Below are 57,173 nucleotides of genomic sequence, written 5' to 3' on the forward strand. Positions count from 1 at the left end.
TCTGCAGCTTGATCGAGGACAAACTCCCGCCCGTAGCTCCGCCGACACGCATCCGCACCCATATGCTGGGCAGATAACGCGCCTTGATCTTGTAAACATGGAAGACACGCAGCAGAAACTCATAGTCCGCCGCCAAACGGTAATCGAGGTTGAACAATCCGACCTTGTCATAAACCGAACGGCGCAGGAACACAGTGGGATGCGCTGGGATGAAGCCGCGAGACAGCGACTTTTCTTTGCATTCTCGGCTCTTCCAATGACGCACGATCTTGCCGGTGTCCTCTTGGCGTACATAGACGAGGTCGGCATGCACCGCCTCGAGCTCGGGATCGGCGTCGAATGCGGCCATAACATCGGCGATCACGGCGTCATGGGCGTAGAAATCGTCCGAATTGATAAAGCCAATGATGTCGTGCGAGGCATAACCGATACCTTTGTTGTAGGCATCGTAAATCCCTTTGTCCTTTTCGGACACGACCTTTGCAACATGCCCCCCCTCGCGTTCGATTACCGCGAGCGTGTCATCTTTCGATGCGCCGTCGATGACGATGTGTTCAATTTCTGGGTAGGTCTGTTTGGCAACCGATCGGAGCGTATCGCCAATCGTGGCAGCGCTGTTCCAGCTTGCGGTCAGAAGAGTCATCTTTTGCATGAATATTCTCAGAGTAAGGGGGCAGCGCGATCTTTGTCCGACAGGATCAGTTTTTCAAGGCCAAGCTCCCCCTTCAGGAATGCCTCTATCGAAAAAGCTTTTTCATTCTCTTCGTTATAGCCGCCGTCGCAGACATATTCGAACAGAGTGTCTTCAAGCGCGTAGAAGCCGTGTGCATAATGCGCGTCGATACGAATCCAGTCGTCTTTCGGCTCTAGTTCCTTACGATGAATCACCTTGTTCGCGTCGCCGACTTCGACGAGAAAATCAACGATGCGTCCTTCCACCACGCGGATCAGCTTGACCTGAGGGCTGGGTTCCAACTGCACATGCAGGCCACGGAACACTCCAGCTTTCGAAAAAGAGCGTTTCAGAACCACCCGGTCACTTTCGTAAAGAACCTGCAGCCAACCACGATCGTCGGCGCGTTTGGGCGCGGCTTCTTGCAATGACGGAAAGTGACTCATCAAAGCGACCAGTTTACGCCGCTGACCATTTTGCGCTGACGCGCTTCGATCAGATCCGCCTCGACCATCTCATTGACCAACTCTTCAAAACTGATCTCCAGATCCCAGCCCAATTTTTCCTTCGCCTTCGTCGGGTCGCCCAGCAACGTTTCGACCTCGGCCGGACGGAAGTATCGCGGATCGACGCGGACTATGGTCTGACCTGCCGTGACCGCCGGGCAGCGACCTTCGGCGTTCTCACCCTCGATGTGATCGACGATACCGACTTCTTCGACACCCTCGCCTTGCCACCGCAGAACAATGCCAATGCGCTGCGCGGCGCGTTCGACGAATTCGCGAACCGAATATTGCACGCCCGATGCGATGACATAGTCATCAGGCTCGTCCTGCTGCAGCATCAGCCACTGCATGCGGACATAATCCTTGGCATGGCCCCAATCACGCAGCGCATTCATGTTGCCGAGATAAAGACAGTCGGAAAGACCCTGGGCGATTTCCGCCAAACCACGTGTAATTTTCCGGGTTACAAAAGTTTCGCCCCGGCGTGGAGACTCATGGTTGAAAAGGATGCCATTACAGGCATAAAGACCATAAGCTTCACGGTAATTCACCACAGTCCAGTAGGCATAGAGCTTTGCCACCGCATAAGGGCTCCGCGGGTAGAACGGCGTGGTCTCCCGTTGCGGCACCTCCTGCACCAGCCCATAGAGTTCGGATGTCGATGCCTGATAGAAGCGCGTCTTTTTCTCCATCCCAAGAAATCGGATAGCTTCCAGCAGGCGCAGCGTCCCCAGAGCATCAACGTCGGCGGTATATTCGGGCGCCTCGAAGCTGACCGCAACATGGCTCTGTGCACCGAGATTATAGATTTCGTCAGGCTGAGTCTCGCGAATGATACGGACGAGATTGCTCGTGTCCGAAAGGTCGCCATAATGCATTTCGAACCGAACATCATCGTCGTGCGGATCCTGATAGATATGATCAACACGCTGCGTATTGAACAGCGACGAGCGCCGCTTTATCCCGTGAACGGCATATCCCTTTTCCAGCAGGAATTCAGCAAGATATGATCCATCCTGGCCGGTAATGCCCGTGATAAGAGCTGTTTTCACGCGTATTGTCCTCTGTTCCGAAAAACTCGGCTGGCCCGCAAATATCCTGACGCTGACCGGCCCGCATGGCGGCTATCGCTGCGGCGTGCTGACAAACACCCGCCGCGGTCGCGGCGCATTAACCGAGTCGGCGAAAGGCGTCTAGGCTTGGCGATGGGCAAGATGGTGAGTTGGGCCAACATCGATGGTCGGTTTCGGCTAGTCAAAAAGTGGCCAGGCCAAATTCGCTGCGATTCCGCAATGAAGGCACCTGGCGCCGGGCACGATCAATCGCGGCACGGTCGATTTCGCAAAACGCGACGCCGACCTCGCCACCCATGTCGAGAAGCACATCCCCCCACGGATCCACGACGAGTGAATGGCCGAACGTCTGTCGACCATCGCTATGCGTGCCGGTCTGCGCTGCCGCGACGACAAAACACTGCGTTTCGATCGCCCGCGCACGGAGCAGAACGTGCCAATGCGCTGCGCCGGTTGTCGCGGTAAAAGCCGAGGGGACGGCGACCGCGTCGACCGCGACGCTACCATAGGCGTGGTACAGGTCTGGAAAGCGAAGATCGTAGCAGATCGAAAGACCCATCAGACCCAATGGTGTCTGCACCGTCTTCAGCACATCGCCAGCACAATAGATATCGGCCTCGCGCCAACTTTCACCATCATCCAGCGCGGCCTCGAACAGGTGAATTTTATCGTAGTGCGCTGCGAGTTCTCCGTCCGGCGCGAAGATGAGCGAGCGATTGGCACAGCGGCCATCCGGCATCTCAGTCTGTACCGATCCCGCATGCAACCAGAGGCCGTTGGTAAGAGCCATCGACGACAGCGCCGAAAGCAATTCGTGATTGCGGGCTTTAACCAGCGTTCGCGGATCGCCCGAGACGCACAGCGAATATTCAGGCGCAAAGAGCATGGCGGCCCCGCCCCTGCTCGCTACCCCGCAGTTCTCGGCAAGCAATGCTAGGTTGGCGTCGATGCTGTCGCTGCTGTTTAACTGCGCAACGGCAATCTTCATGAACTTACCCGTTGAAGCAAAATGGGCCCGACCAGCGCTTCGCTGCTCGCATGGTCGTTGGGCGCGCGCACGTGCAACTGAATTTGCTGGATGCGGCACCCTGCGGGCACGGTCACATTCTCGTCGATGCGCGCCATGGCTGCTTCGGACCCCCAAAGGCTTTTGGCCATGGTCCCGTCGAGACAGCTGAATTCCCAATTGCTCCGGATGGGAACCGGTTCGCCATTCACAGTCGTTCCCGAGCGCTGGTCGATCTTCAGTCGATATTTGCCCGCAGGCAACAGCACGATCTTGCGCAAGGCATTGCCACTAATGCCGCCGCTCAGCGAGATGCTGAAAGCGAGGCCATCGCCCTTATCGTTTACCACAGGGCTCACGATAAGACCTGACCCCTCCGCAAGTTCCCAACTCAGCGGCTGCCACTCCGGTATCAATGCGGCGTCGCTAATCGTCATCGATTGAGCCAGCCCCTTTGGTGCCGCCTTCGTTACGGTGAGCAGATCGGCAATCGCCGGATACTGGCGGCGAGCGTCGAGCGCCCGAAACAGCAGCATCTCGACCTCACGAAATTTCCGGCCATTCGGCAAGCCGCCCATTCCAGTGACCCACGAAGTAACGGCCGATGGGTCAGTACCCTGATCGATGGCGAAGGTCGCAAAATCGGCGAGCCACGGCGTATCTTTGCGCACATATCGGACCATCGCCCTTCGGCCGTCGGGACGCGTGATCACATTGGCAAGGATCGGAAACAAACGGTCGCGTGCGGCATAGTTCGTCCGCAGCATTCGGCTGATGCGGGCCAGCGTTTCCTCTTCTTTTCGTTCCTCAGCCGCTTCGAACACGAACACCATCTGTGCACCGAGGTCACGGCGCGAAACCCGCTCCGCAAGCACGAAATACTTCCGCGATGCCGGTGTCATTTTCTGCTTGTCGTAAGTTGCGCCGTAATAGCTCAGCGCCTTCGCATTCAAAGGCTCCCTAGCCAAGCTGCCGCGGAGTTTCGCTCGCGCCGCTTCAGCCGATATCGGCTTGGGGGCGATCATCCGTATGCCGACCTTTTGGACCACCGCCAGAGGCGCGTCACCATCCAGCCTCAGTACCGTATCGGGCGACACTTTGGCGAAGGTTTGCGAAACCGCATCGATGAAGCACAGCCACGCCAGACACACACCGCCGACGACGAGCGCCGCTCGGCGCAGCCACAATTTTACAGGTGCGTTCTCCGTCATAGGGAGAGGGCGCGGCGGAACGCGCTCCGATCATCACCGTCGTCGTCATCGTCCTGGTCCTGCGCCCCATAGCCATAGCCATAGCCATACCCGTATCCATAGCCATAGGCGAGGCCGGCATCGCGCGGATCGAATTTGGTGACGATTGCGCCGAGCACGCGGATGCCGACCGACCGCATGCGCTTGATTGACGCGCGGATGGCGCGAACCGACTCACGCTGCGCCTCGATGATGTAGACGACGCCTTCGACGCTCCGGCCAATGAACAGCGAGTCTGCGAGACCAAGCGTCGGCGGCGCGTCAACGATCACATTGTCAAAGGTTTCACGGAGTTCCGCGATCAGGCGAGAGAGGCCGTCACCCGACAACAGATCGGCGGCGTTAGGCGGCAGCGGTCCGGCTGGGAGCAGGGCCAGACGGTCAATTCCCGAGTCGTGGCAAAAGCTTTTGGCCAAGCCTTCGCCCGTCAGATAGTTTGACAGGCCGGGCCCTTCGCCCAGTTCGAAGCGTTTGTGCAGCGTCGGCGCACGCATGTCGGCATCAATGATGACAACTTTGGCGCCGTTTCGCGCGATTGCAGTCGCCAAACCGATTGCACTCGAGCTTTTGCCTTCGCCGGGTGCGGTACTGCAGACCATAAGCGAATGTGGCAGGCCGTGATGGGTCGAAAGTGCCAGCATCGACCGAGCCGAGGTATAGGCTTCTGCCGCCCTCGACTTCGCGTCGCGAAGCTCGTCGATGATGCTCTCGTCCTTGCGCATCTTGTACACTGTGCACAGCAGCGGGACGCCGAATTCGTTTGGCACAATCGAAGGATCGCGGACACCTTCATCGATATGTTCCATGACGAAGAGAACGACGCCGCTGATCATCAGACCACCGATCAACGCAACCGCCAGATTGAGCAGCAGATTGGGCGACGATGGTGATTCCGGCGTTTCGGCGGCGTCAACGACGGCAATATTCGTCGCTTCGACACCAGCGACGCCAATTTCCTTATAGCGCTGGAGCAGCGCGTCGAACAGTTCGCGGTTGGTATCTACCTCGCGCTGATAGATGCTGTACTGGATGCTAGCTCGACGTTCGGTGTCGAGCTGCCCTTGCATCGAATCGACCTTTGCCTGAACCGCTGCCTCGCGGGACCGCGCCTCTCCGATTTGATCGGTAAAGGTTGATGCAACCCGGGCTTCTTCACGCCGAATTTCGCCATCAAGTTGATCAATCTGAGCCTTCAACTCGCGCGCGCCTGGATACTCCGCATCGAACTGGACGAGCGTTCGTTGATATTCCGCTGCCACTTCAGCGCGGCGTGCGCGCAGCGACGAGACACTTGAGCTCGCTAGGGCGAACTGGCGCGAGGTGCCCGTCGATCGCGCACGAGCTTCCGCTGCGATGCGGTCGGCGGTCGCTCGGGCCAATTCCTGGTTAATCGACTCAAGGTTCGACGTCGCCAGCGTCTTGACCGTGCGGGTCTTGCCGTCAGTCGTTTCCTCCGACGCCAGCAGCACGATCCGGTTCTTGCCGGCATAATTCACCAAATCTCGTTCGGACTGTTCTAGCTTTTCGCGAAGGTTCGCCAGCCGCTGCTCTAGGAAGCGACGCGCGTCCGCAGTCGAATCGAAACGCCGCGCAACAGACTCTTCGATAAACTGCGCCGCCCAAGCGTTGGAAATTCGGGCCGCCTGAGCCGGATCGGCGCTGCGATACTGGATGTCGACCAGCGACGATCCGCGGACGGGAGCAATAACGATATTGCTCAACAGCAGATCCTGGGCCTGCTTGGCCTTCGCCGCGCGCTCTTGTGGCGACAACTGGCCGCCAGATGCTTCGGCGTCGATGCCGTGTCCGGCCAGGAATGCGGCGTCTCGTTCCAGCCGCAGTGACCGCGCCACGCGCTCGGCCAGCGCCTGCGTCTTCAATAGAGCATATTGGGTATTATAGAATTCCGCGTCATAGACATTGCTGTCCGCGTCGATCCCGCTGACGTTGGTGATTTTCTTTTGCTGACGGCTGATTTCGAGCCGCGACGTCGCGGTATAGATAGGCGTCGAAAGGATCGTTGAAACAAAACCTAGCGCCAGGCTGCCCAGCAGAATGGCCGCCACGATCCATTTCAGACGCAAGAATACCGAAAGATAACGGCGCAACAGCGGGACAGCCTGGTCGTCGTCGATCTGCTGCGAGGCGGAGAGGTCTGTCGCCGCCGGCACAGCATCGTCAGCGATCGGAGGATAAAAGGTGCCGTTGGCCATTGTTGATTTGCCTGATAAATAGTTCGAATGAATGTCAGAAACGAGCGGAGACGGGCTCTGTTTCTATATCTGGTTGAGTATGGCGATCAAAGGCGCCGTTAGCAGCGGCGCAATGTCGCGGAAGATGCGCTGAGCTCGCGATTCATTCACGACGACGATATCGCTCGGGAAGATCAGCGGATCTTCATAATTGCCGAGACGAATGGCTCGAAGGTCATAGGCAGCGACATATTGGACGCTTCCGATCTTGCGGAAGATCAACACAGTGTTGGTCTGCGCATTGTCGTTCGTCCCTCGCGCGAGCGCGATCGCCTTGATCAGCGTCAAGCGATCGCGAACCGGGAAGATGCCGGGCTGATTGACCGCGCCTTCAACCGTCACATTGGAGCCGAACTGCTCTTCCAGATTGACCGACACCTGGGGATCTCGAACATGCTTTTCCTGAAGGCGCTGACGCAAACGCATGGCGACTTCGGAAGCGGTCAGATTGACCGTGCTGATTTCGCCAGCCAGGGGAAACGAAATATTTCCCGCTCCGTCGACCTGCACAAGCCGATCCTGCATTCCCGTCATGCCATATACGTCGATGCGGAGCTTGTCATAAGGCCCAACGCCCTGCGCAGCGACCAGCGGCGCTGGCATCGCAGCCTCGCCGCTGGGCAGCGCCGACGCATCCAGCAACTCGATATTCGACGCCGCGCCGACAGTCGGTCGTCCACCGCAGGCCGACAGCATCAAAAACGCGCCGAAAACCATAAACTTCGTAGTCATATTATGCGTCCATCCCGTCCAGCGACGCCTCTCTCGGCCTTTGCGAAAGCCGAAACGCGTTTAGCCAAATCAATCCAATAGCAGCCACACCAGACAATGCTGGCGTCCTTAGCGGATAGTCGAAGACCGAAGCAATCGCCAAAAAAACAAGCCACGCGATACCCAGCCAGCCGAGCACGGCGGGTCCATCGTCGCGCCCGGCCTTCATCAGCGCGGGCAGTTGCGCCGCAACGAAAACGATGACGCCGAGCAGAATCAGTACCATCGGCAAACCGCCCGTCATAAAGGCCTCGATCCAGTCGTTGTGCGCATGGTTCAAATAGTTCGGCTGCAGGAAGCGATCGTTTTCGCTCGCCGTGTATGCCTCGACGAACGAGCCAAGGCCGGTGCCAAAGGGAAAATTGGCCGCGCCCAGATCAACGATCGGTTTCCAGAAGCTTAGCCGAGCTTCATTTTGATAGCTTGTCTCGGCGATCCGCGAAACCGCTTCGCCGCGCCCGAGCAACAAGGTGGTCGTGGCAAGCCCTGCTACGACAACGCCGGCAAGCACCCATACCCGACGGCCGTACTGTGCCAGGCCGCCGCCGAAGCGATGCACCAGCCAAAGCGAAAACACGACGGCGAGTCCGCCGAGCAGCAGGCCAGCACGCGACCCGATGATCGCCAACAACACCAGCCCGAGCGCCGAAAACGCGAACGCCCCGAACAACATAACCCGGCGCAAAGTCCGGTCGTGGTTCAAAAGCGCCCAGGCGAATGCACCAGGGATCATGCACGCTAGGAACACTGCCTGATGATTCCGATTCGCGAAAAAGCCGATCGGCGAACCAAAGCTCGAAAAGCGATAAGGATATAAAAGGCTTCCCGGTGGCGACGCCATCTGAAGACCGCCGAGGATCGCCCCGACACTCGCAATCCCGATAAGCAGTGGAAGCAGCGCATGATAACGCTCGCGTTCGGACGCAACGATCAGGATCAACGCGATGATGGGGACGGTTGACAGCAGCGCGTTCCAGGTCGTGACCGGCGCGACACTCAGTGGTCGCCAATCATTAGCTAGCCCCATCGCGGCGGAAATATCGGTCACAAGCTGCCGATCGGGAAGCGATTGCCAAATCGTGGGTGGCAACGGAATCAAGTGCAAGACGCAGAGCACGGTAAACGCAAATACGATCAGGAAAGGCACGTTGACGAATGCAAAGCCCGCGCGCGTCATCCGCCAGACCGCCCAGGTCAACAGAAGTGCAGCGACCGGTCGCAAGACGATCAGGGTCGACACGTCCCCGCGCGCAGATCCGCCAAGCAGGAAAAGCAGAATAAGCATGGCGGCCGATCCGGAACCTGGCCGCCAAAGAAAGGCCGTATCGGCACGGCGCGTGCGAGCGCTATCGCTTTGTCGAGACGACGAAAGCTTTGCCATGAAAATCAGTCCTCATTCTCGGTTTCGGGAGGGGGTTTTCGGCCGCCCGCTTTAGGGTTTTGTCTGGCGGCAAAGCACTCGCCGTAGGGCGGAAAGCCTTTAGCCGCAGTCCCGGATGTTCGCAACAAGAGACCCGCCTCATCCCATCTCAGGGATTTCACATCACGCTATTTCATGAATGAATATGGCTCAACGCCGATACGTTGGCGTCCGGTGCACGAAATTCAGGCACCAGTCGCCGGACGATTTGCAGCGCCTCGTCGACCTGTCCATCGCGCAAATGGCCACGCAAATTGTCGAGCAAGGGGTGTAACTCGTCCCACGGCAGCATACGCTCTCGGGCCTGCATGATCCGAGGATGATCTGTCGGCTCGGGTGAATCGCCGATCAGCAACTCCTCATAGAGTTTTTCGCCCGGGCGCAGTCCGACTTCCTTGATTTCGATATCGCCGTCAGGGCTGGCTTCGTCGCGCACGGTCAGCCCCGATAGATGGATCATCTTCGTCGCAAGTTCGACTATGCGCACGCTTTCGCCCATATCCAACACGAAAACCTCGCCGCCATCGGCCATTGCCGATGCCTGCACGACCAGACTTGCGGCCTCGGGAATCGTCATGAAAAACCGGGTGACCTCGCGGTGCGTCAGCGTGACCGGTCCGCCTTCGGCGATTTGATGCTTGAATAGCGGCACCACGGAACCGCTCGAACCCAGAACATTACCGAACCTGACCATCGAAAAACAGGTCGGACCATCTACCGCAGCCAAAGCCTGTAGAATCAATTCGCATATCCGTTTGGTCGCGCCCATGACATTGGTGGGGCGCACCGCCTTGTCGGTGCTGATCAGGATAAAGCGTGCAACACCATGAGCGCGCGCGGCATCAGCCGCGTTCCAAGTTCCGACGATGTTGTTTTTGATCCCCGCAAGCGGGTTTGATTCGACGAGCGGAACATGTTTGTAAGCGGCGGCATGGAAGAGCGTGTCGGGGCGATAACGCGTCATGATGCGCATCATGGTCTCGCGCTCGGCAACATTTGCCAGTTCGGGGATCAGGTCGAAGCGCACACCCTCGGCACGCATCACGTCGCGCAGTTCCTGCTCGATGGAATATAGCCCAGGCTCCGACATTTCGACGAGGATCAGCCGCGACGGTCTCCGCCCTACAATTTGTCTCGCGATTTCGCTGCCGATCGATCCACCGGCGCCGGTGACCATCACGACACACCCAGCAATCGTCGCCGACAGCAGTTCCTCGCGCGGGGGCACGGGGTCACGGCCGAGAAGTTCCTCGACATTGATCTCCCGCAAATCTGCTAATCGCAACTGTCCATCGATCAGTTGCCCCAGACTTGGTAAAGTGCGGACTTGTACCGGGTGGTCCGACAAGGCATCGACGATCTCGCGACGGCGTGCCCGCTTGATCGTGGGCAACGCTAGGAAAACCTCGTCGATCGCCTGAAGCCCGATCAGTTCGGCGATGGCGCCGGCCCGAAATACCGGTACGCCGTCGATCATCTGGCCCGATAACAACGGATCGTCATCGACGAATGCTACCAGCCGCACGCTGCCCTCATGGCGAAGGGTGAGTGCGAGCTGCTTTCCGGCCCAGCCCGCGCCATAGATGCAGACAATTCGCCGGGGCTTGTCGACCTGCCCGGCGTGGAGCGCCTCGTTAAGAACGAAACGGATCGCCATCCGACTGACCGCGAGGAAGGCCAGGAAAATGATCGGCTGTAGCAACGCCATCGTGCGTGGAACGCCGGCGACCCCGACGAACATGAAGACGATTAGCATCGGCACGGCAAGAAGGCCGCACGAAATGCCCAAACCGGCCATCGTTCGGCCGCCGGAAAAGCGGATTAGCGAAGCATAGGTTCGCCGGTATAGCGCGATGGGAATCCAGCAGACAACCGACACGACGATCACGGCACGCTGGCCAAAGTCTAGCAGTTCCCAATGGCCCATTCGCAACGACCAGGCGACCCAGGTCGCCAGAACGAGAAAGCCGATGTCCATTCCGAACGCCAGCCATTGCCGTATGGGACGAGGAAGCCGCGCTGCGCGCCGGACAAGCTCTGACGCTCGATCCAATAACGACTTCGCAAAGTCCGACTTGGGGGATTCAAAATCAAACACGCCTATTCCTCAGCCTGCAAAACCGAGACCTATCTGCCCTCGACCGGCGCATCGAACGTATGCAATAATCGGGCAGCCCCCCAGCCCGAAATTGACACCGCCCCACCGAATTGGACCACTCAATACCTAACAACCGGTTTGCAGCACACTTTTGCGCGCGTTACGGTCGACGCTCGATAAAGACAAGTTTATAGTGCTACGATCAGATCTATTGATGACGCGTTCGAGGTGTCGACATGGCGACGATATCGCCTGAGAAAATCGCCTCAGACCTCGAAACTGTCATCAATGGCGCTCACCCTAGTTTGCGCTTTAGTCGCGGGTATCGAGGAACCATTGCTGCGTTGCCTCCAAGCCAATGGCGGTCAGCACACCGCTGGAATAGGCGCCCGTGTCGATACCTATCCTGTTGGGTTTCCGATCGACCTCGTCGCCGATCGTATGACCATAGACTACGACGGCACCAAAGTCGGCTGTTTCCTGCAAAAAATCCTCACGTATCCAGCGCAAATCGGGGAGACTCTGCCGGTCGAGCGGGACACCGGGGCGCACGCCGGCGTGAACAAAGACGTAGTCGCCGATAGCGATCATATCCTCGCCACCGCCAAGGAAATCGATATGTTGCTGCGGAACGAGCATCGGCAGCTTTTCGGCCAGCGCCTCGAAATCGGCTTCGTCGTAGGCAGCATCATCGCGCCAGTAGCTTCGGATCGTCGCGTCACCACCGATCCGGACAAAATAGCGGACCCGTTTTTCATCACCGCCCAGCGCGCCCAAGAAACATTCCTCATGATTGCCGATAAGCAATCGAACCTCGTCGAAAGGCGCCGACAGCATCCGCGCCCGTTCAACGACACGGTCGGAGTCCGGCCCTCGATCCACGAGGTCGCCTAGCAGGATCAACGTCGTGCGCGCTGCGGGCCGACTATCATTATCGACCTCGATCTTCTCGATCAACCGAGCGAACAGGTCGTCGCGCCCGTGAATGTCGCCGATCGCATAGATACGCTCGCCCGGCGGCACGGCGGGAGGGCGACGTGACGCTTCGGCCGGGCGGCGCTTGAAAAGGCCAAGAAACGACATGGAAGCAATATAATCCGGATTGATGAACCATTGCAGTATAAGCAATGGAGGGTATTCGTCGCGCCGATGCCCGACCCACCCCCCCGGGTCAAGTCTGCCGCGCTGCATTTACACCGTGCTGGGTTAAGCCGCCGACAACCACTTTTCCGTTAGAGTGGCGCCAACAGCCTATTCTCGAAGCTCAGGATCATGACCGTCAAGCCTCAAGACCCTCGCATCCTTTCCGTCTTCGGCACCCGTCCCGAAGCCATCAAGATGTTTCCCGTCGTCCACGCACTGCGTCGCCAGGCGGGTGTCGAAACGCGCGTGTGCGTCACGGCGCAGCATCGCGAAATGCTCGATCAGGTGCTTGAAATCGCGCAAATCGTTCCCGACGTCGACCTCGACGTCATGACCCCGAACCAGTCGCTCGACGCGTTGCTCGCGCGCCTCGTCGTGGGGCTTGGCGAGACCTTCGATGTCGAAAAGCCCGACCGTATTCTTGTCCATGGCGACACGCTGACGACGATGGCCGCGACGCTCGCCGCCTATTTCCGCAAGATCCCGGTCGGCCATGTCGAGGCCGGGCTGCGCAGCGGCAATATCTATCATCCCTGGCCCGAAGAGGTGAACCGCAAGGTGACTGGCGCTGTTGCCGACCTGCATTTCGCGCCGACCGAGACCGCCGCCGCCGCGCTTCGCGCCGAAAATATACCGGCGGATCACATCCATGTCACCGGCAACACGGTGATCGACGCGCTGCTCGCCACGAAGGCGCGGATCGATGAAGAGCCGGCGCTCGCCGCCGGGCTCGATCCGGTGGTCGCGCGCTTCGCGGACAAACGGGTCGTCGCCGTCACCTCGCACCGTCGCGAGAATTTCGGCGACGGGATGAGGGCCATCGCCGATGCGATCGCCGGCATTGCGGCACGCCCCGACGTCGCCGTCATCTTTCCCATCCACCCCAATCCGCACGTCCGCAGTGCGATGGAGCCGATCCTGGGCGGCCTCTCCAACGTCGCGCTGATCGATCCGCTCGACTATCCGCATTTCGTCCGGCTGCTCGGCCTCAGCACGCTCGTCCTGACCGACAGCGGCGGGGTGCAGGAAGAAGCGCCGTCGCTCGGCAAGCCCGTCCTCGTGATGCGGGAGACGACCGAGCGGCCCGAGGGGATCGACGCCGGCACCGCGCGGCTCGTCGGCACCGACAAAAATCGCATTATTTCCGAAATTTTCAGCCTTTTGGACGATGAAGGCGCCTACAACGCCATGGCGCGCGCCCATAATCCCTTTGGCGACGGCAAGGCGGCGGACAGAATTGCGGAGATTGTTGCGCGTGCCCATCGATAGCGAACAGAAAGTCACCGTCCTCGGGCTGGGCTATATCGGCCTGCCGACCGCCGCGCTCATCGCGCGCTCGGGCAGCAAGGTGACCGGCGTCGACGTCAGCCAGCACGTCGTCGATACCGTCAACAGCGGCAAGGTGCATATCGAGGAAGTCGACCTCGACGGCCTTGTCCAGGGTGTCGTCGCGCGCGGGACGCTTACGGCATCGACCGACGTCGCGCCGGCCGACGTCTTCGTCATCGCGGTGCCGACCCCGCACGACGACGAGCATCGTCCCGACATCAGCCACGTCCTTTCGGCCGCGCGCGCAATTGCGCCGCAGCTCGTCGCGGGCAATCTCGTCATCCTCGAATCGACCTCGCCCGTCGGCACGACCGAAAAGGTCGCCGCCTTGCTTGCCGAGCTTCGCCCCGACCTCAAGGTGCCCGGCGCCTGCGTCGGCGCCGCCGACATCTTCGTCGCTTACTGCCCCGAGCGCGTGCTGCCCGGCCGCATCCTCGTCGAGCTGGTCGACAACGACCGCTGCATCGGCGGCATCACCCCGCGCTGCGCCCGCCGCGCGATGACCTTCTATCGCCAGTTCGTCCGCGGTGCCTGTGTCACCACTTCGGCGCGCGCCGCCGAAATGGTGAAGCTGGTCGAGAACAGCTATCGCGACGTCAACATCGCATTCGCCAACGAGCTGTCGATGATGGCCGAGGAAATGGGTGTCGACGTCTGGGACGTCATCGGCCTCGCGAACCGCCACCCGCGCGTCAACATCTTGCAACCCGGCCCCGGCGTCGGCGGCCATTGCATCGCGGTCGACCCCTGGTTCCTTGTCCATGGCGCGCCGAACCACAGCCGCCTGATCCGCACCGCGCGCGAGGTCAATCTGGCCAAGACGGCGCATGTCATCGGCGCCGCCGAAATGCTCGTGTCGCAGCATCCGGGGGCGCGCGTCGCCTGCCTCGGTCTGGCGTTCAAGCCGAACATCGACGATTTCCGCGAAAGCCCCGCCGTCGAAGTCGCTGCGGCGTTGGCCCGCCGCTTCGGCAAGCAGATCCAGATCGTCGAACCCTATGCGCGCGGTCTGCCGATGGAATTCGCCGGCACCGGCGCCGAGCTGATCGATCTCGATAGCGCGCTCGCCGCCTGCGACGTTCTGATCGTCCTGGTCGATCATGACCTCTTCAAGTCGATCCCGCTCGAGGAACGCAGCGACAAGACCGTCTATGACACGCGCGGGCTCTGGCCCGACCAGCCGACCGGGGGCAACGGCAATCGTTTGCATCGCGCCGCGTGACGCTCTTCGCTTGACGCTCCGGCGGGCGGCTCGCATTTTGCGCGCATGCTCACCCGCCTGAAAACCATTGTCGTCGAAAAGCCCTGGGGCCGTACCGACATCCCCATCGCTTTCGGCGACTTCGGCGACCGCCGCATCGGCGAGATCTGGTTCGCGAATCCCGCGGGCGACGAGGCGCCGATCATGGTCAAATTCCTCTTCACGTCCGAACGGCTGTCGATTCAGGTCCACCCAGACGATGCCGCCGCGCAAGCCGCGGGATTTCCGCGCGGCAAGGAAGAATGCTGGCTGATCCTGTCGGCCGACCCCGGCGCCGAGCTCGGTGTCGGCCTCAACCGCGAGACCACCCGCGAAGCGCTCCACGACGCCGCGCTCGACGGCCGCATTGTCGACATGATCGACTGGCGGGCGTCGAAAACGAACGACTTCGTCTATAACCGCGCGGGCACCATCCACGCGATCGGCCCCGGCCTGACCGTTGTCGAGGTGCAACAGAATGTCGACTGCACCTATCGCCTCTATGATTATGGCCGCCCGCGCGAGCTGCACCTCGACGAAGGGCTAAAGGTCGCGCACCCCGGCCCCGTCCACGATCGGCGCGACACCATCGTCGACCCGCACGCCAACCGCATGCTGGTCAGCGGCCCGCATTTCCATCTCGCGCAGCTTGCGGCGCCCGTCGATCGGGCGTTGCTCGAACAGGCGACCGGCGAGCTGACGTTCGTCCCGCTGTCGGCGGGCTGCCGCGTCGCGGGCGAAGACGTCAACCTCGGCGAAGCGGTGCTGCTCGACGACCCGTCGGCGATCGAAATCGATGAGGGAAGCCGCGCCCTCCTGACATGGCCCGCCTAGTTACTGCCACAAACCGGCGTCATCCCGGACTTGATCCGGCGTCATCCCGGACTTGATCCGGGATCCCTTCACCGAGCGTTGAAAGAATGGATCCCGGATCAAGTCCGGGATGACGAAAATATGGGTTGGGCGACGAAGTCCCCTCCCCTTGCGGCCCTGCCGCGCATCTCCCATATCCGCCGCATGACCGACCCTCATGCGCACAGTGCCGCGCCTTGGCACGGAACCACCATCCTTTCCGCCCGCAGCGCCGATAAGGTCGTCATCATCGGCGACGGCCAGGTGTCGATGGGCCAGACGGTGATGAAGCCCAACGCCCGCAAGGTCCGCCGCCTCCACGACGGCAGCGTGATCGGCGGCTTCGCCGGCGCGACAGCCGACGCCTTCACGCTGTTCGAACGGCTCGAGGCCAAGCTCGAGCGCCACAATGGCCAGTTGCTGCGCGCTGCGGTCGAACTCGCCAAGGACTGGCGCACCGACAAATATCTCCGCAACCTCGAGGCGATGATGATCGTCGCCGACAAGGAGGTCACGCTGGTGATCACCGGCAATGGCGACGTGCTCGAGCCCGCGGGCGGCATCGCCGCGATCGGGTCGGGCGGCAATTTCGCACTCTCGGCCGCACGCGCGCTCGTCGATTACGAAAAGGATCCGGAAGTTCTGACGCGCAAGGCGATGGAAGTCGCCGCCGACATCTGTGTCTATACCAACGACCAGTTCACCCAAGAAATCATCGAAATTCAGGCGTAATCACATGAACAAGGATCTGACGCCAAAGGCGATCGTCGCCGCCCTCGACACGCATATCATCGGCCAGGCTGCGGCCAAGCGCGCCGTCGCTGTCGCGCTGCGCAACCGCTGGCGCCGCCAGCAGCTTTCGCCCGACCTTCGCGACGAGGTGAGCCCCAAGAATATCCTGATGATCGGCCCGACCGGCTGCGGCAAGACCGAGATTTCGCGCCGTCTCGCCAAGCTCGCCGACGCTCCCTTCATCAAGGTCGAGGCGACCAAGTTTACCGAGGTCGGCTATGTCGGCCGCGACGTCGAACAGATCGCACGCGACCTGGTCGAGGAAGCGGTGCGGCTCGAAAAGGAACGCCGCCGCGAAGCGGTGCGCGATGCCGCCGAAGACGCCGCGATGGAGCGGCTGCTCGACGCGCTCACCGGCAAGGGCGCGAGCGAAGCGACACGCGAAAGCTTCCGCCAGCGCTTCCGCGACGGCCATCTGGTCGACAGCGATGTCGAGATCGAGGTGTCGGATACGCCGAACATGCCGTTCGACCTGCCCGGCCAACCCGGCCAGGTCGGGATGATCAACCTCTCCGACATGCTCGGCAAGGCGCTCGGCAACGCGCCGAAGAAGCGCCGCCGCATGAAGGCGATGGAGGCGTGGAAGCGGCTGCTCGAAGAGGAGCAGGACAAGCGCCTCGACCAGGACGATGTCGCGCGTGTCGCGCTCGTCGACGCCGAGGCCAATGGCATCGTCTTCCTCGACGAGATCGACAAGATCGCGGTCAGCGACGTGCGCGGCGGCTCGGTCAGCCGCGAAGGCGTCCAGCGCGACCTGCTCCCGCTGATCGAGGGCACCACCGTCGCGACCAAATATGGTCCGATGAAGACCGACCATATCCTCTTCATCGCCTCGGGCGCCTTCCATGTCGCCAAGCCGTCGGACCTGCTCCCTGAACTTCAGGGCCGCCTGCCGATTCGCGTCGAGCTCAGCGCGCTCAGCGAACAGGATTTCGTGCGCATCCTGACCGAGACCAAGGCCGGGCTGCCCGAGCAATATTCCGCCCTGATCGCGACCGAGGGCGTGACGCTCGATTTCACCCCCGACGCGATCGCGCGCGTCGCGAAGCTCGCGGCCGAGGTCAACGAAAAGGTTGAGAATATCGGCGCCCGCCGGCTTCAGACGATCATGGAACGGCTGGTCGAGGATGTCAGCTTTGGCGCCGAGGACATGGCCGGCACCGCGCTGACCGTCGATGCGGCCTATGTCGACAAGCAGCTCGCCGACATCGTGGGCGACACCGACCTCAGCAAATATGTGCTTTAGGCCGACGTGACCGGTGGCGACCGGAAACGGTCGTCATCCTGTCCAGTCGTCGCGTCTTCCCGCCCCGAAATCGCCCGTCGATCCGCGGCATCCCACGAACCACCCGCGCCTGAATTTCGCCAACGCTTCATCGGTCTCTTCCAACGTTTCGTTCACCGAACTTCATTTGACTTTCGCGCGCCGTCAATGCGATGAACAGGGCGACACGGTCCGAGGGTTGCACGCGACCGGCACGGAGAAAATAATGTCAGACGAGGAAACCACCCCGACGCAGGGTGAGTTGGCGATCACGCGCACCGGCGATACGCTGCGGCAGGCACGCGAAGCCGCGGGCTTGTCGCTGGCCGACGTCGCATCGCGGACACGCATTACGCAAAGACACCTCGAAGCCATTGAAAAATGCGACTTTTCAGAACTGCCTGGCCGCACGTACGTCACCGGCTTTGCGCGCGCCTATGCGCGCGCGGTCGGCGTGCCCGAGGCTGACATCGCGGCCTCTGTGCGCCGCGAACTCGAAGAAGATGAATATGGCGTGCGCCCCACCTATGAAGCCTATGAGCCGACCGATCCGGCGCGCCTGCCGACGGCGCGGCTGACGTGGACGTTGGTGATCGTCGCGCTGTTGCTCGTGTCGGCCTATGGCGTCTGGCGTTTCCTCTCGGTCGAACCCGACGAGGCGCTGATCGCCGCGCAGAACCAGGCCGCCGAAGCATCCGAAGCGCCCGAGGCCGCAGCGTCGGCAGCCACCAAGACGGGGGCAGCGCCCGTCGCCGCCAATGCGCCGGTCGTGCTGACCGGGATTTCCGAAGTCTGGATCGGCTTCGACGATGCCAAGGGCAAGACCGAAAACTGGCGGACCCTCGAAGCGGGCGAGACCTATGAGGTTCCCCCCGCCTATATCGACCAGTTCACGCTGCGCACCAGCATCCCGCAGGCGCTGAAAGTGACCGTTGGCGGCCGCGACGTCGGGTCGGTCGGTCCGGCCGATACGCTGGTCAAGGGCGTGTCGCTGAAGCCCGCCGACTTGATCGCGCGCGCCGAAGGCAATGTCGGCACAGCGCCGGCGGCGACGCCAACGGCTCCCAAGACCGGGGGCTGACCCCATCGTCCCGACCGACCGGGGCGGCAGCGCGCCGAAATGGATTTGCGCATCCGCCGTTAGCGGCGTTATGAGTGCTTCCAAAGAATAGTTAACTGTGGGGGCCGATCGGCACATGATGAAACGACTGATGCTTCTTGGCGCGGCGCCGCTCGCCATTTCGGCAATCATGCCCGCGGCGCAGGCGCAGGATGCGACGGTCGCCAAACGCGTCGACCGGCTGGAAAAGGAAATGCGCGCGGTTCAGCGGCAAGTCTTTCCCGGCGGCGCCCCGGCCTTTTTCGAAGGCGAGATCGCTCCCGACACCGTCCCCGGCGAACGGATCAAGGCAGCGACGCCGGTCGCCGACCTCACTGCGCGTGTCGACGCGCTCGAAGCGCAGCTTCAGACGCTGACCGGGCAGAGCGAACAGAATGCGTTTCAGCTGCGCGAACTCGAAAAGCAATTCGCCGCCTACAAGGCGGAGATCGACAAGCGCCTGCCCCCTGCCGCCGCGACCGAAGCGGTCGCGACCCCGGCGAGCCTGCCGGTCGTCACGACGGCGAAGCCGCCAACCCCGACTCTCGCTTCGACGACGCCCGCGGCCGCGCCGACCAAAAAGCCCGCGCCGACGCCCGCCGCCTCGACCAAGCCCGACGCCGCGCGGCTTGCGCTGGTCAAGAAGGTCGAGATTCCGTCCTCGGGCAACGAAACCAAGGACGCCTACGACTATGGCTATCGCCTGTGGGAAGCGAAACTCTATCCCGAGGCACAGGCGCAGCTGAAGCAGGTCGTCACCAAATGGCCGACCAGCAGCCAGGCAAGCTTTGCGCAGAATCTGCTCGGCCGCGCCTATCTCGACGAAGGCAAGCCCAGCCTCGCGGCGGTCGCCTTCTATAATAATTACAAGGATCGGCCGAGCGGCGCGCGCGCACCGCACAGCCTGATGTACATGGGCGTCGCGCTCGACAAGCTCGGCCGCAAGGCCGATGCCTGCAAGGCGTTCCGCGAGCTCGAAGAAGTTTACGGGGACAAGGCCCCGCAGGATGTCCGGACCGATGCAGCCGCCGCAAAAGCAAAAGCACGCTGTTGATACCGATGCCGCCGGGCGGCTCGGGCGCGATCTTGCCGCGCTCGCCGGACCCGACTGGCACCGGCTCCATTATGGCGTGGCCGTCTCGGGCGGCCCCGACAGCATGGCGCTGCTGTGGTTGATGGCGACCTTGCTGCCCGGACAGGTCCGGGCGGCGACCGTCGATCATGGGCTGCGACAGGGCTCGGACGAAGAGGCGCGGATGGTCGCCGGCTTCTGTGGGCGCGAACTCATTCCGCACGCGACCTTGAACCCGCCGTCTCCGATCAAGGGGTCGCTCCAGGCGGCGGCGCGCGCCGAGCGCTACAGGCTTCTTGAAAAATGGCAAAAAGATTGTGGTTTGGCCTTCATCCTGACGGCGCACCATGCCGACGACCAGCTCGAAACGATCGTGATGCGCCTCAATCGCAGCAGCGGGGTGGGTGGGCTTGCCGCGATCCGCGCGAAAAACGGCGCGGTCCTTCGCCCGCTCCTTCATTGGCGCCGCGATGCCCTCGTCCGCCTTGCGCTCGACGAGGATCTGCCGTTCGTCGACGATCCGTCGAACAGCGACAGCCGCTTCGACCGCGCGCGGCTTCGCCACGGGCTCCAGTCGCAAACGCTGCTCGACGTCGAAGCCGCGGCACGCTCGGCCGACTGGCTTGCCGACGCCGATGACGCGATCGACTGGGCGGTCGAGCGGCTGATCGCGTCCTGGCCCGACGCATCGGACATCGCCGTGATCCGCGACGACGCCTATCCGCCGGAGATTTTTCGTCGCGTGGTGACCCAGCGATTGCGCGCCAACGACAGCCAAAGACAGATTCGCGGCGCATCGCTCGACGGCGTCATCGCAGCGATGAAAGGCGGCCGCCGCGCGATGGTCGGCGCGCTCCTGATCGATGCGGTGCCCGGTCTCGAAGGCACAATCTGGCGCATTTCCGCGGCGCCGCGCCGAAAAGCCCAAAAATAGGACAATCAGGCTCATTGTCATTTAACCTGATTGTCCTACATAATCGGCATAGATGCGCGATATGCGCTAACTTTGGAAAGATTCCGATGCAGGACGACAAGGAACCTCAGGGCAACCCCTGGATGAAGAGCGTGATGATCTGGAGCGGCATCCTGCTTGCCATGCTCCTCGTCGCCTCACTGTTCGGTGGCACCTCCCAGCCGACCGGCACCCCCCTCGCCTATTCCGAGTTCCGCCAGAAAGTGCAGTCCGGTGACGTCAAGGACGTCGTGCTGTCCGAAGACCGGGTGACCGGGACGCTGGCGAATGGCGACCGTTTCAGCGCCAACATCGTGCGCGACCCCGAACTGCTCAAACTGCTCAACGACAATGGCGTCAAATATGATGGCAAGCCGACCGAGACGGGCAACGTCTGGATGTATCTTCTGATCCAGTCGCTGCCCTTCCTGCTGATTCTGGGCATCGCCTTCTTCGTCTTTCGCCAGGTGCAAAAGAACAATGGTTCGGGCGCGATGGGCTTCGGCAAGTCGCGCGCGAAGATGCTGACGGAAAAGCAGGGCCGCGTTACCTTTGACGATGTCGCGGGCATCGACGAAGCGCGTGAAGAGCTCGAAGAAATCGTCGAGTTCCTGCGCGACCCGACCAAATTCTCGAAGCTCGGCGGTCAGATTCCAAAGGGCGCGCTGCTCGTCGGTTCGCCCGGCACCGGCAAGACGCTGCTTGCCCGCGCGATCGCGGGCGAGGCTGGTGTCCCCTTCTTCACCATCTCGGGTTCGGACTTCGTCGAAATGTTCGTCGGCGTCGGCGCCAGCCGCGTCCGCGATATGTTCGAACAGGCGAAACGCAACGCGCCCTGCATCGTCTTCATCGACGAAATCGATGCGGTGGGCCGCCATCGCGGCGCAGGCCTCGGCAACGGCAATGACGAACGCGAACAGACTCTGAACCAGCTGCTTGTCGAAATGGATGGCTTCGAAGCGAACGAAGGCATCATCATCGTCGCTGCGACCAACCGCCCCGACGTGCTCGATCCCGCGCTGCTGCGTCCGGGCCGTTTCGACCGGCAGGTCGTCGTGCCGCGCCCCGATATCGAAGGCCGGCAGAAGATCCTCGAAGTCCACACGCGCAAGAAACCGCTTGCCCCGGACGTCGATCTTCGCCGAATCGCGCGCGGAACGCCGGGCTTTTCGGGCGCCGATCTTGCGAACCTGACCAACGAAGCCGCTCTGCTCGCCGCGCGCAAGGGCAAGCGCCTGATCGCCAGCGATGAATTCGAAGAAGCCAAGGACAAGGTCATGATGGGCGCCGAGCGCCGATCGATGGTCATGACCGAGGACGAGAAAAAGGCGACCGCCTATCATGAGGCCGGCCACGCGCTCGTTTCGCTTCATGTCGAGGGCAACGACCCGCTCCACAAGGTGACGATCATCCCGCGCGGCCGCGCGCTCGGCGTGACGTGGAACCTGCCCGAACGCGACCGCTATTCGATGAACATGAAGCAGATGAAGGCGCGTCTTGCGCTCTGCTTCGGCGGCCGCATTGCCGAACAGCTGATCTATGGCAAGGAAGAGCTCAATACGGGCGCTTCGAACGACATTCAGCAGGCAACCGACATGGCGCGCTCGATGGTCATGGAATATGGCATGTCCGACAAGCTCGGCTGGCTGCGCTACCGCGACAATCAGGACGAAGTGTTCCTCGGCCACAGCGTGTCTCGCGCGCAGAATATGTCCGAAGAAACGGCCAAGCTGATCGACGCCGAGGTCCGCCGCCTCGTCGAGGAAGGCGAGAAGACCGCACGCAAGGTGCTCACCGACAATCTTGACGAACTGCATCTGCTTGCCGGCGCGCTGCTCGAATATGAGACGCTGTCGGGCGATGAATCGCGCCGCGCGATCAAGGGCGAGGATATCGGCCGCGAAAATGATCAGGACAAGTCGGGCACCCCGATGCATGGTCACGCGGGCGGCCTGCCGCAAATCAAGCGCAAGCCGCGGCCGTTCGGCGACGCCAACCCGCAAGGCGTCTGAAGCGCGATTCAGACCTTGTTCATTGATTCGGCACGATTTCGATCCGCATGACCTATCGGGGAATGCGGATCGGATCGGCTATTGCCGCGCTTGGCGCGGGTGCATTGCTGTGCGGCATGGCCCCGGGCGACATGAGCGTTGCCGCCTTCCTTCAGCGCGCGACTTTGCTCGAACGACTGGGCCCGCTCGCGATCGCGACCCCCGACGCCCAATATCTCAAGGGCGAAGTCGTCGCTGCCGGCAAACGCTATAAGGCGCGGATCGATGCCGATCGAAAGGCGGGGCGCAGGACAACGAGCTGCCCGCCCGAGAGCGGTACGTTGACCCCCGAACAATGGCTGACGCACTTGCGCAGCTATCCCGCCCAGTCGCGCAAATCGATCTCGGTCTATTCGGCGTTCGACGGGCTGATGCGGAAGCGCTATCCCTGTCCGGCGTAAAAGGCCGAGGCTCAAGGAGACTGCGATGAAGACCAGGGTTTGCAAGACGGCATTGCTGGCTCTCGCATTGGCGTTCGGCAGCCAACCCGCGATCGCCCAAAATGGCGGCGCATTGACCTCGAAAATCGAGCTCGAAAAGCTGACGCCCACCGCCGAGGGTCAGCCTCCGGCCAAAAGCTATGCCGCGCCCGACGTCGTTGTTCCGGGCGACCGGGTCCGCATCACGCTGACCTTCACAAACGGCGGCGCAGCACCCGCCGCCGGCGTCAATATCGTCAACCCGATCCCCGACGGATTGGTGTTCGATGGAACCGACGACCGCAAGGATTTCACCGTATCGGTCGATGGCGGCAAGACCTTTGGCGCACTGGCCGCGCTTATGGTTACGGGCACTGGCACGGCACCGCGCACCGCGACCGCCGGCGATGTCACGCACGTCCGTTGGCTCTGGACCGAAACCGTGGCGCCCGGCCGGACGCGCTCGGTCGCCTTTTTCGGTAAAGTGAAGTGAATCCTTCAGGCGCGCTGCGGCGATGACGATCTATTGCGACGAATCCGGCGGGCTCAACACCGGCGCGATGACCTTCGCTGCGGTGATGATATCGCCCGAGGCCGCGGCGGCCGTGCATGCGCGTTTCCGCGCGGTTACCGGATTGCGCGGCGAACTCAAGGGCAGCCGGATCAGCCTCACCGAACGGGCCTATCTGCTGGAATTGTTCGATCGTGCCGGCGGCCGGGCCTGGGTCGCTGTTGCAAAGCGCGAAAAGCTGGTTCCGCCGGCCGACGGAAAGCCCCCGACGGACCTCGCGCTTTATGCCGCGTTGCTCGATCTCGCGGTCAGCAGCTGGCTTCCCGAAACGGGCGGCGTGTGCACCGATGTGGTGATCGACGACGGTCGCTATGACCCGCTGATCCTGGGGAGGGTACGCGCAACGATCCAGGCCGGTCTCGCGGGCTGGGGCCGCGCATCGCTCGCCGACAGCCGCCGCTCCGACGGGGTTCAGATCGCCGACGTGATCGCGAATAGTCTGTTCAATATCAAGATTGGTTCGCCGCGCGCGCATCGCATCGGTGTGATCATCGAGCCCCTGGTCGCTTCCCGCGCGATCCGCATCGCCGAACTTACGCACCTTCCGTGAATCAAAAAGGGCCGCGGTTTCCCGCGGCCCCTTTCGCAATAGCCAGTGCGACTTATTCGAAGTCGCTGCCACCGCCCGCCGGGCTGCGCGGCGGCGCAGCGGCGGTAAGGCGAAGGGCTTCGGCCGAACGCGAGATCGAGCTGATTTCATCGGGCGTATCGTCGTCGTCGACGACAACCTTCTGCAGCGATCCAACGAGCGCGTCTTTCAGTTCGCCGGGACGGACCGTCTGCTCGGCAATTTCGCGCAGCGCCACAACGGGGTTCTTGTCGCGGTCGCGGTCGATCGTCAGCTCGGACCCGCCCGAGATTTCGCGGGCGCGGTGGGCCGAAACCAGGACCAGGTCGAAGCGGTTGGGAACTTTGTCGACACAATCTTCGACGGTAACGCGGGCCATATTGTTTCCTTAGATGAGGAGAGGCCAGCCAGAGGCATGGCGGCAAGCGCTGCGCGCTAGCAGGGGCATGCCCGAATGTCAATCAAACCCCTGCCCTTGCGGGGCTCGAGCTGCTCGGCCTATGACCCTTGCATGACGGACGCCGCCGATCCCGCGAGCAACACGCAAAGCTTCAAGGCGGATGTCGCGGATCACCGGTTCGAACTGATCTTCAACGGCGCCGAACGACTCGATCGCCTTCTTTCCCTGATCGGTGGGTCGATCCGCAGCGTCGACATGGTCATGTATATTTTCGAGCATGATGGGGCCGGGAAACGCGTCCTCGACGCGATGACCGCCGCGGCGCGGCGCGGCGTGTCGGTACGCGCCGTCATCGACAGTTTCGGCTCGGGCGATATTTCGGACAATATCTTCACTGCGCTGCGCGAAGCGGGCGGCACGGTGATCTTCTTCTCGCGCCGCTGGCGGTCGAGCTATCTGGTCCGCAACCATCAGAAGCTGATCCTGATCGACGGCGAACATGCAATGACCGGCGGCTTCAATATCGCCGATCCCTATCTCAGCGAGGGGGGCGCGCATTGCTGGTTCGACCTCGGCATCGTCGTCCGTGGTCCGGTGGTCGGCCGCATGGTCCAATGGTTCGAGGAGATTTACGACTATACCGTCAACGATGACGGCAAGCTGCTCGTCCTGCGCCGGCTGATCCGCGAATGGCCGGTCGACAGCGGGCCGGTGACGTGGCTCGTCGGGGGGCCTACCCAACGGCTCTCCCCCTGGGCGCGCGTCGTGCGGAGCGACCTCGAAGGCGCCCGCCGCCTCGATATGGCGATGGCCTATTTCTCGCCGGGCCAGGGCATGCTCCGCCGTCTGGGACGCGTCGCGCGCGCGGGCAAGGCGCGCTTCGTCTTCGCCGCCAAATCGGACAATCCCGCCACGATCGGCGCATCGCGGCTGCTATATGGCTATATCATTCGCCAAAAAGCCACGATCTGGGAATATGAGCCCTGCCGGCTGCACATGAAGCTGATCATCATCGACGATGTCGTCCATATCGGGACCGCCAACTTCGACATGCGCAGCCTGTTCGTGAACGTGGAGGCGATGCTCAGAATCGCCGACGCGGGCTTCGCGCAGAAGATGCGCGATTTCCTGAACGGGCTCGAGCCCGATTGCGACGTGATAACAGCCGACAAGCACAAGGCCCGCGCGAGTTGGCTGACGCGGCTGCGCTGGACGCTCGCCTGGTTCGTCGTCGGCGTTGCGGATTATACGGTGACGCGCCGGTTGAATTTCGGGCTCGGCGAAGTCGATCCTGAGACCGAAATCTAGTCTTTCCAGCCCCAGAAGAGAAAGCAGGGCGGAACATTCACCCATTCGAACGCATTGTCGATGCGCTGGAAATGCACGGCGAGGAAATCGCGTGCGCGGGCACGAAACTGATAGACGAGAAAGGCGCCGCCGGGGCGGATCACGCGATGCGTCGCCGCGGCGATTGCCGGGCCGACACCTGCGGGCAGAGTCGAGAAGGGCAGACCCGACAGCACATAGTCGGCCTGTTCGAAACCGTGCGCACGGACGATCTCTTCGACATCGGCCGCCGAGCCATGCACGGCGATGAAGCGGCTGTCGCGGATGTCCTTGCGTAAATAGTCGATGAAATCGGGGTTGGTGTCGATTGCGATCAGCGTCGCATCTCCCGCCATCTGTTCGAGCACGGGGCGGCAGAAGGTGCCGACACCCGGACCATATTCGACGAACAATTTGGTATTTTTCCAGTCGACCGGCCGCAGCATGTGGCGGATCAGCGTCGGCGAGGACGGTACGATAGATCCGACCATGACCGGGTGCTTGATGAAGCCGCGGACGAACATGCCCCACGGACCGAAAAAGCGCTTCAGCTTCTCGCGGACCCGGCGGGTCAGCGCGATCTTCGATTGGGCGTGCGCCCGCGGATTGGTCATGATGGCTTTCGCGTTGTTGCGGTTGGTCGAATGCGTGGCAAAATCGCGACGTTCGCGCAAGGAAAGAGTCAGTCTTGACTCTGGACAGCGCCTCCTTCGCGTGTAGGGAGACGCTGACCTGCGACGACCAGCGAACGAAAATGAGGGGCAGATGGCGACGACATCGCACAACATTCCCGCAGATCGCATGGCCGTGCTTTTCGCCATCATGCTGGTGGCGGCCGCTGGCAACACGGCGATGCAGTCGATCCTGCCCGCGATCGGCGCAAAGCTGCATATTCCCGACGTGTGGGTCAGCCTTGCCTTCAGCTGGTCGGCGCTGCTGTGGGTGCTGACCGCGCCACATTGGGCACGGCAATCCGACAAGCGCGGGCGCAAGGCGCTGATGGCACTTGGCGTCGTCGGCTTCATGTCGTCGATGCTGCTATGCGGACTGACGTTGTGGGCCGGGCTTCAGGGCTATCTGGCAGCCGGCTTTACCTTCGTCGTTTTTGCCATATTCCGCAGTCTGTACGGCGGGTTCGGATCGGCATCGCCGCCAGCGGTGCAAGCCTATGTCGCCTCGCGCACCGACCCCGATCAGCGCACGCAGGCCCTGTCGCTGGTCTCTTCATCCTTTGGCCTCGGCACCGTTATCGGCCCGGCGATCGCCCCCTTCTTCATCCTGCCCTTCGTAGGCCTTGCAGGCCCCCTACTTGTCTTCGCGCTCATCGGTCTCGCGGTGCTGGTGATGCTGCGCTGGCGGCTGCCCGATGACATGCCCCGCTTCGCCGCGCGCGGCGCGATTGCCGCCTATCCAGCAGCAGGCGCATCCCCCGCCGCCACGGATGACGACAACGAAGACGAGGTGGTCGACCAGTCCGCCGCCGCGGAACCCCCGCTCCGCTGGACCGACCGCCGCGTCCGGCCATGGCTGCTCGCCGGCCTGTTCGGAGGCCAGGCGCAAGCCATGATGCTGGGCGTCATCGGCTTTCTGATCCTTGATCGGCTTCACCTTCGCATGCGCCCCGACGAGGGCGCGGCCATCACGGGAATTGTCCTGATGGCGGGCGCGTTCGCGACGCTGCTTGCGCAATGGGGCCTGATCCCCTTGTTGAAGCTGACGCCGCGGCCGACGGTGCTGGGGGGTGCGGCTCTTGCGATCGTCGGCATCCTGATGACTGGTCTGGCGCAGGACCTGCATGCGATCGTGATCGGCTTTGCGACGAGCTCGCTCGGCTTTGGCCTGTTCCGCCCCGGCTTCACGGCCGGAAGCTCGCTATCGGTGCCGCGCCGCGATCAGGGCGCCGTTGCGGGGATGACCGCGTCGATTAACGGCTCGGCCTATATCGTTTCTCCCGCGATTGGCGTGCTGCTCTATAATTGGCACCCAATGGTCGCTTACGGTCTGATGGCGGGATTTTGCGTCGGGCTGGTGGCGTGGGGCTGGTCCGCGCTGAGGCAGGACCAACCCGCAGCTTAATCCTTCACTGGGTCGTCCGGATGCTTCTGCTCGCGCACGGGTTTCAGCGCACCCGGCGCGAAAAAGCCAATCGGATTGACGCTCATCGCCTGCTGCTTGATCTCGCCCTGGATCTTTTCATAATCCTTTTCCATCGCCTCGGTGACCGACGCGCGTGTATCCTTCAGCGCGGTCTCGAAGTCCTCCATTGTCACCGTGTCGCTGGCAATCGACCGCTTCAGTGCGACCAGCCCGGCGCGGCGCGTCAGATCTTCCAGGTCGGCGCCGGTGAAACGATCGGTCTTGTCGGCGAGCACCGCCAGATCGACATCTTTCGCCAGCGGCATTTTTCCTGTCTGGATTTCCAGAATGCGGCGGCGCCCGTCCTTGTCGGGAACCGTCACATAGATCAGTTCGTCGAGTCGCCCCGGCCGCAGCAATGCTGGGTCGATCAGGTTTGGGCGATTGGTCGCGCCGATGACGACCACCGACTGCATTTCCTCGATCCCGTCCATCTCGGCCAGGATCGTGTTGACGACGCGCTCGGTCACCTGCGGCTCGCCCGACGTTCCGCTGCCACGCGCGGGCACCAGGCTATCGAGTTCGTCGATGAAGATGATCGTCGGCGCCACGGCGCGCGCACGGGCAAACAGGCGCGTGATCTGCTGTTCGCTCTCGCCATACCATTTCGACAAGAGGTCCGATGATTTGATCGAAATGAAATTGGCGTCGGATTCGCGCGCCGCGGCCTTCGCCAGCAAGGTCTTGCCGGTTCCGGGCGGGCCATAGAGCAGAAAGCCCTTCGCTGGACGGATGCCCAGCCGACGAAATGCTTCGGGATGCTTGAGCGGCAGCTCGATCCCCTCGATCAGCTTGTCGCGCGCCGCATCGAGGCCGCCGATGTCGCTCCATCGCGTGCTCGGCGCCTGCACCATCACTTCGCGCATGGCCGATGGCTGGACTCGCTTCAGGGCATTGTTGAAGTCCTCGCGCGTCACCCGCAATTCCTCCAGAACCTCGGGCGGGATCGTCCCTTCTTCCAAATTGAGCTTGGGCATGATCCGCCGCACCGCCTCGATCGCTGCCTCGCGGGTCAGCGCAGCCATGTCGGCGCCGACGAAGCCGAAGGTCGTGCGGGCCAGTTCGGCCAGATCCACATCCTCGGCAAGCGGCATACCGCGCGTGTGGATGCCCAGTATCTCGCGCCGGCCGCTTTCGTCGGGAACACCGATCACGATCTCGCGGTCGAACCGGCCCGGACGCCGCAGCGCCTCGTCGATGGCATCGGGGCGGTTGGTCGCCGCGATTACCACCAGGTTCGCGCGCGGTTCGAGCCCGTCCATCAGCGTCAACAGCTGGGCGACCAGGCGCTTTTCGGCCTCGCCCTGCACTTGCCCGCGCTTTGGCGCGATCGAATCGATCTCGTCGATGAACAGGATCGAAGGCGCCGCCTTTGCGGCCTGTTCAAACACGTCGCGCAGCCGCTTTTCCGACTCGCCATAGGCACTGCCCATGATCTCGGGACCGTTGATCAGAAAGAATTGCGCGTCGCTTTCGTTTGCAACCGCGCGCGCAAGCCGCGTCTTGCCCGTGCCCGGCGGGCCGTGCAGCAAAACGCCGCGCGGCGGATCGACTCCAAGGCGCTGGAACAGTTCGGGATAGCGAAGCGGCAACTCGACCATCTCGCGCAGCTGGTTGATCGTATCGCCCAGTCCGCCGAGATCGTCATAGGTCACGTCGGTGCGCCGCGCGTCCTGCGGCTCCTGAAATTCGGGAAGCAGCTCGACCTCGGTATTTTCGTCGATCGTAACCACGCCCTTGGGGCTCGCCGACACCACGAGCAGGCGAACTTCGGCGAGAGCATAGGCAGGCGCATTAAGCATCTGGCGGAGCTGCGGCGGCATGTCGCCCGACGGCAGGCGCTGCTGGCCCGCGGTCGCGACGGTGTCACCCGCGACGAGCGGGCGGCCGAAGAAACTGCGCTTCAACGCCATGGCAGAACCCTGGAGGCGGAGATTCTCCTGCGCCGGCGCAAACACGACGCGCGTCGCGGGGCGCGTCTCGACGCGGCTGAGCGATACCATGTCGCCGGCACCCGCGCCGGCATTGGCGCGCTGAAGACCATCGAGGCGGATCACCTCGAGCCCCTCGTCCTCGGCATAGAGCAACACCACGCGCGATGCGGTCTGGCGCTTGCCGCTGATCTGGATGACGTCGCCTTCGGTCACACCCAGTTCGGCCATCGCCGAACGCGGAATGCGGGCTATGCCGCCGCCACTTTCCTCGGCACGCGCATTGGCCACCTGCAGTTTGACTGCTTTTTCCTTTACCGCTGCGTCGGCCAAGATGTTTCTCCCGCAAAAAGGTCAGAACGGCAAAGATAGGAGCGTCGTTCCCGATTTTCGAGACCTTCCGGGCACGAGATAGCAATTGCCACTATGTCGCACTGCACAAATTATCTGGCATGTGCGCAAACGCCATGCCATCATTCTTGCCGAGACGAACATGCCACGCCTTCCACCCCTCAGCAGCATGGAGGCCTTTCTAGAGGTCGCCCGCCACGGTACCGTCAAGGCGGCCGCGAGCGAGCTTGGCCTGTCGATGCCTGCCTTGTCTCGGCGCATTCAGACACTCGAGCATGCGGTCGGTCGGCCGCTTTTCAACCGCCATCATCATGGGCTGCGGCTGACCGAGACGGGGCGCGAATTGCAGGACCAGCTCTCGCCGATCCTCGACGATCTTCGCAGCGTCCTCGGCCGAATCGGCAGCCCCGACGCGTCGCTCCGCCTGCATCTCAACGTGCTGCCGCTGTTCGCGCAGCAACGGCTGTTCCCGCGGCTTCCCGAACTGCGGCGCGAACATCCCGAACTGCATATCGACATCGATACGATGTCGCACGCCGAAGCGCGGCTGGGCGAAGGAATCGACGCGGCAATCGCCCTCGCCCGCTCGATCGATCCGGTGCTCTATGCGGCCCGGCTCGACCAGGACCAGGTCTTCCCGATCGCTTCGAAAAAGCTGTTGGACAAAGGTCGCGCGATCACGGTCCCCGAACAGCTGCAGCGCCAGACGATCCTCGTCCACCGCGAAATGCCGGAGACATTCTCCGAGTGGAAGAAGGCCATCGGCATGCCCTATCTGGAACCCGCCGGAGTCGATTATTTCGATTCGGGTCCGCTGATGCTAGAGGCCGCGGCGCAGGGCATCGGCGTCGCTTTCATGCATGGGCATCATTTCGACGACGCGCACGATCCGCGCCTGATCCGCCTGTTCGATTTCGAAGTTGAAAGCCCGTACAGTTACTGGTTCGTCTGCCGCCCGCGCGCGCTCAGGCAACCCGCGGTAAAGCTGTTCCACGACTGGCTGCTGGCGGCGAAGATTTAGGGGAAATGGTGCTGCTGGACAGGATTGAACTGTCGACCTCGTCATTACCAATGACGCGCTCTACCACTGAGCTACAGCAGCAACCGGACACCCGCAAACGCATGTTCGACAGGCAGGCGCGGCCTATGGCGGGGCGCCCTTCGCCTGTCAAGGTGCGAGCTTGACGGCCCAGCGATTTCGCCGCATCGCGCCGATGTGAGCAAGCCGTCATCCTCCGCCGATCTCGAACGCGAGCGCCGTCTGGCCGAAGCGTTGCGCGCCAATCTGCGCAAGCGCAAGGTACAGGCGCGCGAGGCGAAGAGCGAAACTCCGCCTAAAGGCTGACGGTCACCGTTACCTCATCGCCTTCGGTCAATCCTTCCGCTTTGCGCACGGCCGCCTTCACGGGGAGCAGCCAGCCGCCGCTTTCGCGGTGCGGAAACACCGAGGTGCTCCAGCGCGTGTCGCCGATCGCCGCGCAGACCTTCGCCGAGCCGAAGCCCTTGCGCCCATCGAGCCATTGGCCGCCGATCGCCGCAAGCCGGATGCCGTCGGCGACGTCTCCCGAAATCGTCACAAAATACCATGCGGCGGGCGCCGTCCCCGATTGCCAGCGCCAGAGTGGCGCCGTGACGGTGAAATCCTCCATTGCGACTATTTCGCGGCAATTGGTCGGATGGGGACCGGAATGTTGCAGATATCAGCGCCGCCAGCCGGCTTGATGAAGAACGGATCGCGCCGATTGGCCCGCGCATCGGCGTAGCGCGCAAAGCTATCGCTATCGTTCGACAGATATTCGAACCTCGGCTGCTCGGCGGCGGGAAGCTCGCTCGCCAGCCGGATCGACTGGATAGGTACCCGCTCCGCCTCATTCTCGTAGAAACCGAGTGCGCCGGTCCCGCGCGGCAGGCTCGACAGATTCTCGATGCCGCTGATCACGCGGCCGACGACCGCGATATTGCGATCGAGATGGCGCGGCGCGTGGCCGATGACGGTGTAGAGTTCGGCGCCGCTGCCGGTGTCGGGCGACATATTCCGGCCGACGCCAACCGCGCCGTAGCAATGGACGGGCCAATATTCTGACTGCGGTCCGCCCGCGATCGGCCAGCCGTCCGCAAAGCCCACGACGCCCGTATAGGCGTCTTCAGCCTTGTCGAAGGGCGGCGGCAGAGGCGGGCCCTTCAGCTTCTTGTTGATCATGAAAGCGCGGCCCATGAACGACGAGACATTGGCAAAGCCCGCAATCGACCGCGTGACATACGCGCTCTCGGGAACCGTGGCCAAACCCTCGGGCAGCGCCTTCTTCTCGGTCGCATCGCCCCACTGGGCGACATAATTGTCCTGCACCCGATTGACGCTGGTCCCGTCCCACCAGTGCGCGGCGGCGAGCTTGCGGATGTTGCCGATCCAGCCCTGGCTGAACGGCGCGGGCATCAGCTGGATGACGACGCGGCGCGGCGTGCCCTTTGCATCGGGCGCGAGGTCCATCACGAGCAGGTCGGAGGGCGCTATCGCGGTCCAGTCTTTCGCGGGCGCGCTCGTAGCGATCTCGCCGGGCGACGGGATCGGAGCGGGCTCCTGAGCAGAGGCGGGAAGGACGAGCGAAGCGGCGACCGCCGCCAGGAGCAGATGTTTCATGGCGGTCTGTCTGCCACGCCCATCCGACTTGCGAAAGCCCCGCCAAGCGATTAGGGCGCCCCTTCCAAGCATGCGGAGCGGTGGCCGAGTGGTCGAAGGCGCTCGCCTGGAAAGTGAGTATACGTCAAAAGCGTATCGTGGGTTCGAATCCCACCCGCTCCGCCATAAACCTCTTAATCAAGATCTTCATTCGGCCCGATCGGAGCCCACACAGCCCTGCCTGCATGACGGCGCTCGCCTGTGTTTTTCAGGGGTTCTGGAGTGTCCAGAGAGAAATGGTGCCCAGAAGAGGACTCGAACCTCCACGACCTTGCGATCGCCAGCACCTGAAGCTGGTGCGTCTACCAATTCCGCCATCTGGGCACGGGGTAGGAGCGGGCGCTTAGCGGCGGGGTGGTCGGCTTGTCAACCGCGCTGCAGGGGGGCGTCGCATATTTTATCTGGGAAATGCCGATTTCGCGTACACATAGGCCCTGCCCCTTGCCCAGACCGGCGCTTCGCGGCATGGGAAGCGCATTCGGCGCGGCGGCGCGCGACCACAGAATCGGATACGGACGGACATCATGCAGAAGCTGGACGGACAATTGATCACCGTACTGGGCGGCGGCGGCTTTCTGGGCCGTTATGTCGTCCAGAAACTGCTCGCGCGTGGCGCGCGCGTTCGCGTTGCGGAGCGCGAACCGCGCAAGGCCGTGTTTCTGAAACCGCTCGGCGGGCTCGGCCAGACGCAGTTCGCTGCCGCCGACGTGCGCGATCCGGCAAGCATCGCGCGCGCGGTCGCGGGCAGCGACGCGGTGATCAATCTCGTCGGCGCGTTCGACGACATGCACGCCGTGCAGGCCGACGGCGCCGGCCATGTCGCGGCAGCCGCGACAGCCGCCGACGTCCGGACGCTCGTCCATATCTCCGCGATCGGCGCCGACAGCGAAAGCCCGTCGGCCTATGGCAGAAGCAAGGGCGATGGCGAGACTGCGGTACGCCGCGCCTTCCCCCAGGCCGCGATCATCCGGCCGTCGATCATCTTTGGCCGCGAGGATCAGTTCATCAACCGCTTCGCCGCGATGATCCGCTTTGCGCCGATTATTCCGGTCGTCGCACCGAAAACGAAATTCCAGCCGGTCTACGTCGGCGACGTCGCCGACGCGGTGGTCGCGGCGCTCGGCGACAGCGCCGCGGGCCAGACCTTCGAGCTCGGCGGGCCGCAGGTGCTGACGATGCTCGAGTTGCAGCAATGGATCGCCGCAGAGACGGCGCGCAAGCCGCTGTTCGTCGAGCTTCCCGATGTCGTGTCGTCGGCCATAGCCACCGGCTTCGGCTGGGCGCCGGGCGCGCCGATCACCAAGGACCAGTGGCTGATGCTTCAACGCGACAATGTCGTGACGCACGGCGCCAAGGGCCTCGGCCAGCTCGGGGTTACGCCGACCTCGCTCGGCTCGGTCGCCGAAGGCTGGCTCGTCCAGTACCGCCGCAACGGACGCTTCGCCCAAACGGCTTGAAGAATCCCGTTCAGCCGCCTCTGGCGAATCCCGCAGAAGCTGCTACCCCGTACGCGGGGTCGCATCTTGAATAGCGGGGGACGCTGATGCGATATGGGGGAATGACCGCGCTGGTCGCGGTTTCGATGTTGCTTGCCGGGTGCGACATTACACCGGCGGATCTGCACGGGTTGCCAAAGGATGCTGCCGAGCGCGCGACCGTTTGCGGACGCGCGGCGCTCGCTTATACTGCCGCAGGAAGCGGCAAGGGCGCGACCGAGGAAAAACGCCGGCAGGATTTGCTCCAGAAAGTCGTCGACGCGACGAATTTCTTCAGCGCGACCGGGCTCGACGATGCAAAGGGCAAGGCGCTTCTCGGCGATCTCAAGGCGACGTTGGCAGGTGGCAACTGGCTTGCGACGCTCAACAATTGCAAGGCGGCCTATGCACTCGGCGACGCCGAGCCGTTGCCGAAGCTGCCCGACGATCCAGAGACAAAGCCCGCCGCCTGCGCTGCGGTCGCAGTCGCCTCGGCGTTTGGCGACGGCACGATGGATATTGCGACAATCCAGAAGAAGGTGCTGACCAATCCGCAGTCCTCCTATTTCCTGATCGCCGCGGCAGGGCAGGATGGCGGGCTCGCCGCTGCGCAGAATGCCATGGCCTCGCAGATCGAATGGGCAATCGGATCGGGCGCGGTCGGGCCGCTGACCGATGCGTGTCTCAAGGAATATCCCAAGGCCGCGGCGACCACTGCGGTCGCCCTACCCGCCGACGCTGGCCAAGCGGCCGCGGCGTGCAGCTTCAGCGTCGGGCTATTCCGCGAGATGACGGGCACCGAAGGCGACACGGCCAAGGCGGTACAAAAGAAGATGGCGACCGCGAACGTGATTCCTGATCTGGAACTCGCGACGAGCTCCAAAAAGCTGATCGCGCAGGCGCTGGATCTTGGCCCGCCGGCCAATGTGCTGAAAGCATGCGACGCGCGCTTCAAATAGCGGCTGGAAAAACCGGCCTGCGCTGCGTAGGTCTGCAAAGGGACAGGGGCGTCCGGCATTTGTCGGGCGCCCCTTCGCTTACGTGAACTTTCGAATGGGAACCGCATGAGCATCTGGCTGACCGCGATCATCCTCGGCATCGTCGAAGGACTGACGGAATTCCTCCCCGTCTCGTCGACGGGCCACCTGATCCTCGCGACCGAACTGCTCGGCTATGACGCGTCGAAATGGGCGGTGTTCAACATCGCGATTCAGCCGGGCGCGATCCTTGCGATCGTGGTGCTTTACCGGAAACTGTTCTGGGACATGTTTACGGGCTTTTTCCGTCGCGATCCGGTGGCGATCGCCTTCGTTCGCAACCTGCTGCTCGCCTTCATTCCGGCCGTCGTCCTCGGCTTGGCCTTCGGCGACTATATCGAGACATTGCTGGAGAACGCCGTCGTGGTCGCCTGGGCGCTGATTATCGGCGGCATCGGCATATTGCTTGTCGAACGCTTTGCAAAGCCCAAGGAAAGCGGCGGTGTCGCGGAGCTGTCGGTGCGCCAGTCGATCATCGTCGGCCTCGTCCAGTGCATCGCGATGATCCCGGGCGTCAGCCGTTCAGGGGCGACGATCATGGGCGCGATGGCGCTTGGTATCGATCGCAAGACCGCTGCCGAATTCAGCTTCTTCCTCGCGTTGCCGACGCTGACCGGTGCAACCGTGCTGCAACTTGCCAAGCACCATGACGCCATCACCAGGAATGACATCGGGCTGATCGCGGTCGGGGCCTTCGTGTCCTTCCTCGTCGCATGGGCCGTGATCAAGGCGTTCCTCGCGGTGGTCACCCGCTATGGCTTTGCGCCCTTCGCCTGGTATCGAATCATCGTCGGCATCGCCGTGCTTGCATGGCTCGCCGCTAGATAGGGCCGGTATTTTACTATTTGCGAAAGATAATTGCGCAGCGCGCAAAATTGCGTCCTGCTCGCCGAATTTAAGGTCAGTATTATTGACCTATATCGCATTTCGTCCGTGACAGGCGCTTTCCGGCCATGCAATCGCCCCTTTCCAGAAGGGGATATCGCATGGCTTCCGATCGCATGCTCCAGTTTGTGGAGCGTGACCAATCCTATCCGGACAAGCGTTCCGCCGAGGAGCGCGCACGGGATTTCCGCGAAATCGCCGAGCGCTATGCGGCGCCCGACGCCGATGCGCAGTCCGCGCGCTGTTCGCAATGCGGCGTCCCCTATTGCTCGGTGCACTGCCCGCTGCACAACCACATCCCCGACTGGCTGCGCCTGACCGCCGAAGGGCGGCTGCGCGAAGCTTATGAACTGAGCAACGCGACCTCGACGATGCCCGAAATCTGTGGCCGCATCTGCCCGCAGGACCGCCTGTGCGAAGGCAATTGCGTGATCGAATTTTCGGGCCACGGTGCCGTGACCATCGGCAGCGTCGAGAAATATATCACCGACACCGCCTGGGCCGAGGGCTGGGTCGAGCCGGTCCACCCGGGCAAGCCGACGGGCCAGTCGGTCGGCATCATCGGCGCAGGCCCCGCGGGGCTGACCGCCGCCGAATATCTGCGCGTTCAGGGTCATGAGGTCCATGTCTATGACCGGCACGATCGCGCAGGCGGCCTCCTGACCTATGGCATCCCCGGCTTCAAGCTTGAGAAGGATGTCGTGATGCGCCGCGTCGAGCGGCTCGAAGCGGGCGGAATCCATTTCCACCTCGGCTTCGCAGTCGGCGAGGATGCGACGCTCGACAAGCTCCGGCAAAAGCATGACGCGATCCTCGTCGCGACCGGCGTCTATAAGGCGCGCGAGATCAATGTTCCCGGCAATGCGGCCACGGGCGTGATCGCAGCGCTCGACTATCTGATCGCGTCGAACCGCAAGGGATTTGGCGACGAGGTTCCGGCATTCGACGACGGCAGCCTCGATGCGAAGGACAAGCATGTTGTCGTGATCGGCGGTGGCGACACCGCGATGGACTGCGTTCGGACGGCCGTGCGGCAGGGCGCGAGATCGGTGAAATGCCTTTATCGCCGCGACCGCGACAATATGCCGGGATCGCAACGCGAGGTCGCCAACGCCGAGGAAGAAGGTGTCGAGTTTGTCTGGCTCTCTGCCCCCGAAAGCTTCACCGCTGACAAGAGCGTCAAGCAAGTCGCGGTCGCCGGCATGCGCCTCGGCGCGCCCGACGCGAGTGGCCGCCGCAGCCCCGAGATCGACCCCGGCCGAACGTTCGACCTGCCCGCCGACATGGTGATCAAAGCGCTCGGCTTCGATCCCGAAGAATTGCCCCACCTTTTCGGGGCGCCCGACTTGTCGGTCACACGCTGGGGCACGCTGCGCGTCGATCATCAGACGATGATGACCAGCCTGCCGGGCGTTTTTGCGGCGGGTGACATCGTCCGCGGCGCCAGCCTGGTCGTCTGGGGCATCCGCGATGGCCGCGATGTCAGCGAGCAAATGGCAAAGTGGTTGAAAGTTAAGGCCGAAAGCGAAAAGAAGGCAGCATGACCAACAGGGGAAGGACCATGCCAATGTCAAACTGGAAATATATGCTGCTTGCCGGCGCCGTCGCGATCGTGCCCGCGCACGCTTTTGCTGCACCGAAGAAGGAAGCGCCGCTTGCCGAAGTCGTCGCGCCTGCCGCCGAGGAAAGCGAACAGAGCGAGGCGACCAACAAGGCCGCGATGGCCGACGCCAAAGCCAAGATGCAGAAGGAAATCGACGAAGCGATCAAGCTGATCGAAAAGATCTTCGGCGTCGACAAGCTTCCCGCGGTTCCGCCGGCGCAGCTCGCGCTGGCGCGGCAGACGACGACCGCGCTCGTCCCGCCGGGCAGCCTCGCGAAGATGGTCGACAACATGTACGGCAAGTTTTTCAAGGGCCTGATGGGCGAGCTTGGCGGCATGTCCGACCTGATGCTGTCGATCAAGACCGGCGTCGAAAGTGAAAAGATCGCTGCCCTCGATGACAAGAGCAAGGCGGCGATCGCCGATCTGTTCGACCCCCATCGGGCACAGCGCGAGGAGCAGGTGACGAATGTCATCAAGCCGCTGATCACCGAAGCGCTCGGCGATATGGAAGGCCCGATGCGCAACGGCATGGCTTATGCCTATGGCCGCAAATTCAGCGCGCAGCAGCTGACCGAAATGAATGCCTTCTTCGCGACCCCGACCGGCAAAGCCTATGCCGACGAGTGGATGGCGCTGCAGGCCGATCCCGAAGTGATGCTCGCGATGGTCAAGGCGGTGCCGCCGCTGATCAACAAATTCATGGATCGCGGACCCGAGATCGAAGGCAAGCTGAAAGACCTGCCAAAGGAACGGCAGCTTTCCGACCTTTCCGACGCCGAACTCGCAAAGCTAGCCAAGCTGATGAAGGTCGATGTCAAAGTGCTGAAGGAACAGCGCGACCAGTGGAACACGCCGGTCGAAGAAACCGATACGATAGAAGCGGCCGCCGACGGAGCTTTCGCGGACGATTCAGCTACAGCCGCCGCCGACGCTGCTGCGTCAGCGGCCGATGCAGCGGGTGACTGGGATCCTGCCTACGACCGCGAAAACTGGTCCGAAGCCGATCGCACGCGCGTCGAGGAACTCGAGGCATCGGCCAGCGAAGCCTCGTCCGCCGCTTACGACGCCGAACAGGCTGCCATCGCGAACGCGCGCAAAAAGCCGACATCCAGGAAATAGCCGGCCGCGGCCGTCAGGAAGATCGACATGACCCACTACCCCACCCCCGAACACGCGCGCCTTGCCGCCGACGGCATGTATCGCCCCGACCTTGAATCCGATGCCTGCGGCGTCGGCATGGTCGCGGCGACCGACGGCAAGGCCTCGCGCCGCGTCGTCGAGGCCGCGATCGAGGCACTGCGTGCAGTCTGGCACCGCGGCGCGGTCGATGCCGATGGCAAGACCGGTGACGGAGCGGGCATCCATGTCGATCTTCCTGTCCGCTTCTTCGACGACGCGATCGCGGCGTCAGGGCACAAGGTGCGCCCGAACCGCCTCGCGGTCGGCATGGTCTTCCTGCCGCGCACCGATCTGGATGCACAGGAGCATTGCCGCACGATCGTCGAGTCCGAGATCATCGACGCGGGCTTCACAATCTATGGCTGGCGCCAGGTGCCCGTCGATGTGTCGGTGATCGGCGACAAGGCGCAGCGCACGCGTCCCGAGATCGAGCAGATCATGATCGCAGGGCCCCTGCCCGACGAACAGTCGCTCGCCGAGTTTGAAAAGCAGCTGTATCTTGTTCGCCGCCGGATCGAGAAAAAGGTGATCGCCGCGCAGATCGCCGATTTCTACATCTGCAGCCTGTCGGCGCGCTCGATCATCTACAAGGGCCTGTTTCTCGCCGAGAGTCTCGCGGACTTTTTCCCCGACCTCACGAACAAGCTGTTCGAGAGCCGCGTCGCGATCTTCCACCAGCGCTATTCGACCAACACCTTCCCGCAATGGTGGCTGGCTCAGCCGTTCCGCACGCTTGCCCATAATGGCGAGATCAACACGATCCGCGGCAACAAGAACTGGATGAAGAGCCACGAGATCAAGATGGCCAGCCTCGCGTTCGGCGAGCATTCGGAAGACATCAAGCCGGTGATCCCTGCGGGCGCATCCGACACCGCGGCGCTCGATGCCGTGTTCGAAACGCTCTGCCGCGCCGGCCGCGACGCGCCGACGGCAAAGTTGATCCTTGTTCCTGAGGCGTGGGGCGAAGATGCCGAAATGCCCGACGCGCACCGCGCGATGTACAATTATCTCGCCAGCGTCATGGAGCCGTGGGACGGCCCCGCCGCGCTCGCGATGACCGACGGCCGCTGGGCGGTTGCGGGCATGGACCGCAACGCGCTGCGCCCGCTGCGCTATACGCTGACCGCCGACAACCTGCTCGTCGTTGGCTCCGAAAGCGGCATGGTCCTCCTCCCCGAAGCGAGCATCCGCAAGAAGGGCCGCCTCGGCCCCGGCCAGATGATCGCGGTCGATCTCGACGACGGCACCCTCTATGAAGACCGCGCGATCAAGGACAAGATCGCTGGCACGCACGACTATGGCACGCGCGTGAAGGGCTTCCGCACGATGGCCGATCTGCCGAAGGGCGGAAAGGCCACGCTGCCGACTTTCGACCGCGCCGAACTCCTCCGCCGCCAGGTCGCCGCCGGGCTCACGATGGAAGACATGGAGCTCATCCTTGCGCCCATGGTCGAGGATGCGAAAGAAGCGATCGGGTCGATGGGCGACGACACGCCGCTCGCGGTCATTTCGGACAAGCCCCGCCACGTCGCGCAATTCTTTCGCCAGAATTTCAGCCAGGTCACCAACCCGCCGATCGACTCCTTGCGCGAACGGCATGTGATGAGCCTGAAGACGCGCTTCTCGAACCTCGCGAACATCCTCGACGAAAAGGGTCAAAGCCCGCACGTCCTCGTGATCAATTCGCCCGTCCTCGTCGGCGAAGATTGGGATCGGCTGCGCGCGTATTTCGGCGATGCCGTTGCCGACATCGACTGCACGTTCAAGGTCGGCGGCGATGCGTCGACGCTGCGCGAAGCGATCGCCCGCGTCCGCCGCGAGGCCGAGGATGCCGTCCGCGCCGGGCGCAGCGAATTGTTCCTCTCTGATCAGGCTATCGGTGAAGACCGCGTCGGCATGGCGATGGTCCTCGCAGCCGCTGCCGTCCACACGCATCTCGTGCGCAAGGGCCTGCGCAGCTATGCCTCAATCAACGTGCGCTCGGCCGAAGTGCTCGACACCCATGCCTTCGCGGTGCTGATCGGCGTCGGCGCAACGACGGTGCAGGCCTATCTCGCCGAAGCCGCGATCGCCGACCGCTGGACCCGCGGCTTGTTCGGCGGCGAACTGTCGCTCGACGATTGCCGCCTGCGCTTCCGCAAGGCGATCGACGACGGCCTGCTCAAGATCATGGCGAAGATGGGGATCGCGGTGATCTCCAGCTATCGCGGCGGCTACAACTTCGAAGCCGTCGGCCTCAGCCGCGCGCTCGTCAACGACCTGTTCCCAGGCATGCCTGCAAAGATTTCGGGCGAGGGCTATCAGTCGCTTTTCATCAACGCGACCGAGAAGCATGAGGCGGCCTATGATGCGCGCGTCACGACGTTGCCGATCGGAGGTTTCTACCGCCAGCGCGCCGGCGGCGAGACACACGCCTATTCCGCACAACTGATGCACCTGCTGCAAACTGCGGTCGCCACCGACAGTTATTCGACTTATCTGCAGTTCGCGCGCGGCGTCGCCGATCTGCCACCCGTCTATCTGCGCGATCTGATGGAGTTCAACTACCCGTCGCAGGGCGTCGCGCTCGACAGCGTCGAGGCGATCACCGAAATCCGCAAGCGCTTCGTCACCCCCGGCATGTCGCTGGGTGCGCTCTCGCCCGAGGCGCATGAGACGCTGGCGATCGCGATGAACCGCATCGGCGCCAAAGCGGTGTCGGGCGAAGGCGGCGAAGCAAGCGAGCGCTATCAGCCTTATGCCAATGGCGACAATGCCAACAGCAACATCAAGCAGATCGCGAGCGGCCGCTTCGGCGTCACCGCCGAATATCTGGGCGCGTGCGACGAGATCGAGATCAAGGTCGCGCAGGGCGCCAAGCCCGGCGAAGGGGGCCAGTTGCCCGGCTTCAAGGTCACCGAATTCATCGCGCGCCTGCGCCACTCGACGCCGGGCGTGATGCTGATCTCGCCCCCGCCGCATCACGACATCTATTCGATCGAGGATCTGGCGCAGCTGATCTATGACCTGAAACAGATCAATCCGAAGGCGCGAGTCTGCGTGAAGCTCGTCAGCTCGGCGGGCATCGGCACCGTCGCAGCGGGCGTCGCCAAGGCGCATGCCGACGTGATCCTAGTCGCGGGCAACACCGGCGGCACCGGCGCCTCGCCGCAGACCAGCGTCAAATATGCCGGCACGCCCTGGGAAATGGGCTTGTCGGAAGTCAACCAGGTCCTCACCCTCAATGGCCTGCGCCATCGCATCCGACTGCGCACCGACGGCGGGCTCAAGACCGGACGCGACATCGTCATCGCCGCCATTCTCGGCGCCGAGGAATATGGCATCGGTACGCTCAGCCTCGTCGCGATGGGCTGCATCATGGTGCGCCAGTGCCACAGCAACACCTGCCCCGTCGGCGTCTGCACGCAGGACGAGAAACTGCGCCAGAAATTCACCGGCAGCCCCGAGAAGGTCATCAACCTGATGACCTTCATCGCCGAGGAAGTGCGCGAAATCCTCGCCAAGCTTGGCTGCCGCAGCCTCGACGAGGTGATCGGCCGCACCGAATTGCTGCGTCAGGTCAGCCGCGGCGCCGAGCATCTCGACGACCTCGACCTCAACCCGATCCTCGCCAAGGTCGACGCGCCCGACGATCAGCGCCGTTCGCAGGGGCCCAGCTTCCGCAACCCGGTGCCCGACAGCCTCGACGCGCAGATCCTGGGCGATGCCAAGCCGCTGTTCGAGCGCGGGGAGCGCATGCAGCTGACGTACAACGTCCGCAACACGCACCGCGCGGTCGGCACCCGCCTGTCGGCCGAGGTCACCGCCCGCTTCGGGATGAACGGCCTTGCCGACAATCATGTCCAGGTGCGCCTGCGCGGCACCGCTGGCCAGTCGCTCGGCGCTTTCCTGTGCAGCGGTATCACATTGGAAGTGTTCGGCGACGCGAACGACTATGTCGGCAAGGGCCTGTCGGGCGGCCGCATCATCGTGCGCCCCACCGTGTCGAGCCCGCTCGTCAGCCAGCACAACAGTATCATCGGCAACACCGTCCTCTATGGCGCGACCGCAGGAACCCTGCTTGCCGCAGGCCAGGCCGGCGAGCGCTTTGCGGTTCGCAACTCGGGCGCGAAGGTCGTCGTCGAAGGCTGCGGCGCGAACGGCTGCGAGTATATGACCGGCGGCACCGCAGTGATCCTTGGCCCCGTCGGATCGAACTTCGGCGCCGGGATGACCGGCGGCATGGCGTTCATCCTCGACATCGACGGCAGCTTCGAGCGCCGCGCCAATGGCGAATCGATCGTCTGGCAGCGGCTGGCAAGCGCGCATTGGGAAAGCGTCCTCAAGCATTTGGTCGAGGATCATGCGAAGGCCACGGGCAGCAAATGGTCGAACGAGATCCTTGCCGACTGGGACCGCTGGCGGGGTCAGTTCTGGCAGGTCTGCCCGAAGGAAATGCTCAGCCGCCTCACGCATTCGCTGAACGAAGAAGAGGTCGAGGTCGTCGCGGCGGAGTAGACCGGGGAACATCCACCGCGCCAACCTCTCGTTCCGCCGCATCCGATGATCCCATTCAGCCCCGCGAAAGCGTCGCCGATCTAATGGAGCCGTTTGGAATCCTGCATCCCGAAAGGATGACGCCATGCGCTTGACCCCCAATCTGACCTGGGCTGCCCTTCCGCTGCTCGCCCTCGCCGCGCCGATGCCCGCATTGGCCGCCGATCGCGAAGTATCCGGCGCCGTCGCGACGCTCAACGACCCGGCGGCACAAGAGCGCATGGCCGATACCGTCACCGCGCTCGTCGGCGCTCTGATGCAGATGCAGGTCGGCCCGCTCGCCGAAGCCGTCGCGAAAGTCGACCCCGAATCCGATGCCGCCTATATCCCGCGCGACGCGACCGTCGGCGACATCGCCGGTCGCGACCCGCATTATGCCGAGCGGATGGGCGCGGACGTTCGCGCCGGCACGCGCATGGCGGGGCAGGCTGCCTCCGCGTTCGCCGCCTATGCGCCTGTGCTCAAGGACATGGCGCGCGACCTCGCCGCGCAGTGGGAACGCGAACGCGCCGCAGCGCGCCGCTAGCCTATTGCTCCACAGCGCTGCGTCCATAGCCGTTGCGCGCAGCGCCCGCCTGCCGCTATGCGGGGTGCATGTGGCAACTCTACCAATTTCCGCTTTGTCCTTTCTCGCGCAAAATCCGGCTTCTGCTGGGGGAGAAGGGCGTCGGCTATGAATTGGTGCGCGAATCGCCGTGGGAACGTCGCGACGAATTCATCGATCTGAACCCGGCGGGGCGCACCCCCGTGATGGTCGATCAGGCGCGCGGCCAGGTGCTGATCGACAGCAGCGCTATCGCCGAATATTTCGAGGAAACCGTCGAAGGCAAGGCGATGATCAACGGCACCGCCGCGAACCGCGCCGAGATTCGCCGCCTGACCGCCTGGTTCGACCATGATTTCTATTTCGAGGTCACTGGCCCCCTGCTGTTCGAGCGGATGCAAAAGCGCATCGTGCATCGCCAGCCACCCGACGGCGGCGCGCTACGCGAAGCGATGAAGGCGGCAAACCAGCATCTCGACTATATCGACTATCTGATCGACCACCGCACCTGGCTCGCCGGAGCGACGATGAGCCTCGCCGACCTGGCAGCTGCGGCGCATATCTCGGTCGCCGATTATCTGGGCGGTATCGACTGGACGGGGCATGAGCAGACCAAAGGCTGGTACTCGGGCCTGAAATCGCGGCCTTCCTTCCGACCGCTTTTGGCGGAGCGCATGGAGATCGTGACGCCGCCCAAATATTATGAGGATGTGGATTTTTGACGCGCCACGGAATGCGAAGCGTTCCGAAGCGTCGACCCCCGCGAAGGCGGGGGTCGTTGGCGGCTTTGCCCGGCAGCTCCGCGTAAACCGACAGCGGCCCCCGCCTTCGCGGGGGCGACGTTTTCCTAGCAGCCCTTATATTTCCAGTTGCGGTCCTTGCCCTCGGCCACCTGCTCTATGATCGTTTCGATCCGCTTTGCCCGGGTCTCTTCGCGTTTCGCCTCGAGAACCCATTCGACATAATCGCGCCGTTTCCCAGGCGAGAAGGCGTCCCAATGGCTCTGTGCGGCCGAATTGGCCTCTAACGCCACGCCCAGATCGCCCGGCGTATCGAGTACGGCCTTCGGCTTCGGCGACGGCCGTTTTGCCTTGCCGCCGGCGGCCAAAGCCACCGCTTTCGCAATCATCGGCGCCAGCATATCATCGCCGGGCAAATCGTCGATTGCGGTCAGCTTCCCCAGGCTTCCCATGGCGCCTTCTCGCTCCGGCGTCCCGGTGACCTCGGCATGGCGCCAGAAACCGAACGCGGCGTGCGCCTTGAACGCCGCCATATTGGCGAGCGAGCTGCCACCCAGCGTGAAAAAGGGCATGCCCCATTTGATGGTCTCTTCAACCCCCGGCACCTCGCGATGCATCAGGTCGCGCAAATGGATCAGGATCGGCTGCGCGAAAGGCTGCGCTTTCGCGATATAGGCGTCGACGCGCGGGTCGCGGCGCGTCAGGCCGGCCACCGTGCCGCTACCAGATAGTTGAGCGCTTCGCTGCCGCCGAGCTTGAAGCCTTTTGCGGGCGAGGGCGACAGGCCAGTGCGGTCGATCACCTGAAGCCCAACGCCTTCGAGCATTTCGGTCAGCTCTTCGGGCTTCAGAAACTGGCCCCAGTCGTGCGTCCCGCGCGGCACCGCGCCGATCCGCTCGGCCGCCTCGACAAGCAGCAACTTCGACAGCGCGGTCCGGTTTGGCGTCGACAGGATCATCAGCCCGCCCGGCGCCAACCGTGCCGCGAGCTCGGCGACGAAAGCCGCCGGGTCGGTCACATGCTCGACGACTTCCATCGAGGTCACGAGGTCGAATGTCGAGGCCGCCAGCGCCGCCAGCTCGCCCGCATGATAAGCGATCGAAAGCCCCTGCCCTGCCGCATGATCTTTCGCTGCCGCAATATTCTCGGGCGCGGCATCGACGCCGGTGACCTTCGCTCCCATCCGCGCCAGCGGCTCGGCGAGCAGCCCGGCGCCGCAGCCGACGTCGATCGCGCTGCGTCCGCCGAGCGGATACCGCTCTCGCGCATCGACATGCCAATGCGCGTCGATCTGGTCGCGGATGTAAGAGAGGCGCACAGGGTTAAGCTTGTGCAGCATCGCTGACGAGCCGTGCGGGTCCCACCAGTCGGCTGCGAGCGCGCCGAAATGGGCGGCTTCATTCGGGTTGATTGTCGCGGCGCTCATGCAGGACGATGTGGCACCGTGCCTTCACAGGCGCAAGAAATTCTATCCGCCGCATACGAAGCCGGTCTTGCCTTCGCCCGCCCCCTTGCCTAACAGCCGGACGCCGCGGAAATCTTGGAAAGTTGCGGCCGAAACCAGTTTTGAAAAGGCAGGGCGAGATGGCGCGGATCGTGATGAAATTCGGGGGCACGTCGATGGCGGGCACCGAGCGGATTCGCACCGTCGCAAAGCTCGTCGCGCGCGAAGTCGCGAACGGCAACGAGGTCGCGGTCGTCGTTTCGGCGATGGCGGGTGAGACCGACCGGCTCGTCAATTTCTGCCGCGAAGCCAACCCGCGGTATGACCCCGCCGAATATGACGTTGTCGTCGCGGCTGGCGAACAAGTGACCTCGGGCCTCCTCGCGCTGACGTTGCAGGCGATGGGCACCCCCGCGCGCAGCTGGCTCGGCTGGCAACTCCCGATCCGCACCGAAGAAGCGCACGCGCGCGCGCGCATCCTCGACATCGACACCGGCGGCCTGCTCGCGGCAATGGGCCGAGGCGAGGTCGCGGTGATCCCCGGCTTTCAGGGCATGATGGACGACGGCCGCATTTCGACGCTCGGCCGCGGCGGTTCGGATACCAGCGCCGTTGCGGTTGCTGCGGCGGTGAAGGCTGATCGCTGCGACATCTACACCGACGTCGACGGCGTCTATACCACCGACCCGCGCATCGTCGCGCGCGCGCGGAAGCTCGACTATGTCACCTATGAGGAAATGCTCGAACTCGCGAGCGTCGGCGCCAAGGTGCTCCAGACCCGATCGGTCGGACTCGCGATGAAGATGGGGGTGCGCGTGCAGGTCCTCTCCAGCTTCGTCGAAGGCGACGAAGCTCCGAAAAAAGGCACGATGATCGTCAGCGACGAGGAAATAGAGGAACATCAGATGGAACGGCAGCTGATCACCGGCATCGCCCACGACAAGAATGAAGCGAAGATCATCGTCACGCGCGTCCCCGACAAGCCGGGCGCCGTCGCCAACATCTTCGGCCCGCTCGCTGCGGCCGGCATCAACGTCGATATGATCATCCAGAACGTCGGGCGCGAAAAGGGCGAGACCGACGTGACCTTTACCGTCCCCGGCACCGACCTTCTCCGCTCGATCGATCTGCTCGAAAGCGCGAAGGAAAAGATCGGGTTCAACCGCATCATCAGCGACGACAAGATCGCCAAGATCAGTGTCGTCGGCGTCGGCATGAAGAGCCACGCCGGCGTCGCGAGCACGATGTTCCGCGCGCTCGCTGACCGCGGCATCAACATTCAGGCGATCTCAACCAGCGAGATCAAGGTCAGCGTGCTGATCGACGAGGATGAGACCGAACTCGCGGTGCGCGTGCTGCATACCGCCTATGGGCTCGACGCCGACTAGGGCCCGCACGACAGATCATGATCACCGGCGAAAGCCGTGGCCCAGAAGCGACATCGCACATCTCATAGGGCCCCGCTTCCGCCGCGGATCACATTTCTTCTATTCGGCGGGTTGCAGCTCGCCACCCGCGCGGCGGCGCAGCCTCGCCTGCCCGATAAAATGAACCACCGCGATGTGTACCGCGAACAACCCGAACTTGGATGCCAGCGGGAATATCCCGATGAACAGCGGCCACCAGGCCGTGAAGAAGACCGCGACGATCAGGTTGAGGCCTGCACTCGCGAACATCAGCGCTGCCCAGATCATGCCGAAGCGGTTCATGACATCGCCGACCAGCGCCAGTTGCTCGGGCAGAATATAACGGTTGAGCCACCCGCGCCGCAGCATCACGGTGCCGACGACCAGATAGACGATCGTGGGCTTCGCCATCACGAAACGCGGATCCCCCGTAAAGAGCGTCGCCGCAGCCGTGAGGAGCACCGAGGCCAGGCTGATCCATTGCAGCGCCGCGACCTTCTTGCCGCGCATCAGCTCATAGCCGACGACCGCGATAGCGACGGTCGCTCCCGCGATGGTTGCGGGGACGATACCCGCGCCCGCGACCAGCAGCACGGCAAAGACGATGATACCAAGCGAGTCGAACAGCATCGGCCCGAGCGCGTAGAGCAAGGTTTTCATCCGCCAGTCCCTTTCGAGTCAATGTTTCCACTGTCAATATCGAAGGCATGGCAGCTAGAGTCAAGCCTAAATTGACATCGTCAACATTGTAGGTTTAAGCCGCGGCATGATTAAACCCTATCATCATGGCGATCTGCGCGCGGCCTTGCTCGGGGCGGCGGAAGAAATCGTCAATCGCGATGGCGTCGCGGGCCTGACGTTGCGCGGAGTCGCACGCGGGGTCGGCGCTTCGCATGCTGCACCGAAAAATCATTTCGACGATCTGACCGGCCTGCTCAGCGAGCTGGCGGCGATCGGCTTCACGCGCTTCGCCGACCGGATGCAGGCAGCCGCTGCGGCGCAGACCTCGCCCACCGACAAGCTCAATGCCATCGGCCGCGCCTATGTCGAATTCGCTCTCGCCGAGCCGGGCCTGTTCCAGCTGATGTTTCGCGGCGAACGCCTGGACAAGACGCGTCCGGCGCTGACTGCGGCGATGCAGCGCGCGTTCGGCACGCTGACGGGTTCGGTAGCCGCCACGCACGCTGGCGACCCGGATGTCGCGCGCGCCACCCGCGCCCATGCCGCGCGCGCGTGGAGCATGGTCCACGGCTTTGCTATCCTGCTGCTTGACGACCGCCTCAACCCGCTGCTCGACGCGGACGCCCCGCGCGCCGACGCGCTGGCGCTGCTCGACGACATGCTGACGCTGGACTGACGTCGCCCAGCATCGCTTGCGCAATTTCCGGACGAAGCGCATGCTGTTGGCTGGTGGCGCCATTGCTTCCTGACCCATTGGGAGCCGAGCTATGACCTTTACCGGTAAATTGCTGACGACCGTGGCGCTCGCGCTGGCAAGCGTGCCCGCTGCAGCGCAGGTGCCACCCTTTCCATCGACCTTCCAGTCGCAGGAGATTGCGGCGAACGGGACCATCCTGCACGTTCGCGTCGGCGGCAAGGGACCCGCGGTCGTCCTGCTCCACGGATATGGCGAGACCGGCGATATGTGGGCGCCGCTCGCCGCCAGCCTGGCCAGGAACCACAGGGTTATCGTTCCCGACCTGCGCGGCATGGGACTGTCGGCGCATCCGGAGGGGGGCTACGACAAGGCGACACAGGGGCGCGACATCGCCGCCGTGCTCGACAGCCTCAAGATCGGCAAATTCGCTCTCGTCACGCACGACATCGGCAATATGGTCGGCTTCGCGCTCGCGACCCAGCACCCCGATCGCGTCACCCGCTTCGCGCTGCTCGACGCCCCGGTTCCGGGCGTAGGACCGTGGGACGAGATCTTGAAGAACCCGCTGCTCTGGCATTTTCGCTTCGGCGGCCCCGATATGGAGCGGCTCGTCGCCGGGCGCGAGCGCATCTATCTCGACCGCTTCTGGAACGAGTTTTCGGCCGATCCCAAGAAGTTCGACGAAGCCTCACGCGAACATTATGCCAAACTCTATGCGCTGCCCGGCGGCATGCATTCGGGCTTTGCGCAGTTCGCCGCCTTCGATCAGGACGCCATCGACAATCGCGCCTGGCTTGCGACCGGCAAGCGGCTGACGATGCCGGTACTCGGGATCGGCGGCGCCAAATCATTCGGCCCGACGATGGCGCTCGTCATGCGCTTCGCGGCCACCAATGTCAGCGAAGGTGTGATCGCCGACGCGGGCCATTGGCTGATGGAAGAACAGCCCGACGCGACGGTGAAGATGGTCGTCGGTTTCCTCGACGCGCCTTAACGCAGCCGCACCTTCGCGGTCACTGACAAGCCGGGACGCAGTTGCGCAAGCGCCGCCTGCCCCGGATCGAGCCGGATGCGGACGCCGACGCGCTGGACGATCTTGGTGAAATTGCCCGATCCCGGCTCGAAGGGCAGCAGAGTGAACTCGCTGCCCGACCCCGGCGCCAGGCTTTCGACCGTGCCGCGCAGCGTCTGCCCCAGCGCATCGACATAAACGTCGGCTTTTTGTCCCGGCCGCATCTCGCGCGTCTGCGTTTCCTTGAAGTTCGCGGTGACATAGATCGACTTCACCGGCACGACGGTCAGCATGCGCGAGCCTGGCTGGACATAGTCGCCGACCTGGATTCGGCGGTTGCCGACGACACCGTCGATCGGTGCGAGGATCAGCGTATGGCCGCGGTCGAGCTTTGCGAGCGCCAGCGCGGCGCGCGCTTTGGCCGCCGCCGCCTCGGCCGCCTGGATCTGGGCGGCGAGGATCGGCCCCTTGGCGCGCGTGACTGCGGCCTCTTCGATACTGGCGCCCAGATCGGCGCGCGAACGCTGCGCCGCCGACGCCGCGCTCACGGCGGTCGCCGAAACCTGCTCGGCATCGCGCTTCGGGATGAAGCCATCGACCAGCAGCGCCTCGTAGCGCTTCCGGTCGGCGGCAGCGCGCGCATATTCGGCGTCGGCCGCGGCGATCTGGGTGTTCATCGAGCGGACGTGCGCTGCCGCCAGCTTCTGTTCGGCACCCAGCGAGGCAAGCGTCGCGCGCGCCGTCGCGACCTGAGCATCGGCATCGGCCACCGCGGCCTCTGCCGCCAGCACCCGCGTTTCATAGTCGCGCACATCGATGCGGACGAGCGGTTCGCCCGCCTTCACTACCTGATTGTCCTTCACCAGCACTGCGGTGACCAACCCGCCAACGCGCGGCGCGACCTCGCTTGAGTCCGCCTGAAGATAGGCGTTGTCGGTCGATTCCGCCGTCGCGGGCGAGACGAGCCACCAGATGCCGATTGCGGCGACAGCCAGCGCGATCAGGCCGACCTTCCACGCTTTCCTCGGCAGCGCAAAGCCGCGGCGTGCGGCTTCGGCGGCGGGTGCGGCGGGCTCGATGGCAGTCTGCGCGTTCATTGATTCATCACCAGCAGCGTGGAGGTGGCCGTTGCCAGCAGCCGGCCCGCTGCGTCGGTCAGCTTCGCTTCGGTATAGGCAACGCGGCGGCCGATCGAGATCACCCGCCCCTCGGCCCGCACCGTACCGGTCGTCGCGGTCATCGCCTTCAGATAGGAGGTTTTGAGTTCGAGCGTCGTCATCGCCTGATCGTCGGCGAGCTGCGTCACGACCGCGATGCCGCAGGCGGAATCGAGCAGGGTCGCGGCATAGCCGCCGTGAACGATTCCCATCGGATTGAAATGCTGTGGCCCTGGCACCCCCTCGAACGCCGCCCAGCCCTCGCCCGCATCGACCAGCTGGAACCCCAGCGTGTCGCCGATCGGCGGACGTCCGCCCGCGGCGATCAGCCCCTGTACCCGCGCGAGCGTCATTGCGCCGTCTCCAGGCCATAGCGCGCGACGATGCTCGCGTGGGTATCCGCCAGCATCGCGTCGGCGAGTGCGGGATCGCCCACCGCGCGCGCCAGCGCGACACCGCCGACGAGCTGCGCGAGCAACGCATGCGCTTCGGCGTCCGCATCGCCATAGCCGAGTTGCGCGAGCGGCACCGCAAGGCGGCTGGCAATACCCGTCACCCCCGCGCCGAACCGCTCGCGCGTGTCGGCCTTTGATCGCGCGAAGTCGCCCGACAGCGTCGGCAGCGGGCAACCGCGATCGCGGCTGTCGCGGTGCGCAGGCGACAGATAGAACTCGACATAGGCACTCAGCACCGCGCGCGGATCGCCGTCGGCGTCGATCCGCTCGGTGCGCCGCCGCGCATCGGCGAACATCGTGCCGATCGCTTCCTTCACCAGCGCGTCCTTCGACGGGAAATGGGCGTAGAAGCCGCCGTGCGTCAGCCCGGCGCGCGCCATGATGCCGGCCACCGCGACATTGTCGGGACCACGCGCGCGAATCTCCTTCGCCGCCTCTTTCAGCACCCGGTCGCGGGTTTCTGCCTTGTGGTCCCTTGAATAGCGCACTTGTCGTCTCCTTTTATATGATACATATAATATAAAGACGACAGGACACAAGACCCATGGCCTCCATCCCGCTTTCCCCTGGACAGAATCCCGCCGCCCCCGCCAAGGCCGGGGACGCGCCGTTCGATCCCGCAGCGATGCCCAATGCCCGGAAATACCTGATCTTTGCGGTGATGGCGTTCGGCCAGTTCATGGCGCTGATCGACATTCAGATCGTCGCGGCATCGCTCAACGAAGTGCAGGCGGGACTCAGCGCCGGACCCGACGAAATCAGCTGGGTGCAGACCGCCTATCTGATGGCCGAGCTCGTCATGATTCCCTTTTCGGCCTTCCTCGCGCAGGCGCTGTCGACGCGCTGGCTGTTCGCGGGATCGGCGGCGCTCTTCACGCTCGCGAGCATCGCGTGCGGCTTTGCGTGGAACATCGAATCGATGATCCTGTTCCGCGCGATTCAGGGCTTCGTCGGCGGCGCGATGATCCCGACGGTGTTCGCGACCGGCTATATGCTGTTCCAGGGCAAGCAGCGCGCGATGATCCCGGCGATCCTGGGCATGGTGTCGGTGCTCGCGCCGACGCTTGGCCCGACGGTCGGCGGCTGGATCACCGACGCGCTCGGCTGGCGCTGGGTCTTTTTCATCAACGTCGCGCCGGGCGCGATGGTGACGCTGCTGATCCTGTCGCTCGTCCGCGTCGACAGGCCGAACCTGCCGATGCTGCGCCGCATCGACTGGGTGCATCTGGGGTCGATGGCGGTGTTTCTTGCCGGGCTCGAATATGTGCTCGAAGAAGGCCCGAAGCATGACTGGTTCGGCGAGCCGTCGATCGCGATCGCGGCCTGGCTATCGCTCGTCGCCTTCGGCCTGTTCCTCGAACGCTCGTTCCGCTCGGAAGGGCCGATCGTCAAGCTCTCGCCCTTTCGCGTGCCGACCTTCGCCTTCGCCTGCCTGTTCAATCTGGTGATTGGTTTCGGCCTCTATGCCAGCACCTATCTGATCCCGATCTACCTCGGCCGCGTGCAGGGCTATAATGCATCCGAAATCGGCACGACGGTGTTCATCGCCGGCATTGCCCAGCTGCTCGGCGTACCGATCGCCGCGGCGCTGTCGCAAAAGGTCGACCAGCGGATCGTCATAACCTTCGGGCTCGGCCTGTTCGCGGTCGGCCTCTGGATGTTCAGTTTCATGACCCCCGAATGGGGCTTTGCCGCGCTGTTCTGGCCGCAGGTCGTGCGCAGCTTCGCGATCATGCTGTGCATCGTGCCCTCGGTCGGACTCGCGCTCGGCAATTTCGAGGGGCCGGAGCTGCGCTATGCCTCAGGCCTGTTCAACCTGATGCGCAACCTCGGCGGCGCGATCGGCATCGCGCTCGTCAACACCTGGCTCGGCGACAATCTGCGCCTCCACGCGCTGCGTCTGTCCGAAGCGCTCGGTCGCGGCGGCGATGCAGCGCGTGAGGCGGCGGCGGGTCTGACGCAAGGCATCGGCCAATATGTCACCGACCCCGCGCTTGCCGCGCAAATGGCGAACGGCGTGCTGGCGCGCATCGTCGGCCGCGAGGCGTTGACCCTGGCGTTCGACGACGTCTTCCGCCTGATGTCGTACATCTTCCTTGCCGCGCTGGTGATGGTTCCGTTCTGCAAACCGCCGCCGATCGGCGGCCCGGCACCAACCGACGCGCACTAAAAAGAAAGACCCGCCCCCAAGCCCATGTCCCCGGGGGCGGGTCCGCGACCCATCGCCTGGCTATGCGCTCAGGCGAGGTCGAACCGGTCGGCGTTCATCACCTTGGTCCAGGCCTTGACGAAGTCCTTCACGAACTTTTCTTCGTGACCCGTCTCGGCATAAACTTCCGCCACCGCGCGGAGTTCCGCGTTCGACCCGAAGATCAGGTCGGCGCGCGTCGCGCGCCATGTCTCGCCGCCGCCGGCGCGGTCGGTCGCCACATAGTCCTGGTCGTCCGATCCTTCGACCGCCTTCCAGACATTGGTCATGTCGAGCAGGTTGACGAAATAATCGTTGGTCAGCTGCCCCGATCGCTTGGTGAAATGGCCATGGCCGCGATCGCCGTGGTTGGCGCCGAGCACCCGAAGTCCGCCGATCAGCACGGTCAACTCGGGCACCGAAAGGCCAAGCAAGGATGCGCGGTCGAGCATCATTTCCTCGGTCTTCACCGCCAGCTTCTTTTTGCCGAGATAGTTGCGGAAAGCGTCGGCTTCGGGCTCCATCACCGCAAAGCTGTCGGCATCGGTCTGCTCTGCGCTCGCGTCGCCGCGACCCCCGGTGAAAGGCACCGCAACGCCAAAGCCCGCATCCTTGATCGCCTTTTCCAGGCCGACGACGCCGCCCAGCACGATCGCGTCGGCGATCGACAGATTGCCGCGCAGGCCATCGAGCGTGCTCAGCACCTTGCCGAGAATCGCGGGTTCGTTGACGTCCCAGTCCTTTTGCGGCGCCAGACGGACGCGCGCGCCATTCGCGCCGCCACGGTGGTCGGACTTGCGATAGGTGCTTGCCGATGCCCAGGCCGCCTTGACCAGTTCGCTGACCGTCAGGCCGCTGGCCGCGATCTTGTCCTTCACCGCCTTGACGTCGGCGTCGGACGGAGCGGTACCCGCGGGGATCGGATCCTGCCAGATCAGGTCTTCGCCCGGGACTTCGGGGCCGAGGTAGCGGACCTTGGGACCCATGTCGCGATGGGTCAGCTTGAACCAGGCGCGGGCAAAGGCGTCCTTGAACGCTTCATGATCGGTCCGGAATTTCTCGCTGATCTTGCGGAACTCCGGATCGATCTTCAGCGCCATGTCGGCGGTGGTCATCATCGTCGGGACCTTGACGTTCGGATCCCAGGCCGCCGGTGCCATATCTTCCGGCTTCTGGTTGATCGGCTGCCACTGCTGCGCGCCCGCGGGCGAATGGACGATCTCGTAATCATAATCGAGCAGCAGGCGGAAATAGTTCGAGGTCCACTCCGTCGGGGTGTTGACCCACGATCCTTCGATGCCGCTGGTCACGCTATGCTCGCCGATGCCGCCACTTTCGTGGCTGCTGACCCAGCCGAAGCCCTGTGCCGCCAGGTCGCCGCCCGACGGCGCGTTGCCGAGCAGCGAGGCGTCGCCATTGCCGTGGGCTTTGCCAAAGGTGTGCCCGCCCGCGGTCAACGCGACGGTTTCCTCATGGTCCATCGCCATGCGCTCGAATGTTTCCTTCATGTCGCGCGCCGACAACAGCGGATCGGGATTGCCGCCCGGACCTTCGGGATTGACATAGATCAGGCCCATCTGGATCGCGGCCAGCGGCCCTTCGATCGCCTCCAGCCCCTTGTCCGGATCGATGCGGGTCTGAACGCCCTCGTTCACCCATTTGTCCTCCGAACCCCAATAGATGTCACGTTCGGGTTCGAACACGTCGGCACGGCCGCCGCCAAAGCCGAAGACCGGGCCGCCCATGCTTTCGATCGCGACATTGCCCGTCAGGATGAACAGGTCGGCCCAGCTGATCTTGTTGCCGTATTTCTGCTTGATCGGCCACAACAGGCGGCGAGCCTTGTCGAGGTTGCCATTGTCGGGCCAGCTATCGAGCGGCGCGAAACGCTGCTGCCCGCTGTTGGCGCCGCCGCGGCCGTCGGCGGTGCGATAGGTGCCCGCGGCATGCCACGCCATGCGGATGAAGAAGGGGCCATAATGTCCATAGTCCGCCGGCCACCAAGGCTGGCTGTCGGTCATCAGCGCGGTCAGATCGGCCTTCAGCGCCCGATAATCGAGCAGCGCGAATGCCTTCGAATAATCGAAGTCGTCGCCCAGCGGGTTCGACGAACCATTGGGATTGAGGATCTCGGTCGCCAACATTTCCGGCCACCAATCCTTGTTGGTGCGGCCGAGCAGCGCGCGGACGCCGCCGGGCTGGTGGACCGGGCAGCCGCTTCCGATGGGGGTCTGGTCGTTCATGCAGTCTCTCCTCTTTTTGGATGTTTTGTGATCGTGATGCGGCAGGATGACCGGCGCATGACGCCGGGGCGGCGCAGCGGCCGCTGGGGACGTTCGGCGCTGGCAGGCGTCGAGTCGATGGCGTCATCCTTTCGTTCTGACCCGCGAACGATAGGCCTCCCCGTCCAATCGACCTAAACGAATAAGCTGAATTCAGTCATCGAACGAACCGATCAACGATCAGTGGGGTCTGTCGAGCGACCAGCCGCCCGGCGCACAGACGCCACGCCCCGGCGAAAGCATGCAACATGTTGATCGGACACGGGTTGCTGAAGTGTCGCAACGTGATGGCACGGCGCGGCAAAAGGAGATGCAAAGTGGCTGATACCCCCAACCAGCAGAACCAGAAAAACCCGCAGGCTGATCGCGACGAAGAGCAACGCCGCCAGCAGCAGCAGCAGGCCGGCAAGGACGGCCAGCAGGGTGGCCAGCGCTCCGATCAGGACCGCGACAAGAACCCGCAGCAGCGCTGATCGTCAGGCTGCATGAGAAAGGGGCCGCTCCGGATGGAGCGGCCCCTTTTCTTTTTTGGCTTAGTCAGAGAGGATCAGAAGCTGACTTTGACCGTCCCGCCCCAGGTCCGCGGATCGCCCGGTTGGCCGGCGATCAGGCCGACGTTGCCCGGCG

At 63.4% G+C, this 57,173-nt stretch carries 52 protein-coding genes and 3 tRNA genes (2 of these 55 only partly in view); 30 read left to right on the forward strand and 25 right to left on the reverse strand.

From position 1 onward, the window contains the following. The 10 genes from ACO055_RS07385 to ACO055_RS07430 form a co-directional block, all read right to left on the reverse strand. Window positions 1-652, reverse strand: partial view of a glycosyltransferase family 2 protein gene (locus tag ACO055_RS07385; protein ID WP_422061945.1) — the 5' portion only. It extends 143 nt beyond the left edge of the window; 652 of the gene's 795 nt are visible here — the first part of the coding sequence; its start codon is at window positions 650-652; its stop codon lies beyond the left edge, outside the window. 8 nt (window positions 653-660) lie between these two features. Next, on the reverse strand, window positions 661-1,119 hold the full coding sequence (locus ACO055_RS07390; protein WP_422061946.1) for a dTDP-4-dehydrorhamnose 3,5-epimerase family protein: 459 nt from the start codon (window positions 1,117-1,119) through the stop codon (window positions 661-663). Further along, entirely contained in the window at window positions 1,119-2,237 is a 1,119-nt protein-coding gene (gene gmd / locus ACO055_RS07395; RefSeq protein WP_422062438.1) for a GDP-mannose 4,6-dehydratase, read from the reverse strand. Before gmd ends, ACO055_RS07390 begins: the two co-directional genes overlap by 1 nt. Before the next feature lie 196 nt (window positions 2,238-2,433). Beyond that, complete coding sequence (locus ACO055_RS07400) at window positions 2,434-3,240, reverse strand: carbon-nitrogen hydrolase family protein (protein WP_422061947.1); 807 nt, start codon at window positions 3,238-3,240, stop codon at window positions 2,434-2,436. Beyond that, complete coding sequence (locus tag ACO055_RS07405) at window positions 3,237-4,469, reverse strand: hypothetical protein (RefSeq protein WP_422061948.1); 1,233 nt, start codon at window positions 4,467-4,469, stop codon at window positions 3,237-3,239. Before ACO055_RS07405 ends, ACO055_RS07400 begins: the two co-directional genes overlap by 4 nt. Then, entirely contained in the window at window positions 4,466-6,721 is a 2,256-nt protein-coding gene (locus ACO055_RS07410; RefSeq protein ID WP_422061949.1) for a GumC family protein, read from the reverse strand. Before ACO055_RS07410 ends, ACO055_RS07405 begins: the two co-directional genes overlap by 4 nt. Before the next feature lie 63 nt (window positions 6,722-6,784). Continuing rightward, window positions 6,785-7,492 (reverse strand): polysaccharide biosynthesis/export family protein, encoded by a 708-nt coding sequence (locus ACO055_RS07415; RefSeq protein WP_422061950.1) that lies wholly within the window; start codon window positions 7,490-7,492, stop codon window positions 6,785-6,787. A gap of 1 nt (window position 7,493) precedes the next feature. Further along, entirely contained in the window at window positions 7,494-8,912 is a 1,419-nt protein-coding gene (locus tag ACO055_RS07420; protein WP_422061951.1) for an O-antigen ligase family protein, read from the reverse strand. Window positions 8,913-9,084: 172 nt separating this feature from the next. Next, window positions 9,085-11,049 carry a polysaccharide biosynthesis protein gene (locus tag ACO055_RS07425; protein WP_422061952.1) on the reverse strand — a complete coding sequence of 655 codons (1,965 nt, stop codon included), beginning with the start codon at window positions 11,047-11,049 and terminating at the stop codon, window positions 9,085-9,087. Between the two features lie 312 nt (window positions 11,050-11,361). Beyond that, a complete protein-coding gene (locus tag ACO055_RS07430; RefSeq protein WP_422061953.1) occupies window positions 11,362-12,240 on the reverse strand; it encodes a metallophosphoesterase family protein in 879 nt (292 codons plus the stop codon). A 147-nt stretch (window positions 12,241-12,387) separates the two neighbouring features. Between ACO055_RS07430 and wecB the strand changes: the two genes are divergently transcribed. The 12 genes from wecB (at window position 12,388) to ACO055_RS07490 (ending at window position 24,383) form a co-directional block, all read left to right on the forward strand. Continuing rightward, a complete protein-coding gene (wecB, locus tag ACO055_RS07435) occupies window positions 12,388-13,461 on the forward strand; it encodes a non-hydrolyzing UDP-N-acetylglucosamine 2-epimerase (protein ID WP_422061954.1) in 1,074 nt (357 codons plus the stop codon). Then, complete coding sequence (wecC, locus tag ACO055_RS07440) at window positions 13,448-14,743, forward strand: UDP-N-acetyl-D-mannosamine dehydrogenase (RefSeq protein ID WP_422061955.1); 1,296 nt, start codon at window positions 13,448-13,450, stop codon at window positions 14,741-14,743. The genes wecB and wecC overlap by 14 nt, the downstream gene beginning before the upstream one ends. A gap of 45 nt (window positions 14,744-14,788) precedes the next feature. Further along, a complete protein-coding gene (locus ACO055_RS07445) occupies window positions 14,789-15,595 on the forward strand; it encodes a class I mannose-6-phosphate isomerase (RefSeq protein ID WP_422061956.1) in 807 nt (268 codons plus the stop codon). A 183-nt stretch (window positions 15,596-15,778) separates the two neighbouring features. Beyond that, window positions 15,779-16,345 carry an ATP-dependent protease subunit HslV gene (hslV, locus tag ACO055_RS07450; RefSeq protein WP_422061957.1) on the forward strand — a complete coding sequence of 189 codons (567 nt, stop codon included), beginning with the start codon at window positions 15,779-15,781 and terminating at the stop codon, window positions 16,343-16,345. 4 nt (window positions 16,346-16,349) lie between these two features. After that, a complete protein-coding gene (gene hslU, locus ACO055_RS07455) occupies window positions 16,350-17,651 on the forward strand; it encodes an ATP-dependent protease ATPase subunit HslU (protein ID WP_422061958.1) in 1,302 nt (433 codons plus the stop codon). Window positions 17,652-17,895: 244 nt separating this feature from the next. Next, window positions 17,896-18,750 carry a helix-turn-helix domain-containing protein gene (locus ACO055_RS07460; protein WP_422061959.1) on the forward strand — a complete coding sequence of 285 codons (855 nt, stop codon included), beginning with the start codon at window positions 17,896-17,898 and terminating at the stop codon, window positions 18,748-18,750. Window positions 18,751-18,865: 115 nt separating this feature from the next. Further along, window positions 18,866-19,822, forward strand: a complete 957-nt coding sequence (locus tag ACO055_RS07465; protein ID WP_422061960.1) for a tetratricopeptide repeat protein — start codon at window positions 18,866-18,868, stop codon at window positions 19,820-19,822. Beyond that, window positions 19,776-20,774 (forward strand): tRNA lysidine(34) synthetase TilS, encoded by a 999-nt coding sequence (tilS, locus tag ACO055_RS07470; protein ID WP_422061961.1) that lies wholly within the window; start codon window positions 19,776-19,778, stop codon window positions 20,772-20,774. The genes ACO055_RS07465 and tilS overlap by 47 nt, the downstream gene beginning before the upstream one ends. 86 nt (window positions 20,775-20,860) lie before the next feature. Beyond that, a complete protein-coding gene (gene ftsH, locus ACO055_RS07475; protein ID WP_422061962.1) occupies window positions 20,861-22,804 on the forward strand; it encodes an ATP-dependent zinc metalloprotease FtsH in 1,944 nt (647 codons plus the stop codon). Between the two features lie 47 nt (window positions 22,805-22,851). Next, window positions 22,852-23,244 (forward strand): hypothetical protein, encoded by a 393-nt coding sequence (locus tag ACO055_RS07480; protein WP_422061963.1) that lies wholly within the window; start codon window positions 22,852-22,854, stop codon window positions 23,242-23,244. A gap of 25 nt (window positions 23,245-23,269) precedes the next feature. Continuing rightward, window positions 23,270-23,755: a hypothetical protein gene (locus ACO055_RS07485; RefSeq protein WP_422061964.1), complete on the forward strand. Its 486-nt coding sequence runs from the start codon at window positions 23,270-23,272 to the stop codon at window positions 23,753-23,755. A gap of 22 nt (window positions 23,756-23,777) precedes the next feature. Beyond that, window positions 23,778-24,383, forward strand: a complete 606-nt coding sequence (locus ACO055_RS07490; protein ID WP_422061965.1) for a DUF3800 domain-containing protein — start codon at window positions 23,778-23,780, stop codon at window positions 24,381-24,383. 52 nt (window positions 24,384-24,435) lie between these two features. Here the strand turns inward: ACO055_RS07490 and rpoZ are convergent, their stop codons facing one another. Further along, on the reverse strand, window positions 24,436-24,780 hold the full coding sequence (gene rpoZ, locus ACO055_RS07495; RefSeq protein ID WP_422061966.1) for a DNA-directed RNA polymerase subunit omega: 345 nt from the start codon (window positions 24,778-24,780) through the stop codon (window positions 24,436-24,438). A 132-nt stretch (window positions 24,781-24,912) separates the two neighbouring features. Between rpoZ and ACO055_RS07500 the strand changes: the two genes are divergently transcribed. Beyond that, window positions 24,913-26,109: a phospholipase D-like domain-containing protein gene (locus ACO055_RS07500; RefSeq protein ID WP_422061967.1), complete on the forward strand. Its 1,197-nt coding sequence runs from the start codon at window positions 24,913-24,915 to the stop codon at window positions 26,107-26,109. On the opposite strand, the gene ACO055_RS07505 is transcribed toward ACO055_RS07500, so the two are convergent. After that, a complete protein-coding gene (locus ACO055_RS07505; protein ID WP_422061968.1) occupies window positions 26,106-26,741 on the reverse strand; it encodes a class I SAM-dependent methyltransferase in 636 nt (211 codons plus the stop codon). The two genes, ACO055_RS07500 and ACO055_RS07505, sit on opposite strands and share 4 nt — an antisense overlap. Window positions 26,742-26,928: 187 nt before the next feature. Between ACO055_RS07505 and ACO055_RS07510 the strand changes: the two genes are divergently transcribed. After that, window positions 26,929-28,203 (forward strand): MFS transporter, encoded by a 1,275-nt coding sequence (locus ACO055_RS07510; protein ID WP_422061969.1) that lies wholly within the window; start codon window positions 26,929-26,931, stop codon window positions 28,201-28,203. Here the strand turns inward: ACO055_RS07510 and ACO055_RS07515 are convergent. Further along, a complete protein-coding gene (locus ACO055_RS07515; RefSeq protein WP_422061970.1) occupies window positions 28,200-30,527 on the reverse strand; it encodes a CDC48 family AAA ATPase in 2,328 nt (775 codons plus the stop codon). The genes ACO055_RS07510 and ACO055_RS07515 overlap by 4 nt on opposite strands. Before the next feature lie 160 nt (window positions 30,528-30,687). Here ACO055_RS07515 and ACO055_RS07520 point away from each other — a divergent pair, with 160 nt between their 5' ends. Then, window positions 30,688-31,566, forward strand: a complete 879-nt coding sequence (locus ACO055_RS07520; RefSeq protein ID WP_422062439.1) for a LysR substrate-binding domain-containing protein — start codon at window positions 30,688-30,690, stop codon at window positions 31,564-31,566. 6 nt (window positions 31,567-31,572) lie between these two features. Here the strand turns inward: ACO055_RS07520 and ACO055_RS07525 are convergent. Further along, window positions 31,573-31,647 (reverse strand) — tRNA-Thr (locus ACO055_RS07525). Window positions 31,648-31,761: 114 nt separating this feature from the next. On the opposite strand from ACO055_RS07525, the gene ACO055_RS07530 reads away from it, so the two are divergent. Further along, window positions 31,762-31,890 (forward strand): hypothetical protein, encoded by a 129-nt coding sequence (locus ACO055_RS07530; protein WP_422061971.1) that lies wholly within the window; start codon window positions 31,762-31,764, stop codon window positions 31,888-31,890. On the opposite strand, the gene ACO055_RS07535 is transcribed toward ACO055_RS07530, so the two are convergent. After that, the gene (locus ACO055_RS07535) at window positions 31,880-32,194 is read right to left on the reverse strand and encodes a DUF1905 domain-containing protein (RefSeq protein WP_422061972.1); all 315 of its coding nucleotides are present in this window, start codon (window positions 32,192-32,194) and stop codon (window positions 31,880-31,882) included. The two genes, ACO055_RS07530 and ACO055_RS07535, sit on opposite strands and share 11 nt — an antisense overlap. A 5-nt stretch (window positions 32,195-32,199) precedes the next feature. Further along, window positions 32,200-33,183: a peptidylprolyl isomerase gene (locus ACO055_RS07540; protein WP_422061973.1), complete on the reverse strand. Its 984-nt coding sequence runs from the start codon at window positions 33,181-33,183 to the stop codon at window positions 32,200-32,202. A gap of 74 nt (window positions 33,184-33,257) precedes the next feature. Between ACO055_RS07540 and ACO055_RS07545 the strand changes: the two genes are divergently transcribed. Continuing rightward, window positions 33,258-33,348, forward strand: a tRNA-Ser gene (locus tag ACO055_RS07545). Between the two features lie 111 nt (window positions 33,349-33,459). Here ACO055_RS07545 and ACO055_RS07550 read toward each other — a convergent pair. Beyond that, window positions 33,460-33,546: transfer RNA gene (locus tag ACO055_RS07550), tRNA-Leu, on the reverse strand. A 200-nt stretch (window positions 33,547-33,746) separates the two neighbouring features. On the opposite strand from ACO055_RS07550, the gene ACO055_RS07555 reads away from it, so the two are divergent. From ACO055_RS07555 to ACO055_RS07590, 8 genes are all read left to right on the forward strand, one after another. Beyond that, window positions 33,747-34,679, forward strand: coding sequence for a complex I NDUFA9 subunit family protein (locus tag ACO055_RS07555; protein ID WP_422061974.1), 933 nt, complete (start codon window positions 33,747-33,749; stop codon window positions 34,677-34,679). A gap of 101 nt (window positions 34,680-34,780) precedes the next feature. After that, complete coding sequence (locus tag ACO055_RS07560) at window positions 34,781-35,656, forward strand: hypothetical protein (protein ID WP_422061975.1); 876 nt, start codon at window positions 34,781-34,783, stop codon at window positions 35,654-35,656. A 105-nt stretch (window positions 35,657-35,761) separates the two neighbouring features. Then, window positions 35,762-36,562, forward strand: coding sequence for an undecaprenyl-diphosphate phosphatase (locus tag ACO055_RS07565; protein ID WP_422061976.1), 801 nt, complete (start codon window positions 35,762-35,764; stop codon window positions 36,560-36,562). Window positions 36,563-36,720: 158 nt separating this feature from the next. Beyond that, window positions 36,721-38,163, forward strand: a complete 1,443-nt coding sequence (locus ACO055_RS07570; protein ID WP_422061977.1) for an NAD(P)-dependent oxidoreductase — start codon at window positions 36,721-36,723, stop codon at window positions 38,161-38,163. A gap of 23 nt (window positions 38,164-38,186) precedes the next feature. Then, complete coding sequence (locus tag ACO055_RS07575; protein WP_422061978.1) at window positions 38,187-39,344, forward strand: DUF2059 domain-containing protein; 1,158 nt, start codon at window positions 38,187-38,189, stop codon at window positions 39,342-39,344. A 27-nt stretch (window positions 39,345-39,371) separates the two neighbouring features. Next, window positions 39,372-43,901: a glutamate synthase large subunit gene (gene gltB / locus ACO055_RS07580; protein ID WP_422061979.1), complete on the forward strand. Its 4,530-nt coding sequence runs from the start codon at window positions 39,372-39,374 to the stop codon at window positions 43,899-43,901. 124 nt (window positions 43,902-44,025) lie between these two features. Continuing rightward, complete coding sequence (locus ACO055_RS07585; protein ID WP_422061980.1) at window positions 44,026-44,466, forward strand: hypothetical protein; 441 nt, start codon at window positions 44,026-44,028, stop codon at window positions 44,464-44,466. A 68-nt stretch (window positions 44,467-44,534) separates the two neighbouring features. After that, window positions 44,535-45,206 (forward strand): glutathione S-transferase family protein, encoded by a 672-nt coding sequence (locus ACO055_RS07590; protein WP_294038385.1) that lies wholly within the window; start codon window positions 44,535-44,537, stop codon window positions 45,204-45,206. Between the two features lie 125 nt (window positions 45,207-45,331). On the opposite strand, the gene ACO055_RS07595 is transcribed toward ACO055_RS07590, so the two are convergent. Beyond that, window positions 45,332-45,937, reverse strand: coding sequence for a YdeI/OmpD-associated family protein (locus tag ACO055_RS07595; protein WP_422061981.1), 606 nt, complete (start codon window positions 45,935-45,937; stop codon window positions 45,332-45,334). After that, window positions 45,925-46,650 carry a bifunctional 2-polyprenyl-6-hydroxyphenol methylase/3-demethylubiquinol 3-O-methyltransferase UbiG gene (gene ubiG / locus ACO055_RS07600; protein ID WP_422061982.1) on the reverse strand — a complete coding sequence of 242 codons (726 nt, stop codon included), beginning with the start codon at window positions 46,648-46,650 and terminating at the stop codon, window positions 45,925-45,927. Before ubiG ends, ACO055_RS07595 begins: the two co-directional genes overlap by 13 nt. Before the next feature lie 158 nt (window positions 46,651-46,808). Between ubiG and ACO055_RS07605 the strand changes: the two genes are divergently transcribed. After that, window positions 46,809-48,056 (forward strand): aspartate kinase, encoded by a 1,248-nt coding sequence (locus ACO055_RS07605; RefSeq protein WP_422061983.1) that lies wholly within the window; start codon window positions 46,809-46,811, stop codon window positions 48,054-48,056. 99 nt (window positions 48,057-48,155) lie between these two features. Here the strand turns inward: ACO055_RS07605 and ACO055_RS07610 are convergent, their stop codons facing one another. After that, window positions 48,156-48,734 (reverse strand): inner membrane-spanning protein YciB, encoded by a 579-nt coding sequence (locus ACO055_RS07610; protein ID WP_422061984.1) that lies wholly within the window; start codon window positions 48,732-48,734, stop codon window positions 48,156-48,158. A 106-nt stretch (window positions 48,735-48,840) separates the two neighbouring features. Between ACO055_RS07610 and ACO055_RS07615 the strand changes: the two genes are divergently transcribed. Further along, window positions 48,841-49,431, forward strand: a complete 591-nt coding sequence (locus ACO055_RS07615; RefSeq protein ID WP_422061985.1) for a TetR/AcrR family transcriptional regulator — start codon at window positions 48,841-48,843, stop codon at window positions 49,429-49,431. A gap of 91 nt (window positions 49,432-49,522) precedes the next feature. Continuing rightward, entirely contained in the window at window positions 49,523-50,446 is a 924-nt protein-coding gene (locus ACO055_RS07620) for an alpha/beta fold hydrolase (protein ID WP_422061986.1), read from the forward strand. Here the strand turns inward: ACO055_RS07620 and ACO055_RS07625 are convergent. From ACO055_RS07625 to ACO055_RS07635, 3 genes are read right to left on the reverse strand one after another with little or no spacing between them, the layout of a single operon-like run. Next, window positions 50,443-51,561: an HlyD family secretion protein gene (locus ACO055_RS07625; RefSeq protein ID WP_422061987.1), complete on the reverse strand. Its 1,119-nt coding sequence runs from the start codon at window positions 51,559-51,561 to the stop codon at window positions 50,443-50,445. The genes ACO055_RS07620 and ACO055_RS07625 overlap by 4 nt on opposite strands. Further along, the gene (locus ACO055_RS07630; RefSeq protein WP_422061988.1) at window positions 51,558-51,974 is read right to left on the reverse strand and encodes a PaaI family thioesterase; all 417 of its coding nucleotides are present in this window, start codon (window positions 51,972-51,974) and stop codon (window positions 51,558-51,560) included. The genes ACO055_RS07625 and ACO055_RS07630 overlap by 4 nt, the downstream gene beginning before the upstream one ends. Then, the gene (locus ACO055_RS07635; RefSeq protein ID WP_422061989.1) at window positions 51,971-52,564 is read right to left on the reverse strand and encodes a TetR/AcrR family transcriptional regulator; all 594 of its coding nucleotides are present in this window, start codon (window positions 52,562-52,564) and stop codon (window positions 51,971-51,973) included. Before ACO055_RS07635 ends, ACO055_RS07630 begins: the two co-directional genes overlap by 4 nt. Window positions 52,565-52,620: 56 nt before the next feature. Between ACO055_RS07635 and ACO055_RS07640 the strand changes: the two genes are divergently transcribed. After that, complete coding sequence (locus ACO055_RS07640; RefSeq protein ID WP_422061990.1) at window positions 52,621-54,246, forward strand: DHA2 family efflux MFS transporter permease subunit; 1,626 nt, start codon at window positions 52,621-52,623, stop codon at window positions 54,244-54,246. A 68-nt stretch (window positions 54,247-54,314) separates the two neighbouring features. Here ACO055_RS07640 and katG read toward each other — a convergent pair whose 3' ends face one another. Continuing rightward, window positions 54,315-56,507 carry a catalase/peroxidase HPI gene (gene katG, locus ACO055_RS07645; RefSeq protein WP_422061991.1) on the reverse strand — a complete coding sequence of 731 codons (2,193 nt, stop codon included), beginning with the start codon at window positions 56,505-56,507 and terminating at the stop codon, window positions 54,315-54,317. Between the two features lie 356 nt (window positions 56,508-56,863). Between katG and ACO055_RS07650 the strand changes: the two genes are divergently transcribed. Next, window positions 56,864-57,019, forward strand: a complete 156-nt coding sequence (locus ACO055_RS07650; RefSeq protein ID WP_422061992.1) for a hypothetical protein — start codon at window positions 56,864-56,866, stop codon at window positions 57,017-57,019. A 74-nt stretch (window positions 57,020-57,093) separates the two neighbouring features. On the opposite strand, the gene ACO055_RS07655 is transcribed toward ACO055_RS07650, so the two are convergent. After that, on the reverse strand, window positions 57,094-57,173 hold the 3' end of the coding sequence (locus tag ACO055_RS07655; RefSeq protein ID WP_422061993.1) for a TonB-dependent receptor. The gene runs 2,467 nt beyond the window's last position; the window shows 80 of its 2,547 coding nt (coding positions 2,468-2,547); the start codon falls outside the window, past its right edge; its stop codon occupies window positions 57,094-57,096.

It is taken from the genome of Sphingopyxis sp., assembly GCF_965227415.1.
GTDB lineage: Bacteria > Pseudomonadota > Alphaproteobacteria > Sphingomonadales > Sphingomonadaceae > Sphingopyxis.

Bases quoted from the DNA above. Each gene is read 5' to 3' on its own strand.
- ACO055_RS07415 (WP_422061950.1), bottom strand. From the start codon at position 7,492: ATGACTACGAAGTTTATGGTTTTCGGCGCGTTTTTGATGCTGTCGGCC.
- ACO055_RS07500 (WP_422061967.1), top strand. From the start codon at position 24,913: ATGACGGACGCCGCCGATCCCGCGAGCAACACGCAAAGCTTCAAGGCG.
- ACO055_RS07410 (WP_422061949.1), bottom strand. From the start codon at position 6,721: ATGGCCAACGGCACCTTTTATCCTCCGATCGCTGACGATGCTGTGCCG.
- ACO055_RS07585 (WP_422061980.1), top strand. From the start codon at position 44,026: ATGCGCTTGACCCCCAATCTGACCTGGGCTGCCCTTCCGCTGCTCGCC.
- ACO055_RS07575 (WP_422061978.1), top strand. From the start codon at position 38,187: ATGTCAAACTGGAAATATATGCTGCTTGCCGGCGCCGTCGCGATCGTG.
- ACO055_RS07430 (WP_422061953.1), bottom strand. From the start codon at position 12,240: ATGCAGCGCGGCAGACTTGACCCGGGGGGGTGGGTCGGGCATCGGCGC.
- ACO055_RS07630 (WP_422061988.1), bottom strand. From the start codon at position 51,974: ATGACGCTCGCGCGGGTACAGGGGCTGATCGCCGCGGGCGGACGTCCG.
- ACO055_RS07405 (WP_422061948.1), bottom strand. From the start codon at position 4,469: ATGACGGAGAACGCACCTGTAAAATTGTGGCTGCGCCGAGCGGCGCTC.
- ACO055_RS07615 (WP_422061985.1), top strand. From the start codon at position 48,841: ATGATTAAACCCTATCATCATGGCGATCTGCGCGCGGCCTTGCTCGGG.
- ACO055_RS07620 (WP_422061986.1), top strand. From the start codon at position 49,523: ATGACCTTTACCGGTAAATTGCTGACGACCGTGGCGCTCGCGCTGGCA.
- katG (WP_422061991.1), bottom strand. From the start codon at position 56,507: ATGAACGACCAGACCCCCATCGGAAGCGGCTGCCCGGTCCACCAGCCC.
- ACO055_RS07605 (WP_422061983.1), top strand. From the start codon at position 46,809: ATGGCGCGGATCGTGATGAAATTCGGGGGCACGTCGATGGCGGGCACC.
- hslV (WP_422061957.1), top strand. From the start codon at position 15,779: ATGACCGACCCTCATGCGCACAGTGCCGCGCCTTGGCACGGAACCACC.
- wecB (WP_422061954.1), top strand. From the start codon at position 12,388: ATGTTTCCCGTCGTCCACGCACTGCGTCGCCAGGCGGGTGTCGAAACG.
- rpoZ (WP_422061966.1), bottom strand. From the start codon at position 24,780: ATGGCCCGCGTTACCGTCGAAGATTGTGTCGACAAAGTTCCCAACCGC.
- ACO055_RS07570 (WP_422061977.1), top strand. From the start codon at position 36,721: ATGGCTTCCGATCGCATGCTCCAGTTTGTGGAGCGTGACCAATCCTAT.
- ACO055_RS07640 (WP_422061990.1), top strand. From the start codon at position 52,621: ATGGCCTCCATCCCGCTTTCCCCTGGACAGAATCCCGCCGCCCCCGCC.
- ACO055_RS07625 (WP_422061987.1), bottom strand. From the start codon at position 51,561: ATGAACGCGCAGACTGCCATCGAGCCCGCCGCACCCGCCGCCGAAGCC.
- ACO055_RS07390 (WP_422061946.1), bottom strand. From the start codon at position 1,119: ATGAGTCACTTTCCGTCATTGCAAGAAGCCGCGCCCAAACGCGCCGAC.
- ACO055_RS07420 (WP_422061951.1), bottom strand. From the start codon at position 8,912: ATGGCAAAGCTTTCGTCGTCTCGACAAAGCGATAGCGCTCGCACGCGC.
- ACO055_RS07490 (WP_422061965.1), top strand. From the start codon at position 23,778: ATGACGATCTATTGCGACGAATCCGGCGGGCTCAACACCGGCGCGATG.
- ACO055_RS07505 (WP_422061968.1), bottom strand. From the start codon at position 26,741: ATGACCAATCCGCGGGCGCACGCCCAATCGAAGATCGCGCTGACCCGC.
- tilS (WP_422061961.1), top strand. From the start codon at position 19,776: ATGTCCGGACCGATGCAGCCGCCGCAAAAGCAAAAGCACGCTGTTGAT.
- ACO055_RS07540 (WP_422061973.1), bottom strand. From the start codon at position 33,183: ATGAAACATCTGCTCCTGGCGGCGGTCGCCGCTTCGCTCGTCCTTCCC.
- ftsH (WP_422061962.1), top strand. From the start codon at position 20,861: ATGCAGGACGACAAGGAACCTCAGGGCAACCCCTGGATGAAGAGCGTG.
- ACO055_RS07485 (WP_422061964.1), top strand. From the start codon at position 23,270: ATGAAGACCAGGGTTTGCAAGACGGCATTGCTGGCTCTCGCATTGGCG.
- ACO055_RS07480 (WP_422061963.1), top strand. From the start codon at position 22,852: ATGACCTATCGGGGAATGCGGATCGGATCGGCTATTGCCGCGCTTGGC.
- ACO055_RS07560 (WP_422061975.1), top strand. From the start codon at position 34,781: ATGACCGCGCTGGTCGCGGTTTCGATGTTGCTTGCCGGGTGCGACATT.
- gltB (WP_422061979.1), top strand. From the start codon at position 39,372: ATGACCCACTACCCCACCCCCGAACACGCGCGCCTTGCCGCCGACGGC.
- hslU (WP_422061958.1), top strand. From the start codon at position 16,350: ATGAACAAGGATCTGACGCCAAAGGCGATCGTCGCCGCCCTCGACACG.
- ACO055_RS07565 (WP_422061976.1), top strand. From the start codon at position 35,762: ATGAGCATCTGGCTGACCGCGATCATCCTCGGCATCGTCGAAGGACTG.
- ACO055_RS07520 (WP_422062439.1), top strand. From the start codon at position 30,688: ATGCCACGCCTTCCACCCCTCAGCAGCATGGAGGCCTTTCTAGAGGTC.
- ACO055_RS07445 (WP_422061956.1), top strand. From the start codon at position 14,789: ATGCTCACCCGCCTGAAAACCATTGTCGTCGAAAAGCCCTGGGGCCGT.
- ACO055_RS07555 (WP_422061974.1), top strand. From the start codon at position 33,747: ATGCAGAAGCTGGACGGACAATTGATCACCGTACTGGGCGGCGGCGGC.
- ubiG (WP_422061982.1), bottom strand. From the start codon at position 46,650: ATGAGCGCCGCGACAATCAACCCGAATGAAGCCGCCCATTTCGGCGCG.
- ACO055_RS07510 (WP_422061969.1), top strand. From the start codon at position 26,929: ATGGCCGTGCTTTTCGCCATCATGCTGGTGGCGGCCGCTGGCAACACG.
- ACO055_RS07460 (WP_422061959.1), top strand. From the start codon at position 17,896: ATGTCAGACGAGGAAACCACCCCGACGCAGGGTGAGTTGGCGATCACG.
- ACO055_RS07610 (WP_422061984.1), bottom strand. From the start codon at position 48,734: ATGAAAACCTTGCTCTACGCGCTCGGGCCGATGCTGTTCGACTCGCTT.
- ACO055_RS07590 (WP_294038385.1), top strand. From the start codon at position 44,535: ATGTGGCAACTCTACCAATTTCCGCTTTGTCCTTTCTCGCGCAAAATC.
- ACO055_RS07400 (WP_422061947.1), bottom strand. From the start codon at position 3,240: ATGAAGATTGCCGTTGCGCAGTTAAACAGCAGCGACAGCATCGACGCC.
- ACO055_RS07465 (WP_422061960.1), top strand. From the start codon at position 18,866: ATGATGAAACGACTGATGCTTCTTGGCGCGGCGCCGCTCGCCATTTCG.
- ACO055_RS07535 (WP_422061972.1), bottom strand. From the start codon at position 32,194: ATGGAGGATTTCACCGTCACGGCGCCACTCTGGCGCTGGCAATCGGGG.